This window comes from Actinoplanes sp. NPDC049316 (genome assembly GCF_040677315.1).
Classification (GTDB): domain Bacteria; phylum Actinomycetota; class Actinomycetes; order Mycobacteriales; family Micromonosporaceae; genus Actinoplanes.
Window position 1 is genome coordinate 508,202 of the sequence record NZ_JBFAQM010000002.1, and the last position, 57,671, is coordinate 565,872.

The window sequence follows — 57,671 nt, forward strand, 5'->3', positions numbered from 1 at the left end:
ACATCTTCAGGAAGACCTCGCCGAGGCCGTCGTCCGGGTAGGACGACGCCGTCAGGTAGCCCTCGGCGCCGCCGACCGAGAACGACACCGTCTCCGACGGGCGCTTCTTCGGCAGCCGCTTGCGGACCGGGCGGTACTCGACGACCTTCTCCACGACCTTCTCGACCTGGGCCTCGGCCGGGGTCTCGGTCTCCGCCGCCGCCTTGTTCGGCTTCGCCACGGACAGCGGCTGGCCGACCTTGCAGTTGTCGCGGTAGATCGCGAGCGCCTTGAGGCCGAGCTTCCAGCCCTGGAAGTGGATGTGCTCGATGTCCTCGACGGTCGCCGACTCCGGCATGTTGACCGTCTTGGAGATCGCGCCGGAGATGAACGGCTGCACCGCGGCCATCATCCGGACGTGGCCCATCGGGGCGATGGTGCGCTCACCCATGGCGCAGTCGAAGACCGGGTAGTGCTCCGGCTTGAGGCCGGGGGCGTCGATGACGTTGCCGTGGTCGGAGATGTGCTCGACGATCGCCTCGACCTGCTCCTCGGGGTAGCCGAGGCTGCGCAGCGCGCGCGGCACGGTCTGGTTGACGATCTGCATCGAGCCGCCGCCGACGAGCTTCTTGAACTTGACGAGGGCCAGGTCGGGCTCGATGCCGGTGGTGTCGCAGTCCATCATCAGGCCGATGGTGCCGGTCGGCGCGAGCACGGAGGCCTGGGCGTTGCGCCAGCCGTTCTTCTCGCCGATCTTGATGCCGTCCTGCCACTGCTTGGTGGCTTCCTTGACCAGCGCGGCCGCGACCGGGCTGGTGGGGCGGATCTCGTCGTTCGCGGCGGCGTGCTTGCGCATGACGCGCTTGTGCGCTTCGGCGTTGCGGGCGTAGCCGTCGTACGGGCCGACGACCCCGGCGATCTCCGCGGAGCGGCGGTACGCCGTTCCCGTCATGAGCGAGGTGATGCCGGCGGCGACGCTGCGACCACCCTCCGAGTCGTACGGCAGGCCGGACGCCATCAGCAGCGCGCCGAGGTTCGCGTACCCGATGCCGAGCTGGCGGTAGGCCCGCGTGGTCTCGCCGATCTTCGGCGTGGGGAAGTCCGCGAACGCGATGGAGATCTCCATCGCGGTGATGACGAACTCGACGCTCTTGACGAACTTCTGAACCTCGAAGCCGCCGTCGGCGTTGAGGAACTTCATCAGGTTCAGCGAGGCGAGGTTGCAGGACGAGTCGTCCAGCGACATGTACTCCGAGCACGGGTTCGACGCGGTGATGCGGCCGGTCTCGGGGTTGGTGTGCCAGTCGTTGATGGTGTCGTCGTACTGCATGCCCGGGTCGGCGCACTCCCACGCGGCCTGGGCGATGTCGCGGAACAGCTTCTTGGCGTCGATGGTCTCGATGACCTCGCCATGCAGCCGGCCGCGCAGGTCGAACGTGGTGCCCTCCTCGACCGCGCGCATGAACTCGTCGCTGACGCGCACCGAGTTGTTGGCGTTCTGGTACTGCACGCTGACGATGTCGGAGCCGCCGAGGTCCATGTCGAAACCGGCGTCCCGCAGCGCGCGGATCTTGTCTTCCTCGCGCGCCTTGGTGGTGACGAACTCCTCGATGTCGGGGTGGTCGACGTCGAGGATGACCATCTTGGCCGCGCGCCGGGTGGCGCCGCCGGACTTGATGGTGCCCGCGCTGGCGTCCGCGCCGCGCATGAAGCTGACCGGGCCGCTGGCGGTGCCGCCGGAGGACAGCAGCTCCTTGGACGACCGGATCCGGGACAGGTTCACGCCGGAGCCGGAGCCGCCCTTGAAGATCAGCCCCTCCTCCTTGTACCAGTCCAGGATGGAGTCCATCGAGTCGTCCACGGACAGGATGAAGCAGGCGCTGACCTGCTGCGGCGACTTGGTGCCGACGTTGAACCAGACCGGCGAGTTGAAGCTGAACACCTGGTGCAGCAGCATCCACGTCAGCTCGTGCTCGAACAGCTCGGCGTCGTCCGGGGTCGCGAAGTAGCGGTGGTCCTCGCCGGCCTTGCGGTAGGTCTTCACCACGCGGTCGATGAGCTGCTTGAGCGACCACTCCCGCTCCGGCGTGCCGACCGCACCCCGGAAGTACTTGGTCGTGACGATGTTCGCGGCGTTGACGCTCCAGAACGTCGGGTACTCGACGCCCCGCTGCTCGAAGTTGACGGACCCGTCCCGCCAGTTCGTCATGACGACGTCGCGGCGCTCCCACTCGACCTCGTCATAAGGGTGAACACCCTCGGTCGTCCAGACCCGCTCGACGCGCAGCCCCCCGACCGCGGCGCCCCCGTTGCCAGCGCGACTGCGCTGCCTACCTGCTGTCATGCCGTCACCGGCCATTAATGCTCCCCCTCGAACGATCGCGGCTTCCCCACCGCGATCCGTTTTCCGACATCGGTCGCGGTCCGCAGGACCGCGCCTTCTTCCAAGCCTCTTCCGGTACGCGCAGCCTTCGTGCGGCTCCTGCTACGCGTGTTTCAGGTACGGGTGCCGCGAGGCGACTGCCTCAACGTGTGGCGCAGGGCGCCCGCCTCCACGCGCGTCGCGCCGCCCTCGCCGGCCCGCGTGCCCGTCCTCTCCTAGGGCGACCGGTCGCCGATCTTCGGCACCCGGACGTCCGGCGTGTCCGTGCTTCCCGGCCGCCGCCCGTCGGACGTGTCCGGGCTTGCAGCGCGCCGCCCGTCCGGCGTGTCCGGGCCTCCCAGACGCCGCCCCTCGGACGTGTCCGGGCCTCCTGGGCGCCGCCCGTCAGACGTGTCCGGGCTTGCCGGGCGCCGCCCGTCAGACGTGTCCGGGTTTCCCGGGCGCCGCCCCTCGGACGTGTCCGGGCCTCCCAGACGCCGCCCGTCAGACGTGTCCGGGTTTCCCGGGCGCCGCCCGTCAGACGTGTCCGGGTTTCCCGGGCGCCGTCCGCTCGATCTCGTGGGGACGACGTGCCGCGCGGCCGTCGCCTCCCGGGCGTTCGCCGCCTCCCGCAGTTCGGAGATCTCGCGCTCGAACTCGTCCAGCGAGTCGAACGACTTGTAGACGCTCGCGAACCTGAGGTAGGCGACCTGGTCCAGCTCCCGCAGCGGGGTGAGGATCGCCAGCCCGACATCATGGCTGGGCACCTCGGCCGCCCCCTTGGCGCGGACCGTCTCCTCCACCCGCTGGGCGAGCAGGGCGATCGAGTCCTCGTCGACGGGCCGGCCCTGGCACGCCTTGCGGACCCCGCTCATGATCTTCGTCCGGCTGAAGGGCTCGGTGACACCGCTGCGCTTGACGACGGCGAGCACCGCTTCCTCGACGGTGGTGAACCGCTTGCCGCACTCGGGGCACGAGCGACGGCGACGGATCAGCTGACCGTCGTCGGCCTCACGCGAGTCGACCACGCGAGAATCCGCGTGCCGGCAGTACGGGCACCGCACCGCAGTCCTCCTGTCGCCGGGCTGTCATCCCAGGGAGTCGACGGCGGCATTCCCACATCCGGGCACGCCGAACGCAGCCCCGCGGTGATCATTTTCCGCCTCGGAGCTGTGGACGAACCTGTGGACGATGAGGGGACCAGACCCCAACCTGTGGACGACTTACACCCTTGTAACTACTAGATGTTGGGGTCGACGTTAAGCCCCTGCGGACACCGACGCAAGTTCACCGGCGGGTCGGCGCGCCGTATTTTCTACCTCAACACGACCGGTGCCGCGGCGGTCACGGCCAGCACCGGAAACCTTGATCAACAGATCCGCCGGCCCCGGAGCCGCCCCGCCGGGAAGGACTGTGATCTTGGCCAACGAGGGCCACGGAAGACTCCGGACGAGCACCGCCCGGCTCGCCGCCGGGTCGGCACAAGACCACTGACAGCGGCCACGAGACCCCCCATAGAGCCGCCTGCACGGGCGCGGCGCGCCGCGAACGGCCGGAACTCGCCGGGATAGAGCGCCGCGGGCGATGCGACGCGAGGCGCCGGCCCGGCACCAGACGAACGACGCGGAGACGCGGGGCAGGCGACGCGCGGCGAGCGGCGCACCCAGCGGGGCGACGCGACGAGAGGCACGGGCCAGCGGCGCGAAGCAGACCCGCCCTCAGCGGCCACGCGGGACGACGAGGGTCTCGCCCGCGTACACGTACCAGTCGTCGATGTCGTTGAGCTGACGGATGTCGTCGATCACACCGAGCGGCGCCCGGTCCGGCGCGACGCGTTCGGCGATCGACCAGAGCGAGTCGTTCGGCTGCACGACGACCGTGGGTGGCGGACCCACCGGTTCGTCGGCGCGCGAGGCAGTGGTCCACAACACTGCGCTGGCAAGCGACGCCAGCAGTACGAAGAAGGTGAGGACCACGATCCGGCCTCGCCGCGTCAACCGGAGCGGGGCCGGACGCCCCGGGCGGACACCAGTGGCTACCACGGCGTATTCCTTTCCTCGCATGCGTCGCTCGGACAAGCGTTCGATCGAACGCCCGTACGACGGTGTATCAGAACAGGCGTACGGAAGTCGAGCACTTCCGGGCGACACGCCGAGAGAAAGTCGTACAGATGTTTGAATATGTCGTACCGCGCCGATACGGTCTTGCATCAAGAGGGGTCAGCCGGGCGCGAGTCCATCCCCACGACTTCCGTCCGGCTCCGCGAGCAGACCACGCGCCGTCGAAGGCCGTGGCCGACAAGGAGGGCGGACGTGTCGAGCGACGACCGGACGATCCGGCAAGACCAGATCCGGCAGGACCAGAAGGACTCCAAGCTTGAGGCCGCGAACACCAGGGCGGGCCTGCGCCGTCGTTCCCCGGCCCGCTCCCGGGCCGCGGACGCGCCGCAGCTGCGGTCGGTCACCCCGGTGGTCAGCCAGTTCCCGGACCTGGTCACCGCCGATCTGACGGCCCGGCAGCGCCGGATCCTCGAGTTCATCAAGGACTGGGTGGAGCGGTACGGCTACCCCCCGAGCGTCCGCGAGATCGGCGAGGCGGTCGGCCTGGTCTCCCCGTCGAGCGTCGCGTACCAGCTGAAGGAGCTCGAGAAGAAGGGCTTCCTGCGGCGCGACCCCAACCGGCCGCGCGCGGTGGACGTGCGCTCGCCCAGCGACATGGTCGACGACGAGACGCTGCGGTCGGCGCGCCCCACCCCGGCGTACGTTCCGCTGGTGGGCCGCATCGCCGCCGGTGGGCCGATCCTGGCCGAGCAGGCCGTGGAGGAGTTCTTCCCGCTGCCGCGCGAGCTCGTCGGCGAGGGCGAGGTCTTCATGCTCGAGGTCAAGGGCGACTCGATGATCGACGCGGCCATCTGCAACGGCGACTGGGTGGTGGTCCGCCAGCAGCCCACGGCCAACGTCGGCGACATCGTGGCCGCGATGATCGACGGCGAGGCCACGGTGAAGAGCTACCGGCAGCGGGACGGGCACGTGTGGCTGATGCCCGCCAACCCGGCCTTCGACCCGATCCCCGGCGACGACGCCACCATCATGGGCCGCGTCGTGGCAGTCCTGCGCCGCGTCTGACGAAGCCCGCAGCGACACGGTCGCGGTGCCAGACGGCGCGCAGGCCCGTGTAACGACGACGGCCGACCCACCGGGAGGCGGGTCGGCCGTCGCGTCGTCCATGACACCCGGCAGGCCGGGGCTCGTCCATGACTCCCGGCAGGGCCGGGTTGACCGAGGTCCCCGCCGCTGTCAGCGGCCCTGCGGGAATCGGCCGTCGCGGCCGTGCGGGGTGCCCGTGTTCGTCGCCCCGTTCTGGCGGGACGGGGCGTAGTTCTGGGTGCCGAAGAAGCCCGCCGGGCGGGGCGAAGCCGTGCTCTGCTGCCGGCCGCCGCCCGGTGGGGGCGGGGGCGGGGCGCCGTAGACGCCTCCGCGGCCGGAACCGCCGCCGCCCGCTGGACGGGGGTTCTGCGCGCCGCCGCCGGGGCGGGGCTGACCGCCCTGGGCCGGCCGCACCGGCGCGCCGCCGGCGGGACGGGCCGGCTGACCACCAGCGGGACGAGCAGGCTGACCACCAGCCGGGCGAGCAGGCTGACCACCAGCGGGACGACCAGGCTGACCACCAGCCGGGCGAGCCGGCTGACCACCAGCGGGACGACCAGGCTGTCCACCCGCGGGCCGGGCAGGCGGAGCGGCACCCGGGCGGCCGGGCTGGCCACCGGCGGGACGAGCGGGCTGGCCCCCGCCGGGACGGCCCGGCTGGGCGGCACCCGGACGCCCGGGCTGAGCACCCGCCGGACGCCCTGCCGGAGCCGCGCCCGGACGACCGGGCGGCGTGGCTCCAGGACGACCCGGCGGCGTCGCGCCCGGACGACCCGGCGGCGTGGCGCCCGGACGACCCGGCGGCGTGGCGCCCGGACGACCCGGCGGCGTCGCGCCCGGGCGGCCCGGCTGGCCGGACTGCGGCGGGCGGCCTCCGCCGGCTCCATACACGCCGCCCTGCTGCGCTTTTGCTCCGTACACGGGGCCGGATGTGCGTGGAGGGCCGCCGACGGCGAGGAGTTCGGTTTCGGCGTCGCTCGGCTTGGGACCGGTCGGTTCGTCGTCGGGATCCGCCGGTTCCGGGAGGGGCTTCTTGCGGGAGCGGACGATGCCGAAGATGCCCGCGCCGACGAGCAGGGCGCCGAGGACGCCGACCGCGCCCACGAGGTAGGTGATGTCGGAGAGGCTGAGCTGCGAGAACCAGCTGGGGCCCTTGTCCTTCGCGGCGTCCCCGGCGGCGCCCGCGTCGGCCGTCAGGACCTGCGTGGCCGGGGTGTAGCGGAGGATGTAGTTGGTCGCGCCCTCCTCCTCGATGTCGCCGAAGTCGGACACCGTGGCGAAGGTCTTGCCGTCCGCGCTGTAGGTGATGGCCTCGCCGAACGGCTCATTGGGCAGACCCGTCACGCGCGGCTTGTTCTTCAGCGCCGCGATGACGTCACCGTTGGTGACATCCCATTCGAAGGCGTCGAGGTACGTCCGCAGCACGACCTTCTTGCCGTCCGGCGACATCGCGCCGCCCGTGACGACGCCCTGCGCGAGGCGGGCGAACGCGGTTCCGGGGGTGGACGTCCGCGGGAGCTCGACCTGGCCGACCTTCTTCAGCGGGACGCCCTCGGTGTTGTTCGACTTGAGGGCTGCCGCCGGGGCGTAGATCTGGGCCGGGCCGATGAGCTCCTTGGTGACGATGAGGGGCTGGCCCTTGCCGTCGAGGAGCAGGGCCTCGGCGTCGTGGTAGTCGCCGTCGGGGTACGCCAGCCGGTGGATCTTGGGTTCCTTGGATCCGTCCACCGGCATGGTCCAGACGCTGATCGTGTCGCGGTGGGTGGGCGGCTTCGCGCGTACGCCGTTGTCGCCGGTGTCCGCGATCCACAGCGTCTTGCCGTCCGGCGACAGGATCATGTCCTCGGTGTCGGCCGGGCCCCGGCCGCTGTAGCCGACCCGCTTGGCGATGTCGCACTGACCGTCGAGGAAGAACACCTTCTCGCGGGCCGAGCTGTCCGTGCCGTCGTTGATGACGACGTAGCCGTCGTCGGTCGCCACGATGCCGGAAAGCTCGTTGAGGAGCGGATCGGTGACCTTGCACACCTTCTTGCCGGCCGCGGCCTTCGCCTGGGTGGCCGCGGGGGCCGGTTCGGCGGAGGCGGGCACGGCCCCCAACATCACAAGCCCGGAGGCGAGGATGACCGGGAACACGAGACGCCGCATCCGATCAGTGTCGCATGCGGTGTCCCGTACCGGTGTTACGCGTGGATCAACCCTGGTCGGACGGGCCGTGCCGGGGTACGGAACAGGCACGCCGCTCCCCGTCCACACGGGAGAGCGGCGTGCCGTGATGTGTCGTTATGCCCGGAAAGGCGCCAGCTCGGCGGCCAGCTGCTCGTCCACCCGTACGCGAAGCTCGGAGCCCTCGTCGGTGTGCCGGGTATCCAGAACCTGACCGCGCCGGTGGATGCGGGCCACGAGATCACCCCGGTCGTACGGCAGCAGCACCCGCAGGTCGACAGCCGGACGCGGCAGCCGCTGCGCGATGGCCGCGTGCAGCTCGGCGATGCCCTGCCCGGAGCGGGCCGAGACGAAGACGGCGTCGGGCCAGGCCCGCTTGAGCCGCAGCATCGTCTCCTCGTCGGCGGCGTCGACCTTGTTGACCACCAGGAGCTCGGGGATCTTGTCGGCGCCCACCTCGCTCAGCACCTCGCGGACGGCCGTGACCTGACCCTCGGGGTCCGGGTGGGCGCCGTCGACGACGTGCACGACGAGGTCCGCGTACGCCACCTCCTCCAGCGTCGAGCGGAACGCCTCGACGATCTGGTGCGGCAGGTGCCGGACGAAACCGACGGTGTCCGAGAGCGTGAAGACGCGCCCGTCCTCGGCCGCCGTCCGCCGCGTCGTCGGGTCGAGGGTGGCGAACAGCGCGTCCTCCACCAGCACGCCCGCCGACGTCAGCCGGTTGAGCAGGCTCGACTTGCCCGCGTTGGTGTAGCCGGCGATCGCCACGGCCGGTACGCCGCTCGTGGAGCGGCGGGACCGCTTGGTCTGGCGTACGGTCCGCATGGCCTTGATCTCGCGCCGCAGCTTCGCGATGCGGTGGTTGATCCGGCGCCGGTCGGTCTCCAGCTTCGTCTCACCGGGACCACGGGTGCCCACACCACCGCCGCCGGAGCCGCCACCGGCGCCACCGCCCTGCCGGGACAGTGATTCACCCCAGCCGCGCAGTCGCGGGAGGAGGTACTGCAGCTGGGCGAGCTCGACCTGCGCCTTACCTTCCTTGCTCTTCGCGTGCTGGGCGAAGATGTCGAGGATCAGCGCGGTCCGGTCGACGACCTTGACCTTGGTCTGCTGCTCGAGGTTGCGCAGCTGGGACGGCGACAGCTCGCCGTCGCAGATGACGGTGTCGGCGCCCGTCGAGATGACCACGTCGCGCAGCTCGTCGACCTTGCCGCGGCCGATGAACGTCGCCGAGTCGGGGCGGGAACGCCGCTGGATGAGGCCTTCGAGCACCTGGGAGCCGGCCGTCTCGGCCAGCGCGGCGAGCTCGCTCAGCGAGTTCTCGGCGTCGGAGACGCTGCCCTCGGTCCAGACGCCGACCAGGACTACTCGCTCGAGCCGCAGCTGCCTGTACTCGACCTCGGTGATGTCCGTGAGCTCGGTGGACAGGCCGGCGACGCGCCGCAGCGAGTGCCGCTCCTCCAGTTCCAGCTCACCGGTGGTGACGTCGGGTTCGAAAAGCTCAGTTCGCAAAAGGTGACCTCCTCAGCCCGATCGTGGCACGCCGCCGGGGGCTGCGCATCCACATAACGGGGCTGGGCGTTGTCGCAGAGTGTCTGACTCTTCAGTAACCACCGCGATGGCCCCCGATATTCCGGAAGCGCAAGAATGCGGATACTCACCCGCCAACGACGGAGGGACTCCCGTGGTGACCACCCGCCTGCCCAGCGCAGGATTCTCGATCACGATCCGGATCGCCGTGACCGCCGACGCGTCGTCGATCGGCCGGCTCACCACCTGTGTGGGTGAGGCGGGCGCGATCGTGACGGCCCTCGACGTGGTGGACTCCGACCCCGGCCGGGTCCTCGTCGACCTCACCTGCGACACCGCCGACTCGACCCACGCCGACCAGGTCGTCAAGAACCTGGAGGAACAGGACGGCGTGGATGTCCGGAAGGTGTCCGACCGTACGTTCCTGCTGCACCTCGGCGGCAAGATCGAGGTGGCGTCGAAGGTGGCGCTGCGCAACCGTGACGAGCTGTCGCGGGCGTACACGCCGGGTGTCGCGCGGGTCTGCATGGCCATCGCGGAGAACCCGGCCGACGCGCGCCGGCTGACGATCAAGCGCAACACCGTCGCGGTGGTCAGCGACGGCTCCGCCGTGCTCGGGCTGGGCAACATCGGCCCCGCCGCGGCGATGCCGGTGATGGAGGGCAAGGCCGCGCTGTTCAAGCGGTTCGGCGGGGTGGACGCGTGGCCGGTGGTGCTCGACACCCAGGACACCGACGAGATCGTGCAGATCGTGAAGGCGATCGCCCCGGCGTACGGGGGGATCAACCTGGAGGACATCGCGGCGCCGCGGTGCTTCGAGATCGAGATGCGGCTGCGCGAGCTGCTCGACATCCCGGTCTTCCACGACGACCAGCACGGCACCGCGATCTGCGTGCTGGCCGCGCTGACGAACGCGCTGCGGGTGGTCGGCAAGAACCTCGCCGACGTCAAGGTGGTCGTCTCGGGCGCGGGCGCCGCGGGTACGGCGATCATGAAGCTGCTGCTGCGTCAGGGCGTGGGCGACATCATCGCGTACGACCGCAGGGGCGCGCTGCACCGCGGCATGGCGGACCTGAACCCGACATGGGAGTGGCTGGTGGAGAACACCAACCGCGACAACTATTCGGGCGACCTGCCGGGCGCGCTGGTCGGCGCGGACGTCTTCATCGGGGTCAGCGCCCCGAACCTGCTCACCGGCGACGACATCGCCAAGATGGCCGACAAGTCGATCGTGTTCGCGCTGGCCAACCCCGACCCGGAGGTGGACCCGCGGGAGGCGCGCAAACACGCCGCCGTCGTGGCCACCGGCCGCTCCGACCAGCCCAACCAGATCAACAACGTGCTGGCGTTCCCGGGCGTGTTCCGCGGCATGCTCGACGTGGCCGCCGAGGAGTTCACCGAGGAGATGGCGCTCGCCGCGGCGATGGCCATCGCGAACGTGGTGGGCGAAGACAAGATCAACCCGACGGTGATCATCCCGAGCGTGTTCGACGCGCGCGTCACCCCGGCCGTGGCCGCCGCGATCCGGGCGACCGTCAAGGGCACCCCGCCCCCGCAGAACCAGGCGGCGGTGCCTCAGGCCGAGCTGGACGAGGCCCCGGCGGAGACCTTCTGACGTGCGGCTGCCCAACCGGTGAGCTCCCCGGTGTGGTCGGTGATCAGCCCGGCCACGCCGGCGCCGACCAGGTCCGGCCAGAGGGTGATGTCGTTGGCCGTCCACGGCATGACCGCGACCCCCGCGTCCGCCAGCGCTGCGACGGTCTCCGGGGAGCCGAGCACGGCGTTCATCGACGGGTTGCAGTAGGCGACGCCGAGTTCCCCGGCGACCTCGACCTGCGACGTGTCGAAGCCGTCGCGGAGCAGGCCGCGGCGTACGTCGGGGGCGGCCTCACCGGCGAGGCGGACGACGGCCGGGTCGAAGCTCTGCACGACCGTACGGTCCAGCAGGCCCGCCTCGGCGACCTGGCCGACGATGACTTTCACCTGTTCGAGGGTGGCCGGCGGCTTGATCTCCAGCAGCAACTCGACCCGCGGGGCGACCGACGGTGTCACGCCGGCTTCGACCGCCTCGTCGGCCAGCACCGCGTGCGGGCGCAGCAGCTCCAGCACGTCGCTGAGCCGGGGGACGCCGGTTCCCGCGTACGCCGGGGAGAACCAGGAGCCCGCGTCGAGCCGCGCGATCTCGTCGAGGGTGAGTTCCCAGACCTTGCCCGAGCCGTCCGTCGTCCGGTCGACCGTGCGGTCGTGGATGACCACGGGTACGCCGTCCGCGGTCGTCCGGACGTCGAACTCGATGAACGTGGCGCCGGCGAGGACCCCGGCGGCGAGGGCGGGCAGGGTGTTCTCGGGCGCGACGGCGGAGTAGCCGCGGTGCGCGACGCGGTGCAGCGTCCCCATCAGCCGAGCGCCGCCACGTCGACCTCGCCGGTGGCGACCAGCACCGCCGGCCCGGCCAGCCACCAGCGGCCCGCGCCGTCGGCGGTGACGGTGAGGCGGCCGCCGGGCAGGTCGACCGCGACCACGCCGGTGGCGAGGCCGGCGTCGCGCAGGGCCACCGCCCCGACCGCGAGGGCGCCGGAGCCGCAGGACAGCGTCTCGGCCGAGCCGCGCTCGTACACCCGCATGTGCACGTGCAGGTCGGCGCCGTCGACCGGGTCCCCGGGGGCGGTGAACTCGATGTTGACGCCGTCCGGGAACAGGGCGGGGTCGTAGCCCGGCGCCACGTGCAGGTCCAGCGACGCCAGGTCCACCCCGTCGTGCAGCGCGCTGACCAGGTGCGGGTTGCCGCAGTTCACGGCGATGCCCGGCATGGCCAGCGGGCCGACGGTCGCGGTGCCGGCCGCGTACACCTGAGGGGTTGTCATGTGGACGGAGATGAGCGGGCCGTCGACGAGCGCGCGCACCACGCCGGCGCGGGTGGCGACCGGCAGGCCCTGCGGGCCGGGCGTCGCGAGACCCTCGCTGAGCAGGTAGCGGGTGAAGACCCGGACCCCGTTGCCGCACATCTCGGCGAACGACCCGTCGGAGTTCCAGTAGTCCATGAACCACTCGGCGTCGGCCGCGTGGCCCGCGCCGTCGGCGTGCTTGGCGGCGCGCACGACCCGCAGGACGCCGTCCGCGCCGATGCCCCGGTGGCGGTCGCACAACGCCGCCACGACCTGCGGCGTCAGGTCGAGCGCCCCGTCCGGGTCGGGCAGGATGACGAAGTCGTTGCCGGTGCCGTGGCCCTTGGTGAACAACACGCGTTCCATCATCGCGCAGCCGCCGCGCAGGCCGCCAACGCGTCCTCCACCACGGTGGGCGAGGCGGCGTCGAGCCAGGTCACGCGGGTGTCGCGGCGGAACCACGAGCGTTGCCGGCGGACGAAACGGCGGGTCGCGCGTACGGTCTCCGCCCGCGCTTCCTCCTCGGTCAGCTCGCCGTCGATCTGGGCGAGCGCCTGCTGATAGCCCAGCGCCCGGCTCGCCGTACGGCCCTCGCGCAGGCCGAGGCGGTCGAGGGCGCGTACCTCCTCGATCAGGCCGCTGTCCCACATGAGGTCGACCCGGTCCGCGATGCGCCGGTCCAGCTCCGCGGTCTCCCGGTCCACGCCGATCTGGACCGCGTCGTAGTACGGCTTCGGCTCGGGCAGCGCCGCGGTGAACGGCGCGCCGGTCATCTCGATGACCTCCAGGGCCCGCACGATGCGCCGGCCGTTGGACGGCAGGATCTTGGCGGCGGCCTCCGGATCGGCCTCGGACAGCCGCGCGTACAGGGGTGCGGGGCCGGCCGCGGCCAGCTCCGCCTCGAGCCGTTCCCGGATGGCGGGATCCGTGCCGGGGAATTCGAACTCCTCCAGCACGGCCCGCACGTACAGCCCCGAGCCGCCCACCACGAGCGGTACGCGGCCCCGCGCGGCGATGTCGTCGACGGCCGCCCGAGCTGCCTTCTGGTACTCGGCGACGCTCGCGGGGAACGTGACGTCCCAGAGGTCGAGGACGTGGTGGGGTACGCCTTCGCGCTCGTCGGGGGCCAGTTTGGCCGTACCGATGTCCATGCCGCGGTAGAGCTGCATGGAGTCGGCGTTGACCACCTCGCCGCCGAGCGCGTGCGCGAGGGCCAGGCTGAGCGCCGACTTCCCCGCCGCGGTGGGTCCCACGACGGCGACCACTGGTGAGCGTGGGAGCAATAGCACGCAGTCACCGTAACGGGCTGGTCACGGTCATCCTCGGGCGCTTCCCCGTAACGGGGTTGGACCTGTGACAATGCGCGAGAAACAATGCCGATGGAATGATGGCATTCGACTGCGCCATGGCGGCCGTCGAGGGCAGTGAGGCCCGCGACGCCGGGAAGAACGAGGATGGGCTCATGAACGACTGGACGACCTTCGGGCGCGTGGATGCCGACGGCACCGTGTACGTGAAGACGGCCGAGGGCGACCGGGTGGTCGGCTCATGGCAGGCGGGCACTCCCGAGGAGGGCCTGGCCCACTTCGCCCGGCGCTTCGCCGACCTCGTGACGGAGGTCGACCTCGTGGAGGCCCGGCTCAAGTCCGGCGCGGCGGACGCGTCGCACTCGCTGAGCAGCATCAAGCGGCTGCGCGCCACGCTCGACGAGGCCCATGTGGTCGGCGACATCGACGGGCTGGCCGCCCGCCTGGAGCGGCTCACCACGATCGCGGACGAGAAGGCCGGCGAGGCCAAGGTGGCCCGCGAGGCGGCCCGTACGGAGGCGCTCGCCCGCAAGACCGCGCTGGTCGAGGAGGCCGAGCAGATCGCCGCCGAGGCGACCGGCTGGAAGAGCGCCGGCGACCGGCTCAAGGAGATCCTCGACGAGTGGAAGACGATCCGCGGCGTCGACAAGAAGACCGACGGTGAGCTGTGGAAGCGCTTCGCCGCCGCCCGTGACGGCTTCACCCGCCGCCGCGGCGCCCACTTCGCCACCCTCGACGGTCAGCGCAAGCAGGCGCAGTCCGCCAAGGAGGAGCTGGTCAAGGAGGCGGAGACGCTCTCCACGTCCTCCGAGTGGGGACCGACCGCGGCCCGGCTCAAGGAGCTGATGAACGAGTGGAAGGCCGCGCCGCGCGCGGCCAAGGAGGCCGAGCAGCGGCTCTGGGAACGCTTCCGGGCCGCCCAGGACGCCTTCTTCACCCGCCGCAGCGAGGTCTTCTCCGCCCGCGACGCCGAATACAAGGGCAATCTCGAGAAGAAGCAGGCCGTCCTGGCCGAGCTCGAGGCCGTCGACGTCGACGCCGACCCCCGGGGCGCCCAGAACAAGCTGCGCGACCTGCAGGCGGCCTGGCACGACGCGGGCCGGGTGCCCCGCGAGTCGGCCGCCTCGCTGGAGCGCCGCTGGCGGGCCGCCGAGGACCGCATCCGGGTCGCGATGGACTCCGCGTGGCGCAAGACCAGCCCGCAGGACAACCCGCTGCTGCAGCAGATGCGCGAGCAGGTGGCGGAGGCCGAGCAGCGCCTCGCCCGCGCCCAGGCCGCCGGCGACAGCCGCCGCATCAAGGAGGCCGAGCAGGCGCTCGCCTCGAAGAAGCAGTTCCTGAACCTGGCCGAGCAGGCCGGCTGACAACCGGCTCGGGCCGGCCTGCGCGCCGGCCCGGGCTGAGGAGATGCGGCGCAGCGCTCACGGAGCGGCCCGTTCAGGCCAGGGCGAGGCTGAGCGCGCCGACGGACTTGGAGCGTTTGGCCTCGTACATCGCGAGGTCGGCGCGGCGGATGAGGTCGTCGGTCGTGGTTCCCGGGCCCGCGAAGGCGCCGCCGGCGCTCACCCCGATGCGGACCTCCTGCCCGGCGACGGGGATGGGTTCCCGGACCATGTCACGGATGCGGGCGCACACGGCGTCCACCGCGCCGCGCGGGTCGTGGTCGCGGCAGACGACGACGAACTCGTCGCCGCCGAACCGGCTGACCAGGTCGGCCTCCCGGACGCAGCCGCGCAACCGCTGCGCCACGGCGACCAGCAGTTCGTCGCCGGCCGCGTGACCGAGCCGGTCGTTGACCGGCTTGAAGCCGTCCAGGTCGCAGAAGAGGACCGCCACGCCGGGCTGCGGACCGCCCGCGGCGAGATCCGCGGACAGCCGGTCCAGGCAGGCGGCACGGTTCGGCAGGCCGGTGAGCACATCGGCGGTCGCCAGCCGCAGCAGATCCTGCTCAGCGCGGCGGCGTTGCGCCGCGAGCCACGCCACGCGCAGCATGACCAGTGGTACGAGGATCACGGAACCCAGCGCGATCAGGGCGCCGTCGGCGGGCATGCCGAGGATCACCCGGCCGCCGCCGACGACGGGCACGAGCGCCAGCATCACGCCGAGGAACGTGAGCCGCCCGGCGCTCAGATCGTCCTGCCGTGCCGGACCCGGCTCGGTCATCGCGGCCGCCGAGTGGTGCAGGGCGGCGCAGCCGGTGCAGACGTACGCCACGAGGAACGGCACATTCGTCCAGTCGGGCACGGCGCCCGTCGCCGGGTCGGTGGTCAGCACCACCGCCACGTTGGCGAGCAGGCAGGCGGCCAGACCGGCGGTCAGCCAGCGCACGGCGCCCATGCGGCGTACGGCCACCAGCTGGATGCGCAGCAGCGCCCCGAGGATGCCGAGCATGACGAAGACGTCGATGAACAGGAACGCCTGCTGCGCCAGCGGCGTGCCCATCGCCTGATGGCGGGGCAGGAAGACGATGTCCCAGAGCAGGCCGCCGAGGGCCAGGGCGGTGATCGCCGAGTCGATGATGCCGCCGGGATCCCGTCCGGCCTGCCGGACGATGACGACCACGACCACGCCGAGCAGCAGGAAGTAGCCGGCCGTGAACGACAGCGACTGGACCGTCTCCAGGCCGGCCGCACGGAGGCCGGCGTACACCCGTCCGGCCCAGAGCACATTGCCCACGTTGACCATGACCATCGCCGCCAGCAGCAGCCACCACGGCAGCCGGGCGCCGGGCCGGCTGCGCCGTACCGCGACGGCGGCGGCCGGGATGGCACCAAGGCTGGCCAGCAGGAACGGCACGGCCCGCTGATCCGGCGCGACGAACAGATATGCCGCGATCAGACCGAAAGACAGGGCGGCGTACCCCTTGAGCACCACGGTCTGACCATCGGACGCCGCCGGCTCCAGTTGAGGGTTGGTCAGAGGGCGCAGCCGCCGGTGGAGGCGGGCAGCGGCGCCGGAACCCCGACGGTGGGCAGGCCCAGCGAGACGCCGGGCAGCTTCGGGGTACGGCCGGCCTCCCACGCGTCACCCGCCCGGGTGCGGCGGTGGCTGAGCGGCTCGCCGTCGGCGTTGAGGTGGTGCGGGGCCGCGTACGTGACCACGGTCTCGACGATGTCGCCGGGCCGCGGGGCGGTCGCGCCGGTGGCGAAGTGCACCAGGCGGCCGTCGCGGGCCCGGCCGCTCATCCGGCCCGTACGTTCGTCCTTGCGGCCCTCGCCGACCGCGACCAGGACCTCCACCTTCTCCCCCACGAGCCGCTTGTTCTCGGCCCAGGTGATGTCCTCGAGAGTGGCGATGAGCCGCTCGTAGCGCTCCTGGACGACCTGCTTCGGCAGCTGCTCGTCCATCGTCGCGGCGGGGGTGCCGGGACGCTTCGAGTACTGGAACGTGAAGGCGCTGGAGAAGCGGGCCTGGCGGACCACGTCGAGGGTCCGCTCGAAGTCGTCCTCGGTCTCGCCCGGGAAGCCCACGATGATGTCCGTGGTGATCGCGGCGTCCGGCATCGCGGCCCGGACCTTGTCGATGATGCCGAGGTACTTCTCCGAGCGGTAGCTGCGGCGCATGGCCTTGAGGACCCGGTCGGAACCGGACTGCAGCGGCATGTGCAGCGAGTGGCAGACCGTGGGGGTCTCGGCCATCGCGGCGATCACGTCGTCGGTGAAGTCCTTCGGGTGCGGGCTGGTGAAGCGGACCCGCTCCAGGCCGGGGATCTCGCCGCAGGCGCGCAGCAGCTTGCCGAACGCGAGTCGGTCGCCGAATTCGACGCCGTACGAGTTGACGTTCTGCCCGAGCAGCGTCACCTCGAGCACGCCCTCGCGCGCCAGCGCCTCCACCTCGGCGAGGATCTCCCCCGGACGCCGGTCCTTCTCCTTGCCGCGCAGCGACGGCACGATGCAGAACGTGCAGGTGTTGTTGCACCCGACCGAGATCGACACCCAGCCCGCGTACGTCGACTCGCGCTTCGTCGGCAGGGTCGAGGGGAACACCTCGAGCGACTCGAGGATCTCGACCTCGGCCTCCTGGTTGTGCCGGGCGCGCTCGAGCAGCGCCGGCAGCGAGCCGATGTTGTGCGTGCCGAAGACGACGTCGACCCAGGGCGCGCGCTTGACGATGTCGCCGCGGTCCTTCTGGGCCAGGCAGCCGCCGACCGCGATCTGCATGCCGGGGTTCTTGAGCTTGGTGGGGCGCAGGTGGCCGAGGTTGCCGTAGAGGCGGTTGTCCGCGTTCTCCCGCACCGCGCAGGTGTTGAAGACCACGACGTCGGCCGCGTCCGCCTCCGCGGCGCGGACGTAGCCCGCGTCCTCCATCAGCCCGGAGATGCGCTCACTGTCGTGCACGTTCATCTGGCAGCCGTACGTGCGCACGTCGTAGGTGCGGGGCGCGGCGCTCTGCGAGGTCTCAGTCATGGCAATCAACCAGGGTAGTCCCTGTGCCCCGGGGCGCCGATCCCGGCGGAGCGCTCAGGCCGCGGCCGGACGTCCCGGGCTCGGCTCGGGACGCCACCGCGAGCGGGAACAGCCGGGGCCGGCCGCGCACTCCGGGTCCGAACCCGTGCACGGGCGTACGTGACGGCACTCCGTACCGTCATCGGTCTCGGCCACGTCCACGTGCACGGCCCGCAGCGTCCCGTCGGGCTCGGCCAGGACGTACCTGGTGGGGTTGAGGGTGTCGTCGGGGAGCAGGACGTCGGCGCCGAGCCGGACCGAGACGGCGCTCGCGATGGTCGCCTCGTCGATCTCGCCGGGGGCGAGGTAGCAGTCGATCTGGGTCGGGAAGTCACCGCCGAGATGCCAGACGTCGCAGAGCACCGCGCCCGCGGAAGCCGCCTCCACGGTTGTCACCGGACGCTGCAGCGCACCCGAGACCGCCGCGCGGACGACCGCCGGATCCACGGCCCCCGTGGCGCACCAGCTCCAGAGTCCGTCTACCGGCTCGGCGTCTGCCATACCGCTCATCGTGGACATCCCTCTCCCCGCAGACCTGCGGTGTTACTGCTCCGTGACCATTCTCGGCGTGAACCGATACAACCGCGCCCATAGAGTGACTCCGTCCGAGTGAACCCGACGACGGGACGGTGGTCAGACTGTGACGACGAGCGAGCCTCTCATCGTCCTCGAGGGCGTCAACAAGTACTTCGGCCCGCTGCACGTCCTGCAGGATGTCAACCTCTCCGTCGACCGCGGCGAGGTGGTCGTCGTGATCGGACCGTCCGGCTCGGGCAAGTCGACCCTGTGCCGGGCGATCAACCGCCTCGAGCCCATCGACTCCGGCACGATCACCTTCGACGGCCGCCCGCTGCCGGCGGAGGGCAAGGCCCTCGCCCGGCTGCGCAGCGAGGTCGGGATGGTCTTCCAGTCGTTCAACCTCTTCGCGCACAAGACCATCCTGCAGAACGTCATGCTGGGTCCGGTCAAGGTCCGCCGTGAGAAGCCCGACGCCGTACGCGACCGCGCGATGAAGCTGCTCGACCGGGTCGGCATCGCCAGCCAGGCCGAGAAGTACCCGGCCCAGCTCTCCGGCGGCCAGCAGCAGCGCGTCGCCATCGCCCGCGCCCTCGCCATGCAGCCCAAGGCCCTGCTCTTCGACGAGCCCACCAGCGCGCTCGACCCGGAGATGGTGGGCGAGGTGCTCGACGTCATGACGTCGCTCGCCAAGGAGGGCATGACCATGGTCGTGGTCACCCACGAGATGGGCTTCGCGCGGCACGCGGCGGACCGGGTCGTGTTCATGGCCGACGGTCAGCTCGTGGAGCAGGCCGCCCCCGCCGAGTTCTTCGACAACCCGAAGAGCGAGCGGGCCCGGGACTTCCTCTCCAAGATCCTCACGCACTGATCCGTCCATTCCGGACGCTTTGTAGAAACATCCACCAGGAGGAGTGCGACGATGCGCATCACCCGATTGACGGCAGTGGCCGGGGCGTTCGCCCTGGCGATGGCGGCCGCGGCATGCGGCGGGGACGACAGCGGCTCGGGGGCGGGCAGCGGCATCGTCGGCAAGGCGAGCAGCCAGAAGAAGCTCGTCGTCGGCGTCAAGGCCGACCAGCCGGGCCTCGGCCTGCAGACCGGCGGCACCTACACCGGCTTCGACATCGAGATCGCGAAGATCGTCGCGAAGGGTCTCGGCGTGCCGGAGTCCGGCATCGAGTACAAGACCACGGTGTCGTCCAACCGTGAGCCGTTCATCCAGCAGGGCCAGGTCGACATGGTCGTGGCGACGTACACGATCAACGACGAGCGCAAGAAGGTCGTCAACTTCGCCGGCCCGTACTACGTGGCGGGCCAGGACCTGCTCGTGGCGACGGACTCCACGATCACCGGCCCGGAGGCTCTGGTCGGCAAGAAGGTCTGCTCGGTGTCGGGTTCCACGCCGGCCAAGCGGATCCAGACCGACTACAAGGGCGTCAACCTGCAGCAGTTCGACTCGTACTCGAAGTGCGTGCAGGCCCTGTCGAACAAGAGCGTCGACGCGGTGACGACCGACGACATCATCCTCGCGGGCTACGCGGCCCAGGAGCAGTACGCCGGCAAGTTCAAGGTCGTCGGCAAGAAGTTCAGCGACGAGCCGTACGGCATCGGCCTCAAGAAGACCGACACCGAGGGCTGCAACAAGATCAACGAGATCCTGAAGACGGCGGCGACGGACGGCTCGTACAAGGCCGCCTGGGACAGCACGCTCGGCAAGAGCGGCACCCCGGCCCCCGAGCTGGACGTCACCAAGCTGACCAACTGCAGCTGAGCTGCCGCAGGGCGGGCGGGGCCGGTGCTTACCGGCCCCGCCCGGCTGTTGATCGTTTTTCCGGCGTCGCGAGGAAGCGAGGGCGATGGACGTCTTCTCCGATCCAGCCAACATCGACACGTACGTCACCGGGTTCCTCTGGATCCTGAAACTCACCGCGGCTGCGACCGTCGGCGCGCTCGTGCTCGGCGTCCTGCTCGCCGCGATGCGGGTCTCACCCATCCCGGTGCTGCGCGGCTTCGGTACGGCCTGGGTCAACATCTTCCGGAACACGCCGCTGACGCTGATCATCTTCTTCTGCTACTTCGGCCTGTACTCGGCGCTGGGTCTGACGCTCTCCGACGACATCGACCGCAACAACTACTGGCTCGGCGTCGTCGGCCTGTCCGTCTACACCGCGGCGTTCGTGTGCGAGGCCATCCGGTCCGGCATCAACACGGTGCCCGCCGGTCAGGCCGAAGCGGCCCGGGCCATCGGCATGTCGTTCCTGCAGACGCTGCGGATCGTCGTCCTGCCGCAGGCCGGCCGCGCCGTGGTCGCCCCGCTGGGCAGCATCTTCATCGCGCTGGCGAAGAACTCCACGATCGTCGGCACGATCGGCATCATGGAAGCGTCGAGCGCCATGAAGGAACTGATCAATGCGAACGGGAACGCCACGCTGTTGATCTTCATCGTCTTCGCCGGCACCTTCGCCGCTGTCCTCATCCCCACCGGCTACCTCTTCGGCTGGCTGGCCAACCGCCTGGCGGTGAAGCGGTGAGCAGCAACACCGACGCAGTCCTCTACGACCACCCGGGGCCCCGGGCCAAGATCCGCAACCGCATCCTCACGGTCGTCTTCAGCCTCGCCCTGCTCGCGCTGCTCTGGTGGGTCTACAGCAAATTCGACGAGAACGGTCAGTGGGCGGGACCGCTGTGGCGGCCGTTCCTCGAAGGCTCCACGTGGACCGCCTACATCCTGCCAGGGCTCTGGTCGACGGTGAAGGCCGCCGCGGTCGCCATGGTGCTGTCGCTGATCTTCGGCGTGATCTTCGCCGTGGGCCGGCTCTCCGACCATCGGTGGGTGAGCATCCCTTCCGGCATGGTGGTCGAGTTCTTCCGGGCCGTACCGCTGCTGCTGATGATGTTCTTCATCTTCTTCGGCGTCCCGTTCCTCACCGAAGCACCCATGCCACCGTTCTGGGCGGTCGTCATCGGCCTCACCCTCTACAACGGCTCCGTGCTGGCCGAGGCCTTCCGCGCCGGCATCCGGGCGGTGCCACGAGGACAGAGCGAAGCGGCGTACGCGATCGGCATGCGCAAGAACCAGGTCATGCGCGAGATCCTCATCCCGCAGGCCGCCCGCGCCATGCTCCCGGTGATCGTCAGTCAGCTCGTGGTCCTGGTGAAGGACACGGCGCTGGGGTACATCATCGGCTACACCGAGCTGCTGCAGCTCGGCGTCAACACGCTCGGCGCCAACTTCGGCAACACGGTCGCGGCGGCGATCGTGGCGGCGATCATCTATGTGGTGCTCAACGCCTCACTGACGTTCATCGCGGGGGTGCTGGAGCGGCGCACCCGGCGGAGCGGACGGGCGCCGCGCGCCGGGCGGGGCCAGCCGGCTGCGGTGGGGGCCGGCGGGGTCGGCGCTGCCGTGGAGCCTCAAGGCTGAGGGCTGGGCCGGGCCGGCCAGGGCCTGCCGGGCTCGGCCGGCCCCCTGCCGGGCTCGGCCGGCCCCCTGCCGGGCTCGGCCGGCTTCCGGCTCGGCCGGCCAACTACCGGCTGATTGGGCCGGCTCCCGGCTGGCTCGGCGACGTCCGGCTGGCTGGGCCGGCTCCCGGCCGGCTCGGCCGGGGTTGGCCTAGGCGGCTTCCAAGGGCCACTGGAAGTTCCGCAGGAGAATCTCGGGGTCGCACCAGACGAGCGCCCCGGCGGCCTTGAGGTGGATGTCGAACCGCACCTCCACCTCGGCGAAGACCGTGTCGGCCGGCGTTCGCCTCGCGTGCTGGAAGCGCACCTCCGGAAGCCGTGTCCAACCCGGCATGCCGCTGTGGCGCGAATACCCCGTGTCCTCCAGGTCGGAGAGGGTACGCTCGCTGACCGCCTCACCGAGGACGACCGGAACGGGACCCTGCTGGCCGAAACCGAGCTGGAACACCGTGTGCCGCAGCCGCAGGACACAGGAGGCCATGCCGTGTCCCTGCAGCAGATCCCAGTCCGGCGCGAACGTCACGATCCCGCCGAAGAGCTCGACCCAGGGACGCGAGCGCCACCAGCCTGAGGCGGGAGGCGCCTGCGGGAACCGGTCGGCGGTGATGGTGAAGTTCGCGACGGCGCCGAAGGTCTCGTGCCGGTCGCCGTTCCAGACATGCAGAGTAGGGCCACCGAAGATGTGCAGGCCGTCGTCCTCCCACGACATCGTGTGCCCGGCCGTGTCGAAGGGTTGCGTCGACGCCCACCAGAAATCCGGGGGCTCCGGCGCCGGCAGATGAAGATCCCAGTCGGTGACCCGCTGGCGTACGTTCAGGCGTTTGACGTCGATCGCCTTCTCCAGACCCTCCGCGACACTCGTATGGAGCTTGTCGCGGATCGTCTCGAAGCCGTTGAAGACCTGCTCGGTGTCGATCCGGGCATCGGCGAACGACGCCCGGTAGAGCTCGCGCCGGGCACGGCCCGCTTCCTCGTTACGCTCCGTGGCACGTTCGACGTCGTTCGCGAGGGCGAACATGTCGAGTTCGGCGCCGAGCCGGCTCGTGAGCGCCGCAGCCTCCTCGGGGGTGAGCTGCTGTTCCCGATTCGTCAGAGCTTCGATGATGGTCGGCATGACCCCTCCCAAGGTGCCGCGCGTCTGCTCACTATGAGCGCCGCGGGAGGGTCTGCGGACGACGAAGTCGTATAGCCGTCAGGCGCCGCCATCGACGATGAACGCCGAGGTCATCGGGCACACGCCGGGCCTGCCGCCGCGATGATCAGCGGGCCAGCTCCGTCACCCGGGATTCGCGGACGACCGTGACGCGGATCTGGCCGGGGTAGGTGAGTTCTTCCTCGATCTGCTTGGCGACGTCGCGGGCGAGCACGGCGGCGGCGATGTCGTCGACGTCTTCGGGGCGGACCATGACGCGGATCTCGCGGCCCGCCTGCATGGCGAAGACCTTGTCGACGCCCGGCTTGCCGCCGGCGATCTCCTCGATGCGCTCCAGGCGGTTCACGTACGCCTCGAGGCTTTCGCGGCGCGCGCCCGGGCGGCCGCCGGAGCAGGCGTCGGCGGCCTGGGTGAGGACGGCCTCGACGGTTTGCGGCTGGACCTCGTTGTGGTGGGCTTCGATCGCGTGGACCACGTCGTCGGACTCGCCGTACTTGCGAGCCAGGTCGGCACCGATGAGCGCGTGGCTGCCCTCGACCTCGTGGGTGAGCGCCTTGCCGATGTCGTGCAGGAAGGCGCTTCGCTTGATCGTCGGCACGTCCAGCCCCAGCTCGGCGGCCATGATGCCGCCGATGTGCGCGGTTTCCACGAGGTGCTTGAGCACGTTCTGCCCATAGCTGGTGCGGTAGCGCAGCCGGCCGAGCAGCGTCGCCAGTTCGGGGTGGATGTCGGTGATGCCGACGTCGACCAGGGCATCCTCGGCGGCACGCTCGCAGAGGCGGTCGACCTCGTTCTTGGCGCTCTCGAACACCTCCTCGATGCGGTGCGGGTGGATGCGGCCGTCGAGGACGAGTTTCTCGAGCGTGAGCCGGCCCACTTCGCGCCGGACCGGGTCGAAGCAGGAGAGCAGGACCGCCTCGGGGGTGTCGTCGATGATCAGGTTGACGCCGGTGGTCGACTCGAACGCCCGGATGTTGCGGCCCTCGCGGCCGATGATCCGGCCCTTCATCTCGTCGCTGGGCAGGTGCAGCACGCTGACCACGCTCTCCGCGGTCTGCTCGCTGGCGATGCGCTGGATGGCGTCGACCACGATGTGCCGGGCCCGGGTGTCGGCGGTGTGCTTGGCGTCGGCCTCGATGTCGCGGATCAGGATCGCGGCCTCGCGCTTCGCCTGGCCCTCCAGGCCCTCGATGAGCTCGGCCCGGGCCTGGTCGGCGGTGAGGCCGGCGATGCGTTCCAGCTCGCGGCGGTGGTTGTCCTCCGCCTCGGCGAGCTCGCCCTCGCGGGTGCTGAGCGCGGCCTCCCGGGCGGTCAGGTCGGCGTCCATGGCCGCCAGCCGGCGTTCCCGCTCCACCAGCCGCTCCACCTCGTCGGCGTGCAGGCGCTCCCGCTCGTCGATCCGCGCGGCGCGGCGCTCGACCTCGGCGGCCTGCTCCTTGACGGTGGTGTTGAGCAGCGCCACCTCGCGTTCGCCGCTACGCCGGGCGGCGGCACGGACCTGCTCGGCGTCCGACTCGGCCTGGCGGTGGGCGTGCTCGAGGATCGTGTCGGCTTCCTCGTGGGCGGATTCCAGGACCCGCCGGGCCTCGGCCCGGGCGGCGGTGGCCTCGGCCTTGGCGGCGGCGACTTCCGCGCGTACGGACGCAGCCTTCGCGTTCGCGTCGTCGACCTTGGCTTTCGCGGCGTGCAACGTCTGCTCGCGGCTCTCCTGATCGGCCGCCCGGCTCTCCTGGAGGCGGCGCAGGGCCCGCGCGCCGAGGACCAGACCGGCCACCACGAAGGCGGCGAGAACGACGATCGCCACTACGAGCACCCACACCAGGGCCGTCATCTCGCCCTATCTCCCTTCGCCGCGCCGCAGGGGTTGCGGGTCGGTCTGTGTCCTGCGCGAAGCACGGGTAAGGGATGCCCGACCAAAGGCTCTCGCTGTCCCGCACGCCAGGCGCGGAACCGACCGCAGGTGCCATCGACCGTCGGCACGGACGCCCGCACGCGGCCCGAGGGCCAGGTGGGTCGCCGCCGACGACCGACCGCTGTGTGTCCGTCCCGCCCGCGCGGTCAGCGGGCGAATCGTCCGGCTGTCGTCCCCACTCTCCGTCCGGGCCCGGCGCCTACCGGTCGCCGAGCCCCGGTGCTGTGCCGCCGGCCCGGTGCTGTGCCCGTGGCCGACGCCCTGCGGCACCCGGTGGCCCGGCACCGTGCGGAACCCGGCCGTCCACCGGCCTCGTTCCGGTCCCGCGTCGGACCTGCGTCGGCCGGCCCCGGGACCGTCGGCCGGGCTGACGGTCGCCACGGCGCAGGGCCGCTGGTTGCGGTGCGCCGGGCGGATCCGCCGGGTGGTGACCGGCCGCCGGCCCGTTGGTGGCGTCCGGTTCGGTGGTCCGCTGCCGGCGGTGGAGTCCGCCGGGCGCCCCTCCGAGCCGGAAGTGATGCCGAAAAGTAATGCGATCTATGTTGTGCGATTAGCCTTCGATGGTCGAGCAAACCTCGTGTAACGCGAGGCTAGGTCGCGAGAGCCGCTTCGGTCAAGGACTCATGATTCGGCAGGGGATGGGACGTTAGGCACAGACCCACACACGCCCAGCTCACGTACGTTGGTGGGCAATTCAGGCGTAGCGGGCCCAGATGTCGCGCATCGGCTCCCACTTCTCCCCCACGCCTTCCTTCCAGTACGCGAGGACGTACGCGGCGACGGGTGTCTCGGTGTCATCCCACCAGATCCCTGCCACGGTACGGCCGGAGACCTTGTACGCGTACTCGACGTAGTTGCCGGTCGTGCGCCCCGACGGGGTGGCCCGCTCGACGGCAGCGCCCACGCCCGGGGTCAGCGTACGCGCGTCGACGTTCTGACCGAGCGTGGTCACCCGGGCCTTGTCCCGGTCGGCGGTCGTCGCGTACTCCACGAAGATCACGCTCATCGCGTCCATCTCGCAGCGCACCCGGGCCTTCTCGCCCTTGGTGAGCTTCGGACCACCCTTGTCGCCGTTGCGCGAGCACCCGGACAGGTGCGGCAGCCAGCCCTGCGCGACAGTACCCAGCGAGCCGGCGAACTTCGGCTGATTGATCGTCACCTGGTTCTGCTCGTACACGCCCTGGGTGGCGCTCGCACTCGGGGCCGGACCCGCGACCGTGGTGGCGGCCGGACCCGGGCCGGGGGCGGTGGCACGGCCGGCGAACCAGCCCGCCGTACCGAAGATCAGCAGTCCGGCGACCAGACCGGCGAGGGCGGGGATGATGATGCGGCTCTTGGGCTGCTTCGGGGTGGGCTCGATCCGCGGACCGCTGTAGCTCGGCGCGACGTCGAAGCCGAAACGGTCGGCGTCGGAGGAGCCTTGGCTGTAGGGGTCGGCGGGAGCGGGGCTACGGCTGAAGGGGCCGGCAGGGGCGGCGCCCTGGCTGTAGGGGTCGGCAGGGGCGGCGCTCTGGCTGTAGGGGTCGGCGGGGGAGCCGGTGCTGCCGCCGAAGCGGTTTGCGCCGTAGCCCGTGCCACCGAAGTGGTTGCCCCCGGACGTGGGCAGGCCGTATTCGTCGGTGCCGCTCGGGGGGATGGGGGCTCCCGAGATCGGGCTGCCGGGGGCGGAGACCGGGTTTCCGGGGCCGGAGATCGGGGCTGTGGCCCCTGAGGTGGGGTTCGCGGCCGACCAGTTGGGCGGCGATGACGTGGGGCCCGCGTCGGAGGTGGGCGCGGCGGTCCAGGGGGTGCCGCCCGAGGTCGGGTGAGGCGAGGTGTGGAAGGGGCCGTACTGGGGGGTTTGCGGGTTGTAGCCGGCGAGGGGTGCTGGGGTGGCAGATGGGGCGGTCGCGCCGCCGGACACCGGGCCGGGTGCTGGCTCGCCGTTTGTCAGGATCGGCATTTCCGGCGCTTGGACCGGCAGCCCGGAGGCGGGCTGGGCCGGCAGCCCGGCGGGCTGGGCCGGCAGCCCAGCGGCGGGCTGGGCCGGCAGCCCGGCGGCGGGCTGGGTTGGGGCTCCTGGAGCGTGGCCGGAGGCGGTCGAGTATCGGACGGTCGCGTCCGGATCATGACCGTGGGCCTGCGGTGGGACCACGGGCCCCGGATGGCCGACGACGCCGCTGCTCGGCGCGGCCGAAGCGGTCGCACCGGCGTCCTCCGGGACGGGTACGCCACCGCGCTGAGCACCGTGGGAGTCGTCTGTCACGACGCTGCAGATTACCAGTACGGCGCTATCGCCGCGGTCCCCGGAGATCCACCGGAGAGAATGCACACGCAGGCCGGAGGGCTGTGATCCGAGCTACCGCCGTGGGTGCGGTTTCGGGTCGTAGTGGCGATCGCTGGGATGTGCCGACTTGCGCCGTTGGTGAGGGATCTGCGTCCCCTCCCCTGCGGATCCTGGCCTCTGTACGGGTTCGCGGCCCTCGGCGGACCCGCGGCCGGGCCGCAAGGCCGCGGCCGAGCCGCAAAGCCATGACCGGACCGCAAGCCATGACCGGACCGCAAGCCGTGACCGGACCGCAAGCCGGGACCGGACCGCAAGCCGTGACCGGACCGCAAAGCTGCGGTTCTGACAGAGCAATGGCGGGGTCGATCCCTTCCAGGACCTTCCCCGCCACTGCCTGCTGCTACTCGCCCATCCGAGCGGCGACGCCTAGCTCAAGCATCGACCTCTTCAGGGCTCCGACGCCTACCTCAGGCATCCGCCTCTTCTGGACGGCGACGCCGCGTGACGAGGATGAGCCCGACGCCACCCGCGGCGATGGCCGCACCGACGCCCGCGATGGTGACGACGTTGGCGCCGGTGACCGGAAGGCCGCCGGCGTCGGAGCTGCCGCCGGTGCCGCCCGCGTTGTTCGTACCGCCGTTGCCCGAGCCGTTGCCGCCCGAGCCGTTGCCGTCCGAACCGCTGTCGGAGCCGTTGTCGCTGCCGCCGTTGTCGCTGCCCGTGCCGCCACCCTCACCGGAGGGGTCGCCGGGGTTGCTGGGGCTACCGCCCGGATCCTCCCCGCCTGGATCGCCCCCACCGGGGTTGTCACCACCGCCGGGGTTGTCACCGCCACCCGGGTTGTCACCGCCACCCGGGTTGTCACCGCCACCCGGGTTGTCACCGCCACCCGGGTTGTCGCCCCCACCCGGGTTGTCACCGCCACCCGGGTTGTCGCCCCCACCCGGGTTATCGCCCCCACCCGGGTTATCGCCCCCACCCGGGTTATCACCACCACCCGGGTTATCACCACCGCCAGGGTTGTCACCGTCACCCCCACCCGGCGTGTCACCACCGCCTGGCGTGTCACCGCCCCCGCCGCCTCCGTTGTCGGGGTCGCCCGGGTTGTCGTCGCCCGGCGTCTCGTCACCGGCGGCCTTCGTGGTGGAGCCCTCGTCCGAGGCCGCGGGCTCGGTGAGCACGACGACACCGCGGGTGGTGACGTGAGTCGTGGACGCGGTGGCGGCAGAGGCACCCGCAAGGGCGGCCACACCCACAGCACCGACTATGAATCCCAGCCGCGCTACGGCGCGCACACCGCGATGGCGTGCGAGCTGGTTGGTACGCATGTTCCTCCCCGTACTTCAGACTCGTCCGTCTTCAGTGGACAATGATCAACACAGTCCGGACGAGCAGATTACCGGTTCACCCCCCGGCTTTTCCATCCACCATTGACAATATGGGGGAAGACGGACAATCACCGTGCATCAATACGCGTACGGGAAGGGCGAAGACGACGCGATGTGATGTTTCTGGCGTACTTTCTTAGCGCCAGCTTCCCCGCGCGACCGGTCCTGATCAGTGAACGGTCACCGATTGCCGGCACCCGCTCGCGCCTCACCGTTCGAATCGCTGATACCAGCTGGACCGGGATATCGCACGACGCCTGGACGGAGCGCGACGACAAGGTCACATCCTCTTCCCAGGCAGCCACGCGGGAGTTCCACACGACGCTGTCGGCACCTGGTGAGGCGGGCGTCGGTCGACCCGCTGTCCCGATTTCCTTGTGCATCGTGCGCTGGTGTTCTCACGCGCTGAAGGGGGCGGGAGCAGCGGCGTCCGAAATGGAATCTGGCCGCCGTCGGGAAGCAGCGCAACCCGACCGGAAGCCAGCCGAAGCCACCTGCTTGCCACGCCGAGCATTCAGGCGTTGCGGAAGGCCGGACACGCCGGTGGACAGCCTGGTGCCTGTAAACAGCCCGGCACCGGGAGACGGGTCACGTACGGGGATGTCGCGTCATCAGGACAGGCTCTCGTTCTCCTGATCCGCCATGGCTTCGGCATCGATGTGGTCGGCGAACTCCGCCGCCTCGGCATCCCGGGCTGCCAGGGCGTCCTTCACCGCACGGATGGCGACGCCGGCCGGGTAGCCCTTGCGGGCGAGCATGCCGACGAGGCGACGGAACATCTGGTCGGGTGTGCCGGTCGCCGTACGCAGCTTCCGGTCCACCAGCGCGCGGGCGGTGGCAGCCTCCTCGTCCTCGTCCAGCGTCTCGAGGGCCTCGGTGGCGACCTCCGCATCGACGCCGCGCTGACGGAGCTCATTGGCCAGCGCCCGGCGCGCCAGGCCGCGGCCCTGATGACGGCTGGTGACCCAGGCGCGGGCGAACGCGGCGTCGTCGATGATGCCGACCTCGTCGTAACGATCGAGCACCTCGGCGATCACCTCTTCGGAGATCTCCTTACGCGCCAGAACTTTGGCGAGCTCGGCCCGGGTACGTGGCCGCACGGCGAGCTGCCGCAGACAGATTTCGCGGGCCACTTCGGACTCCGGCCGGGGCGGCTCGGCCGGCCGATCCGTAGAGCCGCCGCGGCGGCCCGAAGCGTCGGCAGAGTCAGCCTGCGGGCTGCTGGAGCCGCCGCGGGCACCGACTCGACGACGGCCACCGCGGGACGAACGGTCGTCATCGTCCGGCGGGCGAGGAGGAAGCGCATCCCACCCGCGCCCGGACCGGGCACCTCGTCGTCCGACCATCACTCACCGCCTCCTCAAGCAATCCGTCACGGGCGAGACCGGACGGGTGACGCCCCACGCTGATCGCAGTGGCCGGATCTGGCAGGGGGTTGCGGCCCGCGCAAGAGGCACGAGGCGCGGATCGCGAGGCGAGGCACAGCCTGCGGACTGATCCAGCCGCCGCCTTGCCTGCGGCAACGAACCGTCACCCTGCTGCGGCACCATGTCCACCAGCTTGGTCAGCGACGCCACGGCCGGACGCCCTGCCTTGTGCGCCCGGCACCTTCCCAACGGATGCCGACACGCCGCCACTACCAGCACCCGCCCACGCGAGCACGACACCGCCAAGACGCTCCGAGGCCAGCGCCGCGTCAGCACAACATCGCGCCGAGACGCCGCCGGTACCAGCGCCGCGCCAGCATGCCCCGCACCGGCACGCCACCAGCGCCGCCCGCGCGACGCCGCGTCGGAGTGACGCCGGTGGTGCCGCGCCGACGATGTGGGGCGTCGGCGCGGCGTGGCGATTGGCCTACCGGAGGTGCGCTCCGCCGCCAGGCCGCTGCGGAACGAGCGGCCTGGGTGGCGGTTCGGGTCAGAAGTCGACCGGCGGGAGCTCCGGGCCGCCGGCGGCGTCGCCGCTGGTCTGGCCGACGCCGAGCTTCTCGAGGATCTTCTTCTCGATCTCGGCGGCGACGTCCGGGTTCTCCTTGAGGAACTCGCGGGCCTTCTCCTTGCCCTGGCCCAGCTGGTCGCCGTCGTACGTGTACCAGGCGCCGGACTTGCGGATGATGCTCTGCTCGACGCCGACGTCGATCAGCGAGCCCTCGCGGGAGATGCCCTTGCCGTACATGATGTCGAACTCGGCCTGCTTGAACGGCGCCGCGACCTTGTTCTTGACGACCTTGACGCGGGTGCGGTTACCGACCACGTCGGTGCCGTCCTTGAGGGCCTCGATGCGGCGCACGTCGAGACGCACGGACGCGTAGAACTTCAGGGCGCGGCCACCGGTCGTCGTCTCGGGCGAGCCGAACATGACGCCGATCTTCTCGCGGAGCTGGTTGATGAAGATGGCGGTCGTGCCGGAGTTGTTCAGCACACCGGTGATCTTCCGCAGCGCCTGGCTCATGAGACGGGCCTGGAGACCGACATGGCTGTCGCCCATCTCACCCTCGATCTCGGCGCGGGGCACGAGGGCGGCGACAGAGTCGATGACGATGATGTCGAGCGCGCCCGAGCGGATCAGCATGTCCGCGATCTCGAGCGCCTGCTCGCCGGTGTCCGGCTGGGACACCAGCAGGGCGTCCGTGTCGACGCCGAGGGCACGGGCATACTCCGGGTCGAGCGCGTGCTCGGCGTCGATGAAGGCCGCGATGCCGCCGGCGCGCTGCGCGTTGGCGACCGCGTGCAGGGCCACCGTGGTCTTACCGCTGGACTCCGGCCCGTACACCTCGATGACGCGGCCGCGCGGCAGGCCGCCGACGCCGAGCGCCACGTCCAGGGCGATGGAGCCGGTCGGGATGACGGCGGTCTGCACGACCGGCCGCTCCCCCAGCCGCATCACCGAGCCCTTGCCGAACTGCTTGTCGATCTGCGCCAGCGCGAGATCGAGCGCCTTGTCCCGATCAGGTCCTGCCACCATGTCCGCCACCCCTGTATTCGACTTCGCAGGCGTCTTCGCCGATGAGCTTCTGTTCACCACGCGGGTCACGCTAGACGGTGGGTCTGACAAAAACCGCCGCCCGGCCCGGAGCTGTGGATGACCACACCGCTGAGGACAATAGCCGAACAGGTGTACGACGATCGAGCGACACGCCAGAACAAACGTACGAAAAAACGGTCAGCGCAGCCGCGCAGGCACCCGATCGGGGTACGCGGCCACCACAGCGCGCCACACCGTAGCCGTATCGACACCCTGAGCGATTGCTTCGTTGATCGTCCGTCCACCGAGGCCGGAGAAAGCGTGATCGGCGGCGAAGCTGCGCGCGTACGCGGCACCGAAGGCCTGCTCGAGACGCTGCCAGAAATCCGTCAACCGCACCCGGCAAGCCTACTCGCGGCCCGGGCGGCGCCCGCGGATCAAGCCAGCGCCGCCGCGCCGACCTTCAGGTCCTCGACCAGGCTCCGGTACGCGGCGTCGCGGTCGTCGGCCCGCAGCACGGCGGACGGATGGATCGTGGCGAGCGCCTGGATCTCCGCCACCGGGAAGTCCTCGGGGTGCTGTGCGGATGCCGGCCACGGCATGAGCTGCCCCCGCGAGCGGGTGACGCGGAACGAGGGTCCCAGCAGCGCCTTGGCCGCGGTCGCCCCGAGCACCACCACGAGCTCGGGCTTGAGCAGCGCGAACTCGGCCACCAGCCAGGGGCGGCAGGCGGTGATATGCGCCGGCCCCGGGCTTTGGTGAATGCGTCGCTTGCCGCGCAGCTCGAAACGAAAATGCTTCACCGCGTTTGTGATCCACAGGTCGCCGGGATCGATGCCGGCATCGTCCACCGCCTCGCGCAGCAGCCGGCCGGCAGGGCCGACGAAGGGCAAACCCTGCTGATCCTCGACGTCACCCGGCTGCTCCCCGACGAACACCACGCGGGCGTGGGCGGCGCCGCGGCCGAAAACGGTCTGGGTGGCGTTCTGGTAGAGCTCGCAGCCTTCGCAATGCGCCGCAGCGGCCTTGAGCTGGTCGAGTTCGTGCGCGTCCGGCGGAACGAAGTGCTGCGCGCCGATGGGCGCCTCGGTCCTGGGCATGCCACAGTTTCTACCCCTTCGCACGCACTCCACGCTCAGCGGTGTCACCTGAACGGGATGGAGCAGGGCATGTCCGTCACCTCCCGATGATGGTCACGCCGGGCGAGTGGGCCGCCGCAGCCACGGCCTCGGCGAGGGGTTCCACGGCGGCGTCGTCCAGGGCACTGATGGTGATGCGTACGCCCGCGGGCTCGTCGATGCAGAAGAGCGATCCCGGCGCCACCGCGTACCCCGCATCGCGGAGCGCCGTGACCAGGCGGGTCTCGTCGTCAGTGCGTACCCAAAGATTGATGCCTGTCGCACCGTAGGCCTTGACGCCGCGCGCCGTGAGCGCGGTGCGCAGAGCGTCGCGGCGACGGTCATAGCTCCGGCCGGCCTCAGCTATCGCGGCCGCCACTGCCCCGTCCTGCCAGAGCTGCAGCAGGAGCCGCTGCTGCAGGGTGGACACCCAGCCGGCACCCGTGCGCATGCGGCCCACCACTCGCGCGATCGTCGCCTCGCCGCCCGCCATCACGGCCGTGCGCAGATCCGGACCGTACGGTTTGGACGCGGAGCGGATGAACGCCCAGAAGGCGGTGGAACCGCTCAGAGTGTGCAGCGGCACACCGGCCAGCTCTGCCGCATGGTCATCCTCGATGAGCAGCAGAGCCCGCCCGTAGGACAGCGCCGCGCGCAGCTCCCGGGCGCGGCGCGCGCTGACGGCCGCGCCGGTCGGATTCTGCGCGCGGGTCGTGATGACGACAGCTCGTGCCCCGGTCGTCACTGCGGCGCGCATCCGATCCGGCAGCGGACCCTCGTCGTCCATCGGCACCGGTACGGCCTTGAGCCCCAGCGCGGCGACGAGGTCGAGGAGGTTGGCCCAGCCCGGGTCCTCGACGACCACCGCGTCGCCGGGGCGGAGGTGTGTCGTGAGAAGCCGTTCGATCGCGTCCAGCGCGCCGTTGGTGACGGCGATCGACGCGCCGTCCATCGGTACGCCGTCAGCCTCGAACCGCAGCCGTGCCGTCTCGATCAAGTCAGGCAACGGCCCGGCCGCCGCATATCCGGAAGGGGCACCGATCTGCTCGGCGACGGCTCGGAGATGCGGCCCCAGAGCGGGAAGCAGCCGGACGTCGGGGTCTCCGGAGGAAAGATCGAGCGCACCCGGCGGCACGGGCAGGCGCAGCGAGGCTCGCGGCCCAGCCACCGGCGGACGGGCGCGGACCCGGGTGCCGCGCCGGCCGGACGTCTCCACGATTCCACGCCTGCGCAGCTCGTCGTAGGCCTTCGAGACCGTGGCGGGACTGACGCCCAGCTGATCGGCGAGCACGCGGATGGGCGGCAGCACATCACCCGAGGCCCAGGCGCCGCTGCGGACGCCCGCCTCGATGCTCGCGGAAATCGAGGCTGCCGACGAGCCCTCGACCTGATATTGTCCTGGCACATCATAGATTATGTACTAGAACAAAGATCTTGGCAAGGAGGCGCTCGTGACCGCCGTCTACCAGCCCACCGCTCGCACCACGGCCACCCGCGATCGTGGCCGCATGCTCTACGACCGCGAGACGGCCCAGGCCATCCTGGACGAGGGGTACGACTGCGCGGTCGCGTTCGTGGTCGACGGCGAGCCGCGCGTCCTGCCCACGCTGCACGTCCGGGTCGGCGAGATGTTGTACATACATGGTTCGACCGGCGGAAGACTCGGCCTGTCAGCGCGCGACGGCGGCGTGCCCGTAGCCGTCTCCGTGACGCTGCTCGACGGCCTCATCTATGCGCGTTCGCAGTTCCACCACAGCGCGAACTACCGCTCCGTCGTGGTGCACGGGACGGCCCGGCCGGTTACCGACGAAGCGGAGAAGAGAGCCGCCATGACGGCCTTGGTGGAGAAGCTGGGCGCCGGCCGGTCGGCCGACAGCCGTCCGCCGACGGCCCGCGAGCTGGCCACCACCGTCGTCCTGTCCCTGCCGTTGGAGGAGGTTTCCGTACGCGCCAGAGCAGGCGGAGTGGCGGAGGAGAGCGAGGATCTGCCGTTGCCGCACTGGGCGGGCGTCCTGCCGCTACGCCGCGTCGCGGGCCCACCCGAGCCGGATGCCGGAGTGGCGGCGGCAACCCCGGCGTATCTGCCACGGCCGGTCTCTCCGTGGCACGAGGCGGCGCCGCTGCGAGGCAAGCACGTCGCGCTGGAACCACTCGCACCCTCGCACGTGGACGGGTTGCTCACCGCGCTGGGCGACGACGAGGTGTGGCGGTTCCTGACCGTTCCCCGGCCGCAGACACGCGAGCAGATGGCCGGCATCGTGCACACCGCCGCACGGCAACAATGGCTCGGCGAACGGGTGGCGTGGGCCCAGTGCGACCCGGCCACCGGCGAAGTCATGGGTACGACGAGCTACCACGACATCGACCCGGCGGGCCGCGCCCTCGGCATCGGCCACACCATGCTCGGACGGCGCTGGTGGCGTACGGGCGTCAACACGGAAGCCAAACTGCTGCTGCTCGAGCGGGCGTTCGAGGTGCTCCAAGCTGAGCGCGTGTTCTGGTACACCGACATCCGCAACGAGCGCTCCCAGCGGGCGATCGCACGGCTGGGCGCCAGCCGCGACGGGGTGCTCCGGCACCACCGCCTACGCCCGGACGGCACGTGGCGCGACACGGTCGTCTTCGCGGTCACGGCCGACGAGTGGCCGGGAGTACGCGATGCGTTGCGCGAGCGGCTGGCGTCGGGATGACAGCCGAGCAAGCCGGACGGCGGCGGTGGACAACACCGGGCTTGCGGCATGCACGGGCGCCGTGCAGCTCCGGTCGTGGGCAAGGCCACATGTTCTTGTCCCGACGGCCCCTCGCCGGTCGGATCCCTCCGCATCAGGATGGGGGCCGTGCTGGGTATCACCGACTTCTGGACGTACGTGCTCGGGACCGTGGCGATCGTGCTGCTCCCCGGCCCCAACTCCATCTTCGTGCTCTCCGTCGCCGCGCAGCGTGGAGTCCGTGCGGGGTACAGGGCAGCCGGCGGCGTCTTCCTCGGTGACGCGGTGCTCATGGTGCTCGCGGCCGCGGGCGTCGCGTCGTTGCTGCGGACCTACCCGCCGATCTTCATGGTGGTGAAGTACGCCGGCGGCGCGTACCTGGCCTGGGTCGGGTTCGGAATCATCCGCGGCGCCTGGCGGAAATGGCGCTCGCGCGGCGGCGAGGTCACGGATCACGGCAGCGCAGGCATCGTGGCAATGGACCGAGGCGGCGAGAACGGCGCAGGCACGGACCGGAGCGGCACGGGCACCAACCGGAGCGGCACGGGCACCAACCGGAGCGGCACGGACCGGAGCGGCACGGGCACCAACCGGAGCGGCGCGGGCACCAACCGGAGCGGCGCGGGCACCAACCGGAGCGGCGCGGGCGCAGACCGGGGCGGCGCGGGCATCGCGGGCAGGGATCGAGGCGAGGCAGGCTATGCGGGCCCTGCCAGCGGGGATGCGATAGGTGCGGGAATGCGGAAACCGTTCCGGCGGGCTCTCGTGGTCAGCCTGCTCAACCCGAAGGCAATCCTCTTCGTGGTGTCGTTCTTCATCCAGTTCGTCGACCCGGGGTACGCCCACCCGGCCGTGTCGTTCCTGATCCTCGGCGCGATCCTGCAGGTGTTCAGCTTCCTCTACCTGAGCGGCCTGATCTTCGGGGGCCAGTTCCTCGCCGGGCAGTTCCGCCGTAGGCGGCGGTTGTCGGCCGTGGCCGCCACGGGGATCGGTGCGGTCTTCGTCGGGTTCGGCATCAAGCTGGCCACCGCCACGGCCCGCTGACCGGCCCCAACCAGGACCCGGCAGACCCCAACCCGCACCCGCCAGCGGACCCGCAACCCGCACCCACCAGCGCACCCGGCGGACCCCCAACCCGGACCCCAGCAGCACACCCGGCAGAGCCCAACCCGCACCCAGCAGCGCACCCGGCGGACCCCCAACCCGGACCCCAGCAGCACACCCGGCAGAGCCCAACCCGCACCCAGCAGCGCACCTGTCGGACACCCAAGCCGGACCCGGCAGCACACCCGGCAGACCGCAACCCGGACCAGCAGCGCACCCGGCGGACCCGCCGACCCGTTACTCAACCCGCACCCGACGGCGGACACCGCAGGACGCCCGGCCCAGTCCTCAGCCGAGCTCCGCCAGAGCCCCCCGCAACACCGAGTCGAGCTCCGTATCCCACTCCCCCTGCTCCGCTTCATCATGGGGAATCCGAAGCCGGCCGTACGCGTCCCGGGCCGGCTTCAGCAGGCCGCCGTGTCTCTCCAGCTCGAGGATCACCTCGACGCCCTCGGAGTCCGCGACGAACGTCAGCTCGAGCTCGTTCGCCGGCCAGCCGGGTGGCGGGGCGTACTCGATCTCCTGGAAGAACGGGAGCTCGTGGCGTACCCCGTAGATTGCTCCTCTTTCCACGTCGGCGTGGCGGAAGTGGAAGCCCAGGCGGTTGAGGGATGTCAGCACCTTCTCCTGGACCGGCAGGGGGTGGACCGCAAGCACGTCCACGTCGCCGGTGTCGGCCACCTCTTCGGTCGTCAGCTCCGTGCGCATACCGAGGGACATTCCGCTGAGGCGATCGCCGTACGCGTGGGTCAGGGGTGTCTCCCACGGCAGGGTGATCGTGAAGGGGATGTCCTGGTGTTCGCCCGCCGCCAGCGTGAAGCCCGCCGCCACCCATGCGCGGTGGAATTCGAGCAGGGCGTCGCCGTCCTCGGCCTCGACCCTGGTCACGAGCCCTACGGCGATCGTCTCCACCGCCACGTCGTAGTCGCCGCCGGTGAGGCGGACCGCGCCCATCAGCGGGCTTCCGGGGTACGCGCCGGGATTGGCGAGGACGGTGTGGACGCTCGGGCCTCCCACGCCGAACGCGCGCAGCACTCTGCCGAAAACCATCCCCGCACCCCTCTCAGCGCATGCGCCCACCGACCGGGCCGCCGCCCACCTCTGCGCCGGCGGGCCGGCGGGCCGGCAAGCCAGCAACCCGGCGAGCCGCCGGCCCGGCAAGCCAGCGGCCCGGCAATCCGGCTAGCCACCGAGCCAACAACCCGGCTAGCCACCAGCCCGGCAAGCCAGCGGCCCGGCAATCCGGCTAGCCACCGAGCCAACAACCCGGCAAGCCACCAGCCCGGCAAGCCATCGGCCCAGCGAGCCAACGGGCCGGCAATCCGGCTAGCCACCGGGCCAACAAGCCACCGGGCCGGCAATCCGGCTAGCCGACAACCCGACGGCAGGCCGGCCTGACGACCGGACCGGCCGATCCCGCGCCGGTGGGGTCAGCGCATGCGCCTGCCTACCGGTACCGGGTCAGTCTCGTCGTCGAACTCGCCGATCACCTGCTCCAGCAGGTCTTCGAGGGCGACGAAGCCGACTCTTTCCCCGTCCCGGGTGACCATGGCGAGCTGGGCGCGGGCCGCGCGCATGCGGGTCACCGCGTCGGTGACCGTGACGGAGGCGTCCAGGTCGAACGGCGGGTCCATCAGCTGCGCGGCAGTCGCCGGCATGCCGGCGGTGGTGGCCCGGACCGCTTCCCGGACGTGCACCACGCCCACGACCTGACCACCCGAGCCCGAGCCCGCTCCCGAGCCCGCAGAGGCCGACGCCGCACCGGAAGCGGCCACCGAAGAATCCGGCCCAGCCGCGCCGGAACTCGCCGCCGCCGACGCCGCCCCGGCAGAGACCGGCCCGGCAGAGACCGGCCCGGCAGAGGCCGAACCGGCAGAGGCCGAACCGGCAGAGACCGGCCCCGCAGAGAACGAACCGGCAGAGAACGAACCGGCAGAGAACGAACCGGCAGAGAGCGGCCCGGCAGAGACCACAGCCAGCCGCGACCGCCCGCTGCGCAGCGACGCCGCCTCCACCTCGGCCGCCGTCGACCCGGGTGACACTGTCACCAGCTGGTCGTCCGGGATCAGCAGGTCGCGGACCTTCGTCTCCTGCAGCTTGAGCATGCTTGTCAGCAGCTCCGTCTGCTCCGCCTCCAGCAGGCCTTCCGCGCGCGACCGTTCGAGGAGGATGTTCATCTCCTCCGGGCCGTGCGCCTGGGCGAGCTGGTCCTGCGCGTGCACCCCGAACGGCTTGAGCGCCGCGTTCGCCAGGCCGTTGAGGCCGACGAGGGCCGGCCGGATCGCCCGGACGAACGCGCGGAAGGGCAGCGCGAGGATCGTCGCCGAGCGTTCCGGGTCGGTGATGGCCCAGGACTTGGGCATCATCTCGCCGATCACGAGGTGCAGGAACGTCACCAGGACCAGGGCGAGCAGGAAGGCGATCACGCCGCTCGGGACGTCCGGCAGGCCGGCCGCGTGCAGGAGCGGGTGGACCAGGTGCTCGATGGCCGGTTCGGCGAGGGCGCCCAGGCCCAGCGTGCAGAGGGTGATGCCGAGTTGGGCGCCGGCGAGCATCAGGGCGAGGTCGCGGCTGCCGTCCAGCGCGGCGCGGGCGGCGCGGCTGCCCTCCGCCGCGGCGTGTTCGAGGCGGTAGCGCTTGCTGGCCACCAGGGCGAACTCGGCCGCCACGAAGAAGCCGTTGCCGGCGAGCAGGATCAGGGAGGAGATGACGGCCCAGGTCGTGCTCATCGGGTCACCCCCGACGCCGAGGCCGAAGACGAAGCCGCCGAGGGCGAGGAGGAAGCCGGCGACGCCGGGGACGAAGTCGACGAAGCCGAGATCCGGACCGATTCGGGTACGTGGCGGTCCACCGACAGCACCGCGAGGGCCGTACCCGAGTCGAGCGACACCGAGTCGCCGACCTGGGGGACGCGGCCGAGCTCGGCCATCACCAGGCCGGAGATGGTGTCGTAGCCGGCGGCCTCGGGCAGGGGTACGCCGGTCGCGTCGGTGACCTCGTCGATGCGCCAGCGGGCCGGGACGATCCACGAGCCGTCGTCCTGGCGGGCCGGGGCCGGCTCGGGCAGGTCGTCCTCGTCGCGGATGGGGCCGACCAGCTCCTCGGCGATGTCCTCGAGCGTGATGATGCCGGCGAAGCCGCCGTACTCGTCGACGACGCAGGCGAGCTGGCGGTGGCCGGCGCGCAGCCGGTCGAGCACCACGGGCAGGCGCAGCGAGGCCGGCACGAACAGCGGCGGCACGGAGATGTCGGAGATCCGTACGCGGGACCGCTCCGCCGCCGGCACGGCGAGGATGTCCGCGATGCCGACCACGCCGACGATCTCGTCCACGCCCGTGCCGGAGCGGACCGGGAAGCGGGAGCGGCCCGTGTCGAGCAGGGCGACGACCTGCGACGCCGGGTCGGACGCCTGCACGGTGTGCACGTCGACCCGCGGCACCATGACCTCGGACGCCGTCCGCCGGCGGAAGTCCAGCCCCCGGTCGAGCAGCGCCGACAGCTCGGGGTCGAGGTGCCCCTCGGCCCGCGACTCGGCGATGATCTGCTCGAGGTCCTCGGCGGTGGCGCCCTCGGGCAGCTCCTCGATGGGTTCGACGCCGAGCCGGCGCAGCAGCTTGGCGGCGGCCAGGTCGAACAGCTTGATCACCGGGCCGAAGACCGCGAGGTAGATCAGCGTGGAGCGGCTGAGCGCCTTCGCGACCGGTTCCGGGCGGGCGATCGAGAGGTTCTTGGGCGCGAGCTCGCCGAGCACCATCTGCACGACGGTGGAGATGGTGAGCGCGAGCACGAGCGAGATGGGCATGCTGACCGCGGCGGGAACGCCGGCGACGCCGAGGAGGTCGGCCAGGCCGTCGCCGATGAACGGCTCGGCCACGTAGCCGACGATCAGGCCGGTGACGGTGATGCCGAGCTGGGCGCCGGAGAGCACGAAGGAGAGGCGTTCGGTGACCTTGAGCGCGCGCTGGGCGGCCTTGTCGCCAGCCTCGGCATCCTGCCGCAGGCGGCCGCGGTCGACCGCGACGTAGCCGAACTCCTGGGCGACGAAATAGCCGGTCACGGCCGTCACCGCGATCACGAGCAGCACGCCCGCCAGGATCAACACGGGAGGGACCATGACGCGGAGAGGCGGGGGACGGGGAGCCGGGCCGAGCCCGGCTGACTACTGCCGATCACCCGACGAAGAATATCAGCGACCGCTGAAGATCCGCTGAACGAACGGCCCGGGCGGGCGAAGACCCGCCCGGGCATCGACGCGAGCTCAGGACCGGCTGATCACCACGTTGTCCACGGCCGCCTCGACGAGGCTGGCCGTGCCGGCGTCCGCGGCCTCCACCTGCAGCCGGACGCTCTGACCGGCGTACGCGGAGAGGTTCACCGTCGCCGTCTGCCACGCGGCGGCCCGGTTGCTCGCCGCCCCGGCCTGGCTGAACACGGTGGTCGCCGTGCTGCCGGAGATCACCTGTACGCGGAAGTAGTCGGCGCTGGACGCGTTGTTGAGGTGCGCCAGGTACCACGAGAACGACAGCGACAGCGTGCCCGTCGGCAGGGTGATGGCGGGCGAGCGGACGGTGGTCGTACCGCCGTCGACGTCGTAGGTGCCCGCGCTCGCACCGGCCGCCGCGCCGGTCACGAGGTCGTAGCTGCCGGTTGCGGCCGTACCGAGCTGGGTGGCGACGCCGGAGCTGGTGGCCGCCGGGTCGCCGCGTTCCCAGGCGCCGGCGGTCGCGGTATCGGTGCCGGCCGCGTTGGTGGTCCAGCCGGTGGCCGTCTCGAAGCCGTCGGAGTAGACCGTCTCACCGGGCGGCGGGGTCGCGGTGCCGGCTGCGAGCGTCCAGACCGCGTACGCGATCGCGTCGGAGTTGCGGTCCAGCGCGGTGTCGTTGATGTTCGAGACGGTGTCGCAGGCGCGGTGGTAGCAGGCGTCGAACGCGGCTTGCGTACCTCCCCAGAGCTGGACCTGCGCGGCGGTCTTGCGCCCCTCGGCGCCGGTGAAGATGCCGCCCGCGGGGATGCCGGCGGCGATGAACGGCCCGTAGTCGCTGCGGCCGTCGAAGTCGGTGCCGCGGGTCGGTACGCCGATCGAGCTGAAGTACGCCGCCAGCGTGCTCTCGATCTGCGCGGAGCCCGCGGGGCCGGGGCCGGAGCCGGTGCCGTCGGAGTTGTCGCCGTCGTAGAGGAAGTAGCCGGGGTTCGGCGAGGCGACCATGTCGAAGTTCAGGTAGCCGGTGATCGCGGCCTTCTGGGCGGAGCTGAGCGAGTTCACGTACGCGGTGGATCCACGCAGCCCGAGCTCCTCGGCGCCCCACCAGCCGAACCGCAGGTGCCGTTGCGGCTGGAAGCCGCTGCGCGCCACGGCCAGCGCGACCTCCAGGTTGGCGGCCGAGCCGGAGCCGTTGTCGTTGATGCCCGGTCCCGCCGTGACGCTGTCGAGGTGCGCGCCGACCATGAGGGTGTCGTTCGTGTCGCCACCCGGCCAGTCCGCGATGAGGTTGTAGCCGGTCGCACCGCCGTACGTGAAGGATTGCTGCTGGGTTTGGAAGCCGGCGGCATCGAGCAGGCCTTTCACGTAGGTGACGGAGGCCAGGTAGCCGGGCCGGCCGTGCGCGCGGTTGCCGCCGTTGGCCGTGGCGATCGACTGCAGCTGGCTCAGGTGGTTCTTCACGTTGGCGACGGGAATGTCCGGCGGGGTGACCGCGGCCGCCGAAGCCGGGGCCGCGGCGGCGACGGTCAGCAGCAGGGCCGTCGCGCCGATCAGGGGCAGTGCTCTCAAGGGGTCCTCCGCGGGCTCGGGGTCGCCGTCGCGCCGGGTGTGGCGGCGGCCACGCTGAGCATCGCAGAGAGAGCCGTCGATGCACTCATACCGACTGAGCCATACCTCAGCCCTCGGTGTAGAAGGTGCTGACGATCATGCCCCAGGTCGCGAAGTTCGCCGGCCAGTCGAGATCGCGGGTCGTCAGGCCGAACGCGTACGCCTTGCCGTCGGAGGCGATCCACCGCGTCATCGCGTGCATGCGATCGCCCGACGGCGCGTCGTACGCGTACTCCCAGTCGGCGGCGCGGGTCAGCGCGGGGACACGGCGGATCGCGTACTCCCGGTAGTCGGGCAGGCTGCCCGCTCCCTTGAGCCGGTTGACCTCGGCGCGGCAGGCCTTGACCGGATCGCCCTTGGGGTTGCGCTCCGGGTCGATGCTCAGGACGCGCAGGTTGCTGGGGTCACGGAAGCAGACCGTCGTGCCGACGCGCTCGTACGTCCAGCCGTCGGGCACCGCGATGTGGAAGTCGTCCAGCGTGAAGTACGACCAGCCGTCGTAGAGCGCCCAGCCGTTGCGCAGTTTCTCCGCGCCCGACTGCGGTGTCGTGCGCGTACCCGAGGTGGGTGGCTTGAGGCAGTTGACCGGGCTGAACCCTCCCGTGACGCCGCCGCCGGTCCCGGAGGACGTCAGCGCCTGCGGTGACGCGGCGACGGGCGGCGGCCGGGGGTCGTCGTCGCGCAGGGCCAGCCCGGCGGCCACGCCGGCGCTGCCCAGCAGCGCAGCCGTCACGACACCCGCCAGCGCCAGCCGCGAGCGCGGACGAGCCGGCGCGGGAGCCTGCCGCTGGGCCGGGATCAGTGGGGCACTGGGATGCTTCTCCCGCTCGGGCGGCGGCCCGGCCGCCCGCGCCGGACCCTCCTCCAGATCGGGCGGCCGCCGGGGCGACGGCACGGCCACGCGCGCCGGCTGAGCCGCGACGATCCCGCGCAGCCGCTCCCCCACCTGATCGGCGGTGAGACGCTCGACCGGCTCGCGCCGCAGCAGCCCGGTCAGCACGGGCGTGAGCGGACCCGCCCGCGTCGGCGGATCGGGCTCGTCGGTCGCGAGCGCCATCAGCGTGGCCATCGCGCTGTCCCGTGCGAACGGCGAGCGGCCCTCGACGGCGAAGTACAGCGTCGCGCCGAACGACCACAGGTCGGACTCCACCGTGGACGCGCCCTCGCGCGCGCGTTCCGGGGAGACGTACTGCGGTGAGCCGACGATCAGGCCGGGACCGGTCACCGCGCCGTCGTCGACGAACGTGGCGAGGCCGAAGTCGGTGAGCACCACGCGGCCGTCGGTGCCGATGAGCACGTTGTGCGGCTTGACGTCGCGGTGCAGCACCCCGGCGCGGTGCGCGGCGGTGATGGCCGACAGCACGTCGATGCCGATGCGGGCCGCCTCGGGCGGCGGGTAGGGCCCGTCCTCACCGACGACCTGGTGCAGCGAGCGCGACGGCACGTACTCCATCACGATCCACGGCAGATCCTCGGCGTGCACGACGTCGTAGATCTTCACCACGTGCGGATGGTTGAGCCGGGCCGCGCTGCGGGCCTCACGCAGCGTCCGCGTGCGCAGCCGTGCCTTCTCCTCGTCGGTCATCCACTCCGGCGGGACGAACTCCTTGACGGCGACGTCACGGTCGAGCATCTCGTCGCGCGCGAGCCAGACGCGGCCCATGCCTCCGGCCCCGACCGGCTCGTCGAGACGATACCGACCGGCTATGAGCATCCGCCTGACCGCCATCGGCCCCCACCCCGTCGCTTCGTCATGAGGATAGTCGCGGGTCCGCGACCCGGCCTACCACGATCACCCGGCCACCGCGTAGACCACCAGGTTGTCCCGGTAGGACCGCAGGCTCCGGTCGAACACTCCGCCGCAGGTGATGAGGCGTAACTGGCGGTCGGGGGTCGGGCCGTGGACGAGGTCGGCCGGGAAGTCGGATTTCGGATACCACGCCGTCGAGGTCACCGTGAAGGTCACCGTCCGGCCCCCGCGGGTCACCTCGATGCGGTCGCCGATGTCCACCTCGCGCAGCCGGTAGAACACCGCCGGGCCGCTCTTCGAGTCGACGTGGCCGGCCAGCACTGCGGGGCCGATGTCCCCGGGTGCGGTGCCGTCGGCGTACCAGCCGGCGCGCGCATAGCTCTCCGGCGGCACCAGTTCGCCGCCGGCTCCCAGATGCAGCGACTCCAGCGCGGTGTCGATGCCGACGGCCGCGACCCGCAGACGGGTCGGCGGGCCGCTGACCGCCGGCTGAGCGATCCGGAACGGGTCCGGCACGCCTTCCGGTTCCGGCCAATTCGAAGGTACGGGCACAGCAGGCGAGACGATGCTCGGCGGGAGCTGAGCCGACCGGCCCGGCGCACCGGTGCGAGCAGGCTCGTGGAGCAGCAGGTACCCGGCACCGACCACGAGTCCCGTGAGCAGGGAGACCACGGCCGCACGTACCCTCATCAGGCTGTTCGCCGGCCCCGCCGGAGGGCCAGGAACACGCCTCCGGCGAGCAGCGCGGTGACCGCCGCCAGCAGCAGCGCCGTCGGCAGCGGGCTCTGCGGCAGGCTGCCACCCGCACCCGTGGCCACCCCGCCCTGCGGGACGCCACCCCGGCGCGCCGCGTCGATGTGCAGCTCCGGCTTGAGGCCGCCCTTCTTGTCGTCGAGGACCAGCAACGAGTACACGTTGCCCGCCCCGAGCGTGCAGGGCAGCTCACTCGTCGCGCCGCCGCCGCTGGGCTGCACCTTGACCGTCCACTTGCCGGGGTTCACCTCCCGGTAGGCGGTGGTGGTGGCGAACGCGACCCGGTCGGCGATGGTGGCACCGTTGGCGCCGCCCACGTCGAGCACGGGTGCGCGTACGGAGGCCTGAATGATCCGGATCTTCGACTCGTCGCGGCCGGGCAGCCGGAGGTCGTCCTTGAGCACGCGCAGGCCCAGATCGGCGTACCGGCCCACGCCCGCGACCGTGTACGCCCCGCCGTCGTTCACGGTGACCTGAGTGGTGAGCACCGGCGGGGCGCTCGCCGCGGCGCCCGCCTTGCGCATGGCGACGGAGTAGGAGCCCGTGGGCAGACGCAGGTAGTCGGACATGGCGCCGTACGCGACGCCGTCGAACTTCTGATCGGCGAGCGCACCGGACATCGACTTTAGATAGACGTCGACCGCCGGGGTGTCCGGTGAGAGGTGCGCGAGCCGGACGTAACCGGCGCCGGCGGCCCGGGCGGGCGTCGGGGACAGACCGAGCAAGGCCAGCCCGGTCAGCGCCGCTGCGATGATGCGTTGCACTTCAGCCTCCTGGTCGTGGGGCTCGTGTGGCATCGGGCGTGGCGGCGATCGATGCGCACGCTCTGCGCCCATCAATGTGCCGCACGTCACCAGACCGGCACCATGGTCCGTCCGGGCGGGCGGGCCCGCCCGCCGGGCGTCCGTCCTGTGGTCCAACGTCTGATTGATGCCCGTCTCCTCCTCGGCCCGTCGTCCCCCATTCGGACCGGCGGCGCCGGTGGATGTCCTGCGAGCCCGGGGAATTTTGTCGGACCCCCGGGGCACCATGGGACTGTGCGAGACGTGCTGGAGCAGTTCGGCCTGCCCACCCGGGAGTGGTTCAAGGCCGCCTTCGCCGCGCCCACGGCCGCCCAGGCCGGCGCGTGGCGGGCGATCGGCGCCGGCCGCAACGCGCTCGTCGTGGCGCCGACCGGCTCCGGCAAGACCCTCGCCGCGTTCCTCTGGTCGCTGGACCGGCTCGCCCACGAGGCGCTGCCCGAGGACCCGAAACACCGCTGCCGTGTGCTCTACGTCAGCCCGCTCAAGGCCCTGGCCGTCGACGTCGAGCGCAACCTGCGCGCCCCGCTGACCGGCATCCGGCAGGCCTCCGGGCGCCTGGGCGTGCCGCCGCCGGACATCACCGTCGGCATGCGCACCGGCGACACCCCGGCCGACGAGCGGCGCAGCTTCGCCCGGACGCCGCCGGACATCCTCATCACCACGCCGGAGTCGCTGTTCCTGCTGCTCACCTCGGCCGCGCGGGAGTCGCTGCGCGGCGTCGAGACGGTGATCATCGACGAGGTGCACGCGGTCGCCGCCACCAAGCGGGGCGCCCACCTGGCGCTGTCGCTGGAGCGCCTCGACGCGCTGCTGGAGCGCCCGGCCCAGCGCATCGGCTTGTCCGCCACCGTGCGCCCGATCGAGGACACCGCCCGCTTCCTCGGCGGCGCGCACGACGTCGAGATCGTCCAGCCGGGCAGCGCCAAGACCATCGAGGTCTCCGTCGAGGTCCCGGTCGAGGACATGACCCGCCTCGACGAGGTGCCCGACGTCGACCCCGACGACCCGGGCGCCGGCCGGCACTCGCCGTCCATCTGGCCTGCGGTCGAGGAGCGGGTGCTCGACCTCATCCAGGCGCACCGCTCGACCATCGTGTTCACCAACTCCCGGCGCGGCGCCGAGCGGCTCTGCGCGCGCATCAACGAGCTGGCTCTCGAGCGCGCCGGCGAGGAGCCGGCACCTGTCCCGGCCGCACGGCCGCCGGCCCAGGTCATGGCCCAGTCCGGCGAGGCGGGCGGCGCGCCGCCGGTGGTCGCACGGGCGCACCACGGCAGCGTCTCCCGAGAGGAGCGCAAGCAGATCGAGGAGGCGCTCAAGTCCGGGCAGCTGCCCGCGGTCGTCGCCACCTCCAGCCTCGAGCTCGGCATCGACATGGGCGCGGTCGACCTCGTGGTGCAGATCGAGGCCCCGCCCTCGGTCTCGGCCGGCCTGCAGCGCATCGGCCGCGCCGGTCACCAGGTCGGCGCGATCTCGCGGGGCGTGGTCTTCCCGAAGCACCGCGGCGACCTCGTCTCATGCGCCGTCGTCGCCGAGCGCATGGGCGAGGGGGCCATCGAGGAGCTGCGCTACCTGCGCAACCCGCTCGACGTCCTAGCCCAGCAGATCGTCGCGATGGTCGCCCTCGACCAGTGGCACATCGACGACCTCGCCGCGCTCGTGCGCCGCTCCGCGCCCTATGCGGAGCTGCCCGACTCCGCGTTGCACGCCGTGCTGGACATGCTGTCCGGCCGCTACCCGTCGACCGCCTTCGCGGAGCTGCGTCCCCGTCTCGTCTGGGACCGTACGACCGATCAGCTCACCGGCCGGCCGGGCGCCCAGCGTCTCGCCGTCACCAGCGGCGGCACCATCCCCGACCGCGGCATGTTCGGCGTCTTCCTGGCCGGTTCAGAGCGCGCCTCGCGCGTCGGCGAGCTCGATGAGGAGATGGTGTACGAGTCGCGCGTCGGCGACGTCTTCCTGCTGGGCTCCACCTCGTGGCGGATCGAGGACATCACCCCCGACCGGGTGCTGGTCTCCCCCGCCCCCGGCGCGCCCGCCCGGATGCCGTTCTGGAAGGGCGACGCGCTCGGCCGCCCGATCGAGCTGGGCCGGGCCATCGGCGCCCGGCTGCGCGGCCTGACCCGCGCCGGCGACGAGACGGCCGTGGCCTCGCTGCGCGAGTCGGGGCTGGACGAGTGGGCGGCGAACAATCTCGTGGCCTATCTGCGCGAGCAGCGCGAGGCGACCCGCAACCTGCCCGACGACCGTACGGTCGTGGTCGAGCGCTTCCGCGACGAGCTGGGCGACTGGCGGATGACCGTGCACTGCGTCCTGGGCGCCCGGGTCAACGCGCCCTGGGCGCTGGCCATCGGGCGCCGCCTCGGCGAGCGGTACGGCGTGGACGGCCAGGTCATGCCCTCCGACGACGGCATCGTGGTGCGCCTGCCCGACACCGCCGAGGAGCCGCCGGGCGCGGAGCTGGTCGCGTTCGACCCCGAGGAGATCGCGCAGATCGTCGAGGAGTCGGTCGGCACGTCGGCGCTGTTCGCCTCCCGCTTCCGCGAGTGCGCCGCCCGGTCCCTGCTGCTGCCCCGCCGCGACCCCCGCCGCCGGCAGCCGCTGTGGCAGCAGCGTCAGCGCTCGGCCCAGCTGCTCGACGTGGCCCGCGAGTTCGCCGACTTCCCCGTGACCCTCGAGGCCGCGCGCGAGTGTCTCCAGGACGTCTTCGACGTTCCCGGGCTGGTGGGGCTGATGCGCGAGATCGGCGGGCGCAAGGTCCGGCTCGTCGAGGCCGAGACGCCGCGCCCGTCGCCGTTCGCCCGCTCGCTGCTCTTCGGATACGTGGGCGCGTTCCTGTACGAGGGCGACGCCCCGCTGGCCGAGCGCCGCGCCGCCGCCCTCGCGCTGGACTCCACGCTGCTCGGCGAGCTGCTGGGCCGCGTCGACCTGCGCGAGCTGCTCGACCCGACCGTGGTCACCGAGAGCGAAAGCCAGCTGCAGTGGCTGACCACGCAACGCTCCCCGCGGGACGCCGAGGACGCGGCCGAGCTGCTCCGGCTGCTCGGTGACCTGTCACCGGCCGAGCTGACGGCCCGCTCGGTAGATCCGGCCTGGACGGAGCAGCTGGGCGCCGCCCGCCGGGCCATCCTCGTCCGCGTCGCCGGCGAGGAACGCTGGATCGGCGTCGAGGACGCGGGGCGTTACCGCGACGCGCTCGGCGTGGCCCTGCCCGTCGGGGTGCCCGAGGCCTACCTCGACCCGGTGGCCGACCCGCTCGGCGACCTCGTCGCCCGGTACGCCCGCACCCACGGCCCGTTCGCCGCGGCCACCTGCGCGGCCCGCTTCGGCCTGGGCGTCTTCGTCGTCGAACAGGCCCTCAAGCGGCTCAGCGCCACCGGCCGCGTCGTGTCGGGCGAGTTCTCCCCCGGCGGCGCCGGCACGGAATGGTGTGACGCCGAGGTGCTGCGCCTGCTGCGCCGCCGGTCCCTGGCCGCGCTGCGCCGCGAGATCGAGCCGGTGCCGCCCCGGGTGCTCGCGGCGTTCCTGCCCCGATGGCACCAGATCGGCGGCAACGCCCGGGGCGTCGACGCGCTCGCGGCCACCGTCGAGCAGCTCCAAGGCCTGGCCGTGCCCGCGTCGGCGTGGGAACGGCTCGTCCTGCCCGCCCGGGTCGCCGACTACGCGCCGCCGCAGCTCGACGAGCTCTGCGCGGGCGGCGAGGTGCTGTGGGCCGGCTCCGGCAGCATCTCCGGCGGCGACGGCTGGGTCACCCTCGCGTACGCGGACAGCGCCCCGCTGCTGCTCGCCCCGCCCGACGAGGAGCTCGCGCTCACGCCGCTGCACCAGGCTGTGCTGGATGCGCTCGGCGATGGGCAGGCGTTGTTCTTCCGTACGCTCTCCGACAAGGTCCGCTCCACAGACGACACAGAGCTCGCCGCCGCGGTGTGGGACCTCGTCTGGGCCGGCCACCTCACCAACGACACGTTCGCCCCGCTGCGCGCCCTGCTCGGCGGCAGCGGCGCCCACCGCGCCAAGGCGGCCCCGGCCCGCACCCGCTACCGCCACCCCGGCCGTCCCGGGCGCCCGGTCATGCCGTCCCGCGGCGGACCCCCCGCGATGGCCGGCCGCTGGTCCCGCCTCCCCGACCGCGACCTCGACCCCACCCGCCGCGCCGCGGCCCAGGCCGACCTCCTGCTGGAACGCCACGGCGTCGTCACCCGCGGGGCCGTCATGGCTGAGGGCCTCCCCGGGGGCTTCGCCGCGGTCTACCCCGTGCTCGGTGCCCTCGAGGAACGCGGAGCGGCCCGCCGCGGCTACTTCGTCGAGGGCCTCGGCGCCGCCCAGTTCGCGGTCCCCGGCGCCGTCGACCGCCTCCGAGCCCTGGCCGAACCGGCCGAGCTCGCCAAACGCACCGGCGCCACCGCCACCGTCCTGGCGGCCACCGACCCGGCCAACCCGTACGGCGCCGCCCTGCCCTGGCCGGACCGCATCGTCGACAGCGGCAACGGCGAACCCACCCCCGCCACCGGCCACCGCGCAGGCCGCAAAGCCGGCGCCCTGGTCATCCTCGTCGCCGGCGACCTCATCCTGTACGTCGAACGCGGCGGCCGCACCCTGCTGTCCTTCACCGACGACACGGAGGCCCTGATCGCGGCGGGCCAGGCGCTGGCGCGCTCGGTCACCTCGGGAGCCCTGGGCCCGATGTCGGTGGAACGAGCCGACGGCGAATCGGTGCACTCGTCGCCGCTCCGGGACGCGCTGACAGCGGCCGGCTTCCGCGCGACGCCGCGCGGACTCCGGCTACGCGGCTGAGGCCACGCCGGCTCCGGCTACGCGGCCGAGACCACGCCGGCCCCGGCTACGCGGCCGAGACCACGCCGGCCGAGACCGCGGGCGCTGCGACCGCGCTGGATGAGCCTGCGCTGCTTGCGGCTGCCCGAGCTGCGGTCGCGCTGACTGCGACCGCGCGGCGACCGCCCGGGCTGCTCGGAGCGCGCTGCGGCCGCGCGGGCCAAGGCTGCGCTGATTGCGGCGCTGCGGGCTGCAATCGCGTTGGCTGGCCGCGCTGCTTGCGGCTGCGGTTGCCTTGGGTGCGGCCGCGCGGGCTGAGACCCGCGCCGGCTCGCCGGTCAGCTGGGGCCGTGCGGCCACCGGATCGTGAACATCCAGTCGGGGCCGTCCTCGCCGGCCTCGTCCAGCTCCTCCGTCCGGCTCAGCCCCGCCCGTTGCGCGACCGTCTGCGAGGCGAGGTTCTCCGGGCGTACCCGGGCCAGGATGGGCCACTCCGGCAGGTGTTCGCCGGCCCATCGCACCACCGCACCCGCGGCCTCGGTGGCGAGGCCGCCGCCCCAGTGCGCCGGGTCGAGACGGTAGAAGAGGTTCAGCACCTCGCGTTCCCGGAAGCGGACGAACTTGAGGCCGCAGAAGCCGATTGTCGTTCCCGCGTCCGCCCCGGCCACCGACTCGCCGTCCCGCGCGGCGACCACCCAGTAGCCGAAGCTGTGCCGCCGCCAGTGGTCGTCCCAGCGCAGGAAGAGGCGCTTCGCCTCTTCGCGATCGGTCAGCAGGTCCGACGGGTTGTGGCGGCAGCATTCCGGGTTGCTGTGGATCTCGAAGATCACATCGAGGTCGCTGGGTGCGGGTCGGCGCAAAGCCAGCCGCGCGGTGACAATCTCCACGGTTCGCGACTTTACGATCTAGACCGGCATCCATTCCAACCCGACACATACCGCCCCGCCAGGTTGAGTAGCCGGGCGGGGCGGAATGAGCAGAGAATCAGCGGCTGAGCTCAGGAGAGCTGCGGCGCCACGGCGCTCGCGACCAGTTCGAGGTGGTCCAGGTCGGACAGGTCCAGCGCCTGCAGGTACATGCGCGTGGCGCCGGCTTCGGCGTACCGGCCGAGGGTGTCCACGACCTGGTCCGGCGTACCGACGATGCCGCCGTTGCCGCGCATCTCCTCGACCTCGCGCCCGATCGCCGCGGCCCGGCGGGCCACCTCGGCGTCGTCGCGGCCCACGCAGAGGACCGCTGCGGCCGAGAACGCCGGCGGGGTCGTACGGCCGATCCGCGCCGACGCCTCGCGTACCCGGTCGAACATGCCGGCGACGTCCTCGATCTTGGCGAACGGGGTGTTGAACTCGTCCGCGTAGCGGGCGGCGAGGGCCGGGGTGCGCTTCTTCCCCGCGCCGCCCACGATGATCGGCGGCCGCGGCGACTGGACCGGCTTCGGCAGGGCCGGGGAGTCGAGCAGCTGGTAGTGCTTGCCGTCGAAGCTGTACGTCTCGCCCAGCGGGGTGGTCCACAGGCCGGTGACGATCTCGAGCTGCTCCTCGAGGCGGTCGAAGCGCTCGCCCAGCGGCGGGAACGGGATGCCGTACCCGGTGTGTTCGGCCTCGAACCAGCCGCCGCCCAGCCCCAGCTCGACCCGGCCGCCGCTCATCGCGTCGACCTGGGCGACGCTGATGGCGAGCGGACCGGGCAGCCGGAACGTCGCCGAGGTGACCAGCGTGCCGAGGCGGATGCGGGAGGTCTGGACGGCGAGGCCGGCGAGGGTGACCCACGCGTCGGTGGGGCCGGGCAGGCCGTCACCGCCCATCGCGAGGTAGTGGTCGGAGCGGAAGAAGCCGTCGTAGCCGGCTTCCTCGGCGAGCCGGGCGACCCGGAGCAGGTCGTCGTAGCCGGCGCCCTGCTGAGGTTCGGTGAAGATGACGAGACGCATGACGCCAAATCTGCCAGACCGGACGACACGCCCCGGGGAGGCGGAGCCGCCCCGGCGCACACTCAGCGTGCCGACGCAGTAACGTAAATGCCCATGGGCGCCTATGGATGGATCAGCCTCACCACAGACTACGGCACTTTCGACGGGTTCGTCGCCGCGTGCCACGGGGTGATCGCTCGCTTCGCTCCGGCCGTACGTGTCATCGACGTCACACACCACGTGCCGCCGGCCGACGTGGCGCGCGGGGCCGCGGTGCTGGCGCAGACGGCGCCGCACCTGCCGTCGTCCGTGCATGTCGCCGTCGTGGACCCTGGGGTCGGCACCGACCGGCGCGGCATCGCGATCGGCACGCCGAACGGCCTCCTCGTCGGCCCGGACAACGGCCTGCTGGTGTGGGCGGCCGAGGCGCTGGGCGGCCTGGAGACGGTGGTGGAGCTGACCAACGAGGACTGGTTCCTCGGTGACGTCTCGCGGACCTTCCACGGCCGCGACATCTTCTCGCCGGTCGCCGCCCGGCTCGCGCTGGACGCCCCGCTGAGCGACGCCGGCCCGTCCGTCGACCCCGCCACGGTGGTCCGGCTGGCCGACCCCGTCGTGGCCGTCGGCGACGGGTGGCTCGAGGCCGAGGTCGTGACCGTCGACCGGTTCGGCAACGTCCAGCTCGCGGCGGGCGGCTCGATGCTCAGCGGGCTCGGACCGGAGCTCGTCGTCGGCAACGTCAAGGCCCGGCGGGCCCAGACCTTCGGGGACGCCGGTCCGGGCGAATTGATCGTGTACGAGGACTCCGCCGGTCGCGTGGCCGTCGCCGTCAACGGCGGCCGCGCGGTGGTCGTCCTGTCCGTCCGACCCGGGGACATGCTGCGGATCGCCGAACGGTAGCCGCGCGCCGGCCCGGCGGCGTCACCGTGCCGTAGCCCCGCGCCGGCCCCGCAACGCCGCCGCGCCGTGGCCGTGCGCCGCCCCGGCCGCGTCGCTGTGCGGGTCAGGGTCCGGTCCGGCCCACCGGGGACAGGATGATTGCGCCGCGCCGCCCGGGGCAGGATGGAGACCATGCCCGAGGGTGACACCGTCTGGAACACGGCCCGCGTCCTGGAACGAGCCCTGACCGGCGACGTCCTCACCGGCTCCGACTTCCGCGTGCCCCGGCTCGCGACCACGGACCTCACGGGCTGGACGGTCGCCGAGTCGGCCAGCCGCGGCAAGCATCTCCTGCTCCGCCTCACCCGCGACGAGCAGGCGATGACCTTGCACTCGCACCTGCGCATGGAGGGCGCGTGGCGCGCGTACGCGCCCGGCGAACGCTGGACGGGCCGGCCCGCGCACCTGATCCGGGTGGTGCTGTCGACGAAGCGCTCGGTGGCGGTCGGGTACCACCTGCACGAGCTGACGCTCGTCCCCACCGCCGACGAGGACTCGCTGGTCGGCCATCTCGGCCCGGATCTGCTGGGCGCCGACTGGGACCCGGACGAGGCCGTACGCCGCATCGCCGCCAAGCCGGAGGCTAGCATCGCGGAGGCCCTGCTGGACCAGCGGAACCTGGCCGGCGTCGGCAACCTCTACAAGGCGGAAACGCTGTTCCTGCGCGGTCTCTGGCCGTGGACCCCGGTCGGGCAGGTGAAGGATCTGAGCGGCACGGTGAAGATGGCGCAGAAGCTCGTGGCCTCCAACCGCGGCCGCTGGACTCAGACAACCACCGGATCACTGCGAAAAGGCCAAACCAGCTACGTGTACGGCCGCAGAGCACAGCCGTGTCGCCGCTGCGGTACGGCGATCCAGAAGGCGGAACAGGACGAGCGGGTCACGTACTGGTGCCCGCACTGCCAGCCCGAGCCGTGACCCGCGCACCGGCGCCCAGATCGGACGCCGGGGTGTCGGCGGACTGGGCGCGAGGGTGGGCCGGGACGCGGGGCGCCGGCGACCGGCATTCCTCGCGCCGGGAATTCAGGCCGCGCGCCGCGCGCCGGGGGTTCAGGCCGCGCGCCGGGGGTTCAGGCCGCGCGCCGCGCCGAGGGCCGGGCGACGAGGGCCGGGCGCCGGCCGGGCGACGAGGGCCGGGCGCCGGGCGGGCGACGAGGGCCGGGCGCCAAGGCCGCGAGCCACGGCGCCGGGGTTCAGGCCGCCGGCGTTGACGGGCGGCGGAGTTCGGACAGTCCCTCGGCGATGCCGCGCAGCCGATCCGTCGCGTCGATCAGCCCCGCGAGCGCCGGGTGCTGGTCCGCGGCCGGGTGCCCGTCCTCGGCGACGTAGCTCGCCGCCGCCGCCACCAGGCCTTCGAAGGCGGTGACGCCCTCGCTGAACTGGGTGGCCAGGCTTTCGTGGGACTGTTGCAGGGTCGCGCGCCGGTCGGGGGGCGTGAGGGGCAGCGCCCGTTCGACGCCGGCCACACGCTGGCCGAGGTCGCGCAACCACTGCTCGGCCACCGCCGCCTCGAGGACCGCGCCTTCGCCGGGCCCGGTCAGGCGGCCGGCCAGCGCGGCCAGGGTGGCGGACGCGCGATCGAGGCGGTCCCAGGTCTGGGCCACGGCGGAGCCGCGGACGGCGTACCGGTTGCGCTGGCGGCGTACCTCTTGGAGGACCTGACGGCCGGCCGGGAGGCGTTCGACGGCGGAGATCAGGCGCTGGCCCGGAAGGGCCGGCGGCGGGGCGGGTGTGGCGGCGAGCTCGCGGTGGTCCTGCCAGCGCCACCAGGCGAGGGCGACGGAGGCCCCGGCCGAGGCGGCCCAGACGGCGTCGGCGACCCCGATCCCCGCGTACGGCGTGAGCACCGCGGTGGCCGCGGTCAGACCCCCGCCGATGACGCTCCACCGCCGCGCAGAACCCCGCAGCCGCTTGAGCCGCCGGAAGTACCTGGTCCGCTCGTCCACCGTCCGCTCCCTTCCCTCCCTGGCCGCAAAGCCTCAGCCGCGCGGCACGACCCGGCGGCACGAGCCCGGCCCGACCGAGGGGGCCCGACCCGGCCGGACCTGCCCGCGCAAGCCCGACCCGACCGGCCAGACCGGCCCGGCCGAGCGGCCGGACCCGGCCGCGCAAACCGGCCCGACCGTGCGGCCAAGCCCGGTTTGCACAACCCGGCCAGACCGGCCCGGCCGTGCAAGCCGGTCCGGCCGTGCAAGCCGGTCCGGCCGTGCAAGCCGGTCCGGCCGTGCAAGCCGACCCGGCCGCGGAACCCCCGGGTCGGCTGCGAAGCCCGAGCAGGCCGTGACGCCCTGCTTGAATGCCGGGCCGCGACCCCGTTGGCGCCGCGGCCCGCGGCTGTTCGGGCCGGCCGGTCAGCCAGCTGCCGTGGTGTCCCCGCGCTTGCTGTTCATGCTGGCCCTGATCTCGTCCAAGCGGGCGACGCTGGCCGGGTCCGCCGCCGGGGCGGCCTGCTCGACCTGCGGCTGCGCCGGGGCGCTGCCGAGCTTCTCGCCCGCCATGCTGGCGCGGATCTGCTCCAGGCGGGACGAGCCGGCCAGGTCGAGGCTGGATTTCTGCACCTCGAGCATGCGGCCCTCGACCGAGTTGGAGGCCAGCTCCGCGCGGCCCATCGCGTTCGCGTAGCGCTGCTCGATCTTGTCGCGCACCTCGTCGAGCGACGGCGTGTTGCCGGGCGCAGCGAGCGACGACATGGATTCGAGCGACCTGGCCACGGTCTCCTGCATCTTGGCCTGTTCGAGCTGGCTGAGCAGGCGAGACCGCTCGGCGATGCGCTGCTGCAGCACCATCGCGTTGTTCTCGACCGCCTTGCGGGCCTGGCCGGCGGCGGAGAGCGCCTGGTCGTGCAGGGTCTTCAGGTCCTCCATCGACTGCTCGCCGGAGACCAGCTGGGTGGCGAGCGTCTGGGCGGTGGACTCGTACTTCTGCGCCTCGGCCTCGTCGCCGGCCGCGCGGGCCCGGTCGGCGAGGACCAGCGCCTGGCGGGCCATGCCCTGCAGCTTCTCGACCTCGGACATCTGCCGCGACAGCTTCATCTCGAGCTGACGCTGGTTGCCGATCACGGCCGCGGCCTGCTGCACGAGCGCCTGGTGCTGCCGCTGGGCATCCTCGATGGCCTGCTGGATCTGCACCTTCGGGTCGGCGTACTCGTCGATCTTCGCGCCGAAGAGCGCCATCACGTAACGCCAGCCCTTGACGAACGGGTTCGCCATATCCGCGGTATCCCCTCAATGTCGCTGCATCGGACGCGCCACCGACGCGGGCCCGAGGGGTCTCTCACGATGGCGCGGGCTCCATCGTGTCAGCTCCTCGCCACCGGCGTCACGTGACCTCGGGGGGATCTCAGGGTGTTCCAGGGGGATCCCCCACGTCGAGGTTACGCGCCGGCCGCCGTTCCGGCGACGCCACGGCCACCGCGGCGGGCAGCCGAAAGGCGACGCGGAGCGGGGAGAGGGAGACAATGCGGGCGAGGCAGGACAGGGAAGGACGGCCCACACGGCCCGCGCGGCCGACGGACCCGGGCGCGGCCGGAAAACGCACACGGCCAGCAAGCCCCGCGCGACCAGAGGACCGCACGGCCGGACAACCGCGGCGCCGCCGGAGAGGCCCGAGGGGCCGGAAGACCGCGCGACAGCCCGAGCGGCCGGAGGGCCGCTTCCCAGCTCCGGCCCCACCCCCGCCCCCGGAGGAAAGACCGGAACCTCGATCAGGCGGCGTAGATGACTTCCCGCTTGCGCCGCGTGCGCAGCGTGGCCTTGAGCGGGGTGTCCTGGCGTACGGAGACCGACACGGTGCCGTCCGTGGTGACCTGGCGGACGGCCGCGGCCTCGGCTGCCTTGGCGGCGGCCGCGCTCTTGACGGCGGCCGCGGCGGGCTGCGGCACCGGTGCGGCACCGGAGCCGGTGGATTCGACCGGGGTGGGCTCGACGGGCACCAGCACGCCGTCCATGTCCTCGGCGAGGGCGAGGGTGTCGCTCACCTCACCGAGCACCTCGGAGAGGCGGGCGCCGAGGGCCTCGCAGATCGCCGCGAGCAGCTCGCTGGACGCTTCTTTTTGGCCACGTTCGATCTCGGACAGATATCCCAGGCTGACGTTGGCGGCGGTCGACACCTCACGCAGCGTGCGGTGCTGTCCCTGTCGGCGCGCCCGAAGTGCGTCACCGATTACCCGGCGTAGCAGGACCATGGCACCTCCTCCTGCGGCGGGGCCGCCGGCAGCCGCCGGAGGCTTCCCGCAACCGTACCCGCTGCGGGCCACACCGACATCCTGCCCCGCCGATTTCCGGGACTCCCGGGAACGGACGTCTTCCCGCGAGACTGTTGATACACATCACCGTTGATGATCAACCGGCCGGGTCAGCGGGGCATTCCCACGTCGGCTTTGCGCAGCTCATCGACGAGAAGCGCGAACGCCGAGGTCATCGTCTCGTGCCGGATGGCGCTGCGGGAGCCGCTGAGCGACAGCTCGCGCACCACGGTGCCGACGGGTCCCGCCACTGCGACGAAAACCATCCCGACGGGTTTGCCGTC

The 57,671-nt window shown here is 72.0% G+C and carries 44 protein-coding genes and 1 pseudogene (2 of these 45 running past the window's edge); 12 read left to right on the forward strand and 33 right to left on the reverse strand.

The genetic code is table 11. The annotated features are described in order from the left end of the window. From AB0K03_RS04950 to AB0K03_RS04960, 3 genes and pseudogenes are all read right to left on the reverse strand, one after another. Positions 1-2,338: the 5' portion of a vitamin B12-dependent ribonucleotide reductase gene (locus tag AB0K03_RS04950; RefSeq protein ID WP_364680556.1), read on the reverse strand. The gene continues 566 nt to the left of window position 1, outside the view; the window shows 2,338 of its 2,904 coding nt (coding positions 1-2,338); its start codon is at positions 2,336-2,338; its stop codon lies off the left edge, out of view. A gap of 626 nt (positions 2,339-2,964) precedes the next feature. Beyond that, a pseudogene (nrdR, locus tag AB0K03_RS04955) lies at positions 2,965-3,405 on the reverse strand (transcriptional regulator NrdR); the annotation flags it as partial. A 654-nt stretch (positions 3,406-4,059) separates the two neighbouring features. Beyond that, complete coding sequence (locus AB0K03_RS04960) at positions 4,060-4,317, reverse strand: LysM peptidoglycan-binding domain-containing protein (RefSeq protein WP_364680558.1); 258 nt, start codon at positions 4,315-4,317, stop codon at positions 4,060-4,062. Between the two features lie 426 nt (positions 4,318-4,743). On the opposite strand from AB0K03_RS04960, the gene lexA reads away from it, so the two are divergent. Continuing rightward, the gene (lexA, locus tag AB0K03_RS04965; RefSeq protein ID WP_249613636.1) at positions 4,744-5,466 is read left to right on the forward strand and encodes a transcriptional repressor LexA; all 723 of its coding nucleotides are present in this window, start codon (positions 4,744-4,746) and stop codon (positions 5,464-5,466) included. Positions 5,467-5,637: 171 nt separating this feature from the next. Here the strand turns inward: lexA and AB0K03_RS04970 are convergent, their stop codons facing one another. Then, the gene (locus AB0K03_RS04970; RefSeq protein ID WP_364680560.1) at positions 5,638-7,632 is read right to left on the reverse strand and encodes a hypothetical protein; all 1,995 of its coding nucleotides are present in this window, start codon (positions 7,630-7,632) and stop codon (positions 5,638-5,640) included. Between the two features lie 135 nt (positions 7,633-7,767). Beyond that, positions 7,768-9,165: a GTPase HflX gene (gene hflX, locus AB0K03_RS04975; RefSeq protein ID WP_364680563.1), complete on the reverse strand. Its 1,398-nt coding sequence runs from the start codon at positions 9,163-9,165 to the stop codon at positions 7,768-7,770. A 172-nt stretch (positions 9,166-9,337) separates the two neighbouring features. Here hflX and AB0K03_RS04980 point away from each other — a divergent pair, with 172 nt between their 5' ends. Next, on the forward strand, positions 9,338-10,798 hold the full coding sequence (locus tag AB0K03_RS04980; protein ID WP_364680566.1) for an NAD-dependent malic enzyme: 1,461 nt from the start codon (positions 9,338-9,340) through the stop codon (positions 10,796-10,798). Here AB0K03_RS04980 and AB0K03_RS04985 read toward each other — a convergent pair. Genes AB0K03_RS04985 through miaA form a run of 3 tightly spaced genes read right to left on the reverse strand, consistent with a single transcriptional unit; the run spans position 10,759 to position 13,357 of the window. Continuing rightward, the gene (locus tag AB0K03_RS04985; protein ID WP_364680568.1) at positions 10,759-11,580 is read right to left on the reverse strand and encodes a glycerophosphodiester phosphodiesterase family protein; all 822 of its coding nucleotides are present in this window, start codon (positions 11,578-11,580) and stop codon (positions 10,759-10,761) included. The two genes, AB0K03_RS04980 and AB0K03_RS04985, sit on opposite strands and share 40 nt — an antisense overlap. Next, on the reverse strand, positions 11,580-12,425 hold the full coding sequence (gene dapF, locus AB0K03_RS04990; protein WP_364680570.1) for a diaminopimelate epimerase: 846 nt from the start codon (positions 12,423-12,425) through the stop codon (positions 11,580-11,582). The genes AB0K03_RS04985 and dapF overlap by 1 nt, the downstream gene beginning before the upstream one ends. A gap of 8 nt (positions 12,426-12,433) precedes the next feature. Next, positions 12,434-13,357, reverse strand: a complete 924-nt coding sequence (gene miaA, locus AB0K03_RS04995) for a tRNA (adenosine(37)-N6)-dimethylallyltransferase MiaA (protein ID WP_364680573.1) — start codon at positions 13,355-13,357, stop codon at positions 12,434-12,436. 173 nt (positions 13,358-13,530) lie between these two features. Here miaA and AB0K03_RS05000 point away from each other — a divergent pair, with 173 nt between their 5' ends. After that, positions 13,531-14,739, forward strand: a complete 1,209-nt coding sequence (locus AB0K03_RS05000) for a DUF349 domain-containing protein (protein ID WP_364680748.1) — start codon at positions 13,531-13,533, stop codon at positions 14,737-14,739. Between the two features lie 73 nt (positions 14,740-14,812). Here AB0K03_RS05000 and AB0K03_RS05005 read toward each other — a convergent pair whose 3' ends face one another. The 3 genes from AB0K03_RS05005 to AB0K03_RS05015 are packed head-to-tail and all read right to left on the reverse strand — an operon-like array spanning position 14,813 to position 18,330. After that, positions 14,813-16,249: a GGDEF domain-containing protein gene (locus AB0K03_RS05005; RefSeq protein WP_364680575.1), complete on the reverse strand. Its 1,437-nt coding sequence runs from the start codon at positions 16,247-16,249 to the stop codon at positions 14,813-14,815. A gap of 41 nt (positions 16,250-16,290) precedes the next feature. Then, the gene (gene miaB / locus AB0K03_RS05010; protein ID WP_364680751.1) at positions 16,291-17,787 is read right to left on the reverse strand and encodes a tRNA (N6-isopentenyl adenosine(37)-C2)-methylthiotransferase MiaB; all 1,497 of its coding nucleotides are present in this window, start codon (positions 17,785-17,787) and stop codon (positions 16,291-16,293) included. Positions 17,788-17,835: 48 nt separating this feature from the next. Beyond that, positions 17,836-18,330: a hypothetical protein gene (locus tag AB0K03_RS05015; RefSeq protein WP_364680578.1), complete on the reverse strand. Its 495-nt coding sequence runs from the start codon at positions 18,328-18,330 to the stop codon at positions 17,836-17,838. A 130-nt stretch (positions 18,331-18,460) separates the two neighbouring features. Here AB0K03_RS05015 and AB0K03_RS05020 point away from each other — a divergent pair, with 130 nt between their 5' ends. The 4 genes from AB0K03_RS05020 (at position 18,461) to AB0K03_RS05035 (ending at position 21,763) form a co-directional block, all read left to right on the forward strand. Next, entirely contained in the window at positions 18,461-19,207 is a 747-nt protein-coding gene (locus AB0K03_RS05020; RefSeq protein ID WP_364680580.1) for an amino acid ABC transporter ATP-binding protein, read from the forward strand. A gap of 51 nt (positions 19,208-19,258) precedes the next feature. Then, complete coding sequence (locus tag AB0K03_RS05025; RefSeq protein WP_364680583.1) at positions 19,259-20,110, forward strand: glutamate ABC transporter substrate-binding protein; 852 nt, start codon at positions 19,259-19,261, stop codon at positions 20,108-20,110. Between the two features lie 85 nt (positions 20,111-20,195). Next, the gene (locus tag AB0K03_RS05030; protein WP_364680586.1) at positions 20,196-20,870 is read left to right on the forward strand and encodes an amino acid ABC transporter permease; all 675 of its coding nucleotides are present in this window, start codon (positions 20,196-20,198) and stop codon (positions 20,868-20,870) included. Further along, positions 20,867-21,763 (forward strand): amino acid ABC transporter permease, encoded by an 897-nt coding sequence (locus AB0K03_RS05035; protein ID WP_364680589.1) that lies wholly within the window; start codon positions 20,867-20,869, stop codon positions 21,761-21,763. Before AB0K03_RS05030 ends, AB0K03_RS05035 begins: the two co-directional genes overlap by 4 nt. 189 nt (positions 21,764-21,952) lie before the next feature. On the opposite strand, the gene AB0K03_RS05040 is transcribed toward AB0K03_RS05035, so the two are convergent. The 9 genes from AB0K03_RS05040 to AB0K03_RS05080 form a co-directional block, all read right to left on the reverse strand. After that, on the reverse strand, positions 21,953-22,915 hold the full coding sequence (locus tag AB0K03_RS05040) for a hypothetical protein (protein WP_364680592.1): 963 nt from the start codon (positions 22,913-22,915) through the stop codon (positions 21,953-21,955). 145 nt (positions 22,916-23,060) lie between these two features. Next, the gene (gene rny / locus AB0K03_RS05045; RefSeq protein ID WP_364680595.1) at positions 23,061-24,785 is read right to left on the reverse strand and encodes a ribonuclease Y; all 1,725 of its coding nucleotides are present in this window, start codon (positions 24,783-24,785) and stop codon (positions 23,061-23,063) included. 775 nt (positions 24,786-25,560) lie between these two features. After that, a complete protein-coding gene (locus AB0K03_RS05050; protein WP_364680597.1) occupies positions 25,561-27,111 on the reverse strand; it encodes a hypothetical protein in 1,551 nt (516 codons plus the stop codon). Between the two features lie 488 nt (positions 27,112-27,599). After that, complete coding sequence (locus AB0K03_RS05055; RefSeq protein WP_364680600.1) at positions 27,600-28,388, reverse strand: hypothetical protein; 789 nt, start codon at positions 28,386-28,388, stop codon at positions 27,600-27,602. A 743-nt stretch (positions 28,389-29,131) separates the two neighbouring features. Continuing rightward, a complete protein-coding gene (locus AB0K03_RS05060; RefSeq protein ID WP_364680603.1) occupies positions 29,132-29,866 on the reverse strand; it encodes a regulatory protein RecX in 735 nt (244 codons plus the stop codon). A gap of 571 nt (positions 29,867-30,437) precedes the next feature. Next, positions 30,438-31,484, reverse strand: coding sequence for a recombinase RecA (recA, locus tag AB0K03_RS05065; protein ID WP_364680606.1), 1,047 nt, complete (start codon positions 31,482-31,484; stop codon positions 30,438-30,440). A 198-nt stretch (positions 31,485-31,682) separates the two neighbouring features. Further along, positions 31,683-31,883 carry a DUF3046 domain-containing protein gene (locus AB0K03_RS05070; protein WP_249611559.1) on the reverse strand — a complete coding sequence of 67 codons (201 nt, stop codon included), beginning with the start codon at positions 31,881-31,883 and terminating at the stop codon, positions 31,683-31,685. Between the two features lie 38 nt (positions 31,884-31,921). After that, entirely contained in the window at positions 31,922-32,584 is a 663-nt protein-coding gene (locus AB0K03_RS05075) for a UdgX family uracil-DNA binding protein (RefSeq protein WP_364680609.1), read from the reverse strand. 76 nt (positions 32,585-32,660) lie between these two features. Then, positions 32,661-34,007, reverse strand: coding sequence for an aminotransferase class I/II-fold pyridoxal phosphate-dependent enzyme (locus AB0K03_RS05080; protein ID WP_364680611.1), 1,347 nt, complete (start codon positions 34,005-34,007; stop codon positions 32,661-32,663). Positions 34,008-34,053: 46 nt separating this feature from the next. Here AB0K03_RS05080 and AB0K03_RS05085 point away from each other — a divergent pair, with 46 nt between their 5' ends. Both AB0K03_RS05085 and AB0K03_RS05090 read left to right on the forward strand, forming a co-directional pair. Beyond that, positions 34,054-35,292 (forward strand): bifunctional pyridoxamine 5'-phosphate oxidase family protein/GNAT family N-acetyltransferase, encoded by a 1,239-nt coding sequence (locus AB0K03_RS05085; protein WP_364680614.1) that lies wholly within the window; start codon positions 34,054-34,056, stop codon positions 35,290-35,292. 138 nt (positions 35,293-35,430) lie between these two features. Then, positions 35,431-36,354: a leucine efflux protein gene (locus AB0K03_RS05090; protein ID WP_364680754.1), complete on the forward strand. Its 924-nt coding sequence runs from the start codon at positions 35,431-35,433 to the stop codon at positions 36,352-36,354. A 348-nt stretch (positions 36,355-36,702) separates the two neighbouring features. Here AB0K03_RS05090 and AB0K03_RS05095 read toward each other — a convergent pair whose 3' ends face one another. The 7 genes from AB0K03_RS05095 to AB0K03_RS05125 form a co-directional block, all read right to left on the reverse strand. Further along, complete coding sequence (locus AB0K03_RS05095) at positions 36,703-37,464, reverse strand: sporulation protein (protein ID WP_364680616.1); 762 nt, start codon at positions 37,462-37,464, stop codon at positions 36,703-36,705. A 380-nt stretch (positions 37,465-37,844) separates the two neighbouring features. Then, entirely contained in the window at positions 37,845-39,143 is a 1,299-nt protein-coding gene (locus AB0K03_RS05100) for a CNNM domain-containing protein (RefSeq protein WP_364680619.1), read from the reverse strand. Beyond that, positions 39,140-40,516, reverse strand: a complete 1,377-nt coding sequence (locus AB0K03_RS05105) for a hemolysin family protein (RefSeq protein WP_364680622.1) — start codon at positions 40,514-40,516, stop codon at positions 39,140-39,142. The genes AB0K03_RS05100 and AB0K03_RS05105 overlap by 4 nt, the downstream gene beginning before the upstream one ends. Before the next feature lie 156 nt (positions 40,517-40,672). Next, on the reverse strand, positions 40,673-42,184 hold the full coding sequence (locus AB0K03_RS05110; RefSeq protein ID WP_364680624.1) for a M28 family peptidase: 1,512 nt from the start codon (positions 42,182-42,184) through the stop codon (positions 40,673-40,675). A gap of 106 nt (positions 42,185-42,290) precedes the next feature. Next, positions 42,291-43,952, reverse strand: coding sequence for a protein kinase domain-containing protein (locus AB0K03_RS05115; protein ID WP_364680627.1), 1,662 nt, complete (start codon positions 43,950-43,952; stop codon positions 42,291-42,293). A gap of 63 nt (positions 43,953-44,015) precedes the next feature. Next, the gene (locus AB0K03_RS05120; protein ID WP_364680630.1) at positions 44,016-44,663 is read right to left on the reverse strand and encodes a class F sortase; all 648 of its coding nucleotides are present in this window, start codon (positions 44,661-44,663) and stop codon (positions 44,016-44,018) included. Next, positions 44,663-45,490, reverse strand: a complete 828-nt coding sequence (locus AB0K03_RS05125; RefSeq protein WP_364680633.1) for a DUF4397 domain-containing protein — start codon at positions 45,488-45,490, stop codon at positions 44,663-44,665. Before AB0K03_RS05125 ends, AB0K03_RS05120 begins: the two co-directional genes overlap by 1 nt. Before the next feature lie 273 nt (positions 45,491-45,763). Between AB0K03_RS05125 and AB0K03_RS05130 the strand changes: the two genes are divergently transcribed. Next, on the forward strand, positions 45,764-50,320 hold the full coding sequence (locus AB0K03_RS05130; RefSeq protein ID WP_364680636.1) for an ATP-dependent helicase: 4,557 nt from the start codon (positions 45,764-45,766) through the stop codon (positions 50,318-50,320). A 317-nt stretch (positions 50,321-50,637) separates the two neighbouring features. Here the strand turns inward: AB0K03_RS05130 and AB0K03_RS05135 are convergent, their stop codons facing one another. Then, positions 50,638-51,186, reverse strand: a complete 549-nt coding sequence (locus tag AB0K03_RS05135; RefSeq protein WP_364680639.1) for a GNAT family N-acetyltransferase — start codon at positions 51,184-51,186, stop codon at positions 50,638-50,640. Positions 51,187-51,296: 110 nt separating this feature from the next. Beyond that, complete coding sequence (locus tag AB0K03_RS05140; protein WP_364680642.1) at positions 51,297-52,226, reverse strand: TIGR03560 family F420-dependent LLM class oxidoreductase; 930 nt, start codon at positions 52,224-52,226, stop codon at positions 51,297-51,299. Positions 52,227-52,319: 93 nt separating this feature from the next. On the opposite strand from AB0K03_RS05140, the gene AB0K03_RS05145 reads away from it, so the two are divergent. Both AB0K03_RS05145 and AB0K03_RS05150 read left to right on the forward strand, forming a co-directional pair. Next, on the forward strand, positions 52,320-53,105 hold the full coding sequence (locus tag AB0K03_RS05145) for an SAM-dependent chlorinase/fluorinase (protein ID WP_364680644.1): 786 nt from the start codon (positions 52,320-52,322) through the stop codon (positions 53,103-53,105). Positions 53,106-53,276: 171 nt separating this feature from the next. Then, positions 53,277-54,062, forward strand: a complete 786-nt coding sequence (locus AB0K03_RS05150; protein ID WP_364680646.1) for a DNA-formamidopyrimidine glycosylase family protein — start codon at positions 53,277-53,279, stop codon at positions 54,060-54,062. 275 nt (positions 54,063-54,337) lie between these two features. On the opposite strand, the gene AB0K03_RS05155 is transcribed toward AB0K03_RS05150, so the two are convergent. From AB0K03_RS05155 to AB0K03_RS05170, 4 genes are all read right to left on the reverse strand, one after another. After that, the gene (locus AB0K03_RS05155; RefSeq protein ID WP_364680649.1) at positions 54,338-55,090 is read right to left on the reverse strand and encodes a phage shock envelope stress response protein PspM; all 753 of its coding nucleotides are present in this window, start codon (positions 55,088-55,090) and stop codon (positions 54,338-54,340) included. Between the two features lie 405 nt (positions 55,091-55,495). After that, positions 55,496-56,353 carry a PspA/IM30 family protein gene (locus tag AB0K03_RS05160; protein ID WP_364680652.1) on the reverse strand — a complete coding sequence of 286 codons (858 nt, stop codon included), beginning with the start codon at positions 56,351-56,353 and terminating at the stop codon, positions 55,496-55,498. A gap of 494 nt (positions 56,354-56,847) precedes the next feature. Further along, a complete protein-coding gene (locus tag AB0K03_RS05165; RefSeq protein ID WP_364680655.1) occupies positions 56,848-57,327 on the reverse strand; it encodes a helix-turn-helix transcriptional regulator in 480 nt (159 codons plus the stop codon). A 170-nt stretch (positions 57,328-57,497) separates the two neighbouring features. Beyond that, positions 57,498-57,671: the end of a CinA family protein gene (locus AB0K03_RS05170; RefSeq protein WP_364680756.1), read on the reverse strand. It continues 324 nt past the right edge of the window; only the last 174 of its 498 coding nucleotides appear in the window; its start codon lies beyond the right edge, outside the window; it ends in the stop codon at positions 57,498-57,500.

Coding starts and splice junctions, on each gene's coding strand:
- AB0K03_RS04970 (WP_364680560.1), bottom strand. CDS start 7,632: ATGCGGCGTCTCGTGTTCCCGGTCATCCTCGCCTCCGGGCTTGTGATG.
- AB0K03_RS04985 (WP_364680568.1), bottom strand. CDS start 11,580: ATGGGGACGCTGCACCGCGTCGCGCACCGCGGCTACTCCGCCGTCGCG.
- AB0K03_RS05000 (WP_364680748.1), top strand. CDS start 13,531: ATGAACGACTGGACGACCTTCGGGCGCGTGGATGCCGACGGCACCGTG.
- AB0K03_RS05015 (WP_364680578.1), bottom strand. CDS start 18,330: ATGAGCGGTATGGCAGACGCCGAGCCGGTAGACGGACTCTGGAGCTGG.
- AB0K03_RS05025 (WP_364680583.1), top strand. CDS start 19,259: ATGCGCATCACCCGATTGACGGCAGTGGCCGGGGCGTTCGCCCTGGCG.
- AB0K03_RS05030 (WP_364680586.1), top strand. CDS start 20,196: ATGGACGTCTTCTCCGATCCAGCCAACATCGACACGTACGTCACCGGG.
- AB0K03_RS05040 (WP_364680592.1), bottom strand. CDS start 22,915: ATGCCGACCATCATCGAAGCTCTGACGAATCGGGAACAGCAGCTCACC.
- rny (WP_364680595.1), bottom strand. CDS start 24,785: ATGACGGCCCTGGTGTGGGTGCTCGTAGTGGCGATCGTCGTTCTCGCC.
- AB0K03_RS05060 (WP_364680603.1), bottom strand. CDS start 29,866: ATGGTCGGACGACGAGGTGCCCGGTCCGGGCGCGGGTGGGATGCGCTT.
- recA (WP_364680606.1), bottom strand. CDS start 31,484: ATGGTGGCAGGACCTGATCGGGACAAGGCGCTCGATCTCGCGCTGGCG.
- AB0K03_RS05075 (WP_364680609.1), bottom strand. CDS start 32,584: ATGCCCAGGACCGAGGCGCCCATCGGCGCGCAGCACTTCGTTCCGCCG.
- AB0K03_RS05090 (WP_364680754.1), top strand. CDS start 35,431: ATGGGGGCCGTGCTGGGTATCACCGACTTCTGGACGTACGTGCTCGGG.
- AB0K03_RS05095 (WP_364680616.1), bottom strand. CDS start 37,464: ATGGTTTTCGGCAGAGTGCTGCGCGCGTTCGGCGTGGGAGGCCCGAGC.
- AB0K03_RS05100 (WP_364680619.1), bottom strand. CDS start 39,143: ATGAGCACGACCTGGGCCGTCATCTCCTCCCTGATCCTGCTCGCCGGC.
- AB0K03_RS05115 (WP_364680627.1), bottom strand. CDS start 43,952: ATGGCGGTCAGGCGGATGCTCATAGCCGGTCGGTATCGTCTCGACGAG.
- AB0K03_RS05120 (WP_364680630.1), bottom strand. CDS start 44,663: ATGAGGGTACGTGCGGCCGTGGTCTCCCTGCTCACGGGACTCGTGGTC.
- AB0K03_RS05140 (WP_364680642.1), bottom strand. CDS start 52,226: ATGCGTCTCGTCATCTTCACCGAACCTCAGCAGGGCGCCGGCTACGAC.
- AB0K03_RS05145 (WP_364680644.1), top strand. CDS start 52,320: ATGGGCGCCTATGGATGGATCAGCCTCACCACAGACTACGGCACTTTC.
- AB0K03_RS05150 (WP_364680646.1), top strand. CDS start 53,277: ATGCCCGAGGGTGACACCGTCTGGAACACGGCCCGCGTCCTGGAACGA.
- AB0K03_RS05160 (WP_364680652.1), bottom strand. CDS start 56,353: ATGGCGAACCCGTTCGTCAAGGGCTGGCGTTACGTGATGGCGCTCTTC.
- AB0K03_RS05165 (WP_364680655.1), bottom strand. CDS start 57,327: ATGGTCCTGCTACGCCGGGTAATCGGTGACGCACTTCGGGCGCGCCGA.